General features: G+C 70.3%; 58 protein-coding genes (2 of these 58 cut by a window edge). 34 read left to right on the top strand and 24 right to left on the bottom strand.

All coding sequences use genetic code 11. The features are described 5' to 3' along the window. The 5 genes from ACFVW6_RS06090 to ACFVW6_RS06070 all read left to right on the top strand — a co-directional run. A protein-coding gene (locus ACFVW6_RS06090; RefSeq protein ID WP_357343201.1) for an Mrp/NBP35 family ATP-binding protein crosses the window boundary here: on the top strand, positions 1-393 show its 3' portion. Its footprint begins 744 nt before the window's first position; the window shows 393 of its 1137 coding nt (coding positions 745-1137); its start codon lies beyond the left edge, outside the window; it ends in the stop codon at positions 391-393. 113 nt (positions 394-506) lie between these two features. Then, positions 507-824, top strand: coding sequence for a DivIVA domain-containing protein (locus tag ACFVW6_RS06085; protein WP_378823276.1), 318 nt, complete (start codon positions 507-509; stop codon positions 822-824). Then, positions 785-1453: a DNA-3-methyladenine glycosylase I gene (locus ACFVW6_RS06080; protein WP_378823278.1), complete on the top strand. Its 669-nt coding sequence runs from the start codon at positions 785-787 to the stop codon at positions 1451-1453. The genes ACFVW6_RS06085 and ACFVW6_RS06080 overlap by 40 nt, the downstream gene beginning before the upstream one ends. A gap of 105 nt (positions 1454-1558) precedes the next feature. Further along, the gene (locus ACFVW6_RS06075) at positions 1559-1726 is read left to right on the top strand and encodes a DUF3117 domain-containing protein (protein WP_011211259.1); all 168 of its coding nucleotides are present in this window, start codon (positions 1559-1561) and stop codon (positions 1724-1726) included. Further along, entirely contained in the window at positions 1723-2574 is an 852-nt protein-coding gene (locus ACFVW6_RS06070; RefSeq protein ID WP_378825551.1) for a putative RNA methyltransferase, read from the top strand. The genes ACFVW6_RS06075 and ACFVW6_RS06070 overlap by 4 nt, the downstream gene beginning before the upstream one ends. A gap of 55 nt (positions 2575-2629) precedes the next feature. On the opposite strand, the gene glgA is transcribed toward ACFVW6_RS06070, so the two are convergent. Next, positions 2630-3796, bottom strand: coding sequence for a glycogen synthase (gene glgA, locus ACFVW6_RS06065; protein WP_355276568.1), 1167 nt, complete (start codon positions 3794-3796; stop codon positions 2630-2632). A 110-nt stretch (positions 3797-3906) separates the two neighbouring features. On the opposite strand from glgA, the gene glgC reads away from it, so the two are divergent. Continuing rightward, a complete protein-coding gene (glgC, locus tag ACFVW6_RS06060) occupies positions 3907-5124 on the top strand; it encodes a glucose-1-phosphate adenylyltransferase (protein ID WP_357343197.1) in 1218 nt (405 codons plus the stop codon). On the opposite strand, the gene ACFVW6_RS06055 is transcribed toward glgC, so the two are convergent. Beyond that, entirely contained in the window at positions 5121-5753 is a 633-nt protein-coding gene (locus ACFVW6_RS06055; protein WP_378823279.1) for an O-methyltransferase, read from the bottom strand. The two genes, glgC and ACFVW6_RS06055, sit on opposite strands and share 4 nt — an antisense overlap. Before the next feature lie 374 nt (positions 5754-6127). On the opposite strand from ACFVW6_RS06055, the gene sigE reads away from it, so the two are divergent. The 9 genes from sigE (at position 6128) to ACFVW6_RS06010 (ending at position 13263) form a co-directional block, all read left to right on the top strand. Next, the gene (sigE, locus tag ACFVW6_RS06050; protein ID WP_378823281.1) at positions 6128-6793 is read left to right on the top strand and encodes an RNA polymerase sigma factor SigE; all 666 of its coding nucleotides are present in this window, start codon (positions 6128-6130) and stop codon (positions 6791-6793) included. A gap of 59 nt (positions 6794-6852) precedes the next feature. Then, positions 6853-7221: a zf-HC2 domain-containing protein gene (locus ACFVW6_RS06045; RefSeq protein ID WP_218719897.1), complete on the top strand. Its 369-nt coding sequence runs from the start codon at positions 6853-6855 to the stop codon at positions 7219-7221. 10 nt (positions 7222-7231) lie between these two features. Then, positions 7232-8767: a S1C family serine protease gene (locus tag ACFVW6_RS06040; protein WP_378823283.1), complete on the top strand. Its 1536-nt coding sequence runs from the start codon at positions 7232-7234 to the stop codon at positions 8765-8767. Between the two features lie 34 nt (positions 8768-8801). Beyond that, positions 8802-9227, top strand: coding sequence for a Sec-independent protein translocase protein TatB (tatB, locus tag ACFVW6_RS06035; RefSeq protein WP_378823285.1), 426 nt, complete (start codon positions 8802-8804; stop codon positions 9225-9227). Positions 9228-9409: 182 nt separating this feature from the next. Further along, entirely contained in the window at positions 9410-10267 is an 858-nt protein-coding gene (locus ACFVW6_RS06030; RefSeq protein ID WP_378823287.1) for a hypothetical protein, read from the top strand. 116 nt (positions 10268-10383) lie between these two features. After that, positions 10384-10956, top strand: a complete 573-nt coding sequence (locus tag ACFVW6_RS06025) for a hypothetical protein (RefSeq protein ID WP_355276354.1) — start codon at positions 10384-10386, stop codon at positions 10954-10956. Positions 10957-11050: 94 nt separating this feature from the next. Beyond that, positions 11051-12124: an XdhC family protein gene (locus ACFVW6_RS06020; RefSeq protein ID WP_378823290.1), complete on the top strand. Its 1074-nt coding sequence runs from the start codon at positions 11051-11053 to the stop codon at positions 12122-12124. 91 nt (positions 12125-12215) lie between these two features. Next, positions 12216-12806 (top strand): TetR/AcrR family transcriptional regulator, encoded by a 591-nt coding sequence (locus ACFVW6_RS06015; protein ID WP_378823291.1) that lies wholly within the window; start codon positions 12216-12218, stop codon positions 12804-12806. A gap of 1 nt (position 12807) precedes the next feature. Continuing rightward, on the top strand, positions 12808-13263 hold the full coding sequence (locus tag ACFVW6_RS06010) for a DUF6640 family protein (RefSeq protein ID WP_378823293.1): 456 nt from the start codon (positions 12808-12810) through the stop codon (positions 13261-13263). Positions 13264-13287: 24 nt separating this feature from the next. Here ACFVW6_RS06010 and ACFVW6_RS06005 read toward each other — a convergent pair whose 3' ends face one another. Genes ACFVW6_RS06005 through dapE form a run of 6 tightly spaced genes read right to left on the bottom strand, consistent with a single transcriptional unit; the run spans position 13288 to position 19552 of the window. After that, entirely contained in the window at positions 13288-14226 is a 939-nt protein-coding gene (locus tag ACFVW6_RS06005) for a glucosyl-3-phosphoglycerate synthase (RefSeq protein WP_378823296.1), read from the bottom strand. Beyond that, positions 14223-15233: a dihydropteroate synthase gene (gene folP, locus ACFVW6_RS06000; RefSeq protein ID WP_378825554.1), complete on the bottom strand. Its 1011-nt coding sequence runs from the start codon at positions 15231-15233 to the stop codon at positions 14223-14225. Before folP ends, ACFVW6_RS06005 begins: the two co-directional genes overlap by 4 nt. Before the next feature lie 48 nt (positions 15234-15281). Further along, positions 15282-17048 (bottom strand): long-chain-acyl-CoA synthetase, encoded by a 1767-nt coding sequence (locus tag ACFVW6_RS05995; RefSeq protein WP_378823298.1) that lies wholly within the window; start codon positions 17046-17048, stop codon positions 15282-15284. 12 nt (positions 17049-17060) lie between these two features. Further along, positions 17061-17621: a TIGR00730 family Rossman fold protein gene (locus tag ACFVW6_RS05990; RefSeq protein ID WP_355276364.1), complete on the bottom strand. Its 561-nt coding sequence runs from the start codon at positions 17619-17621 to the stop codon at positions 17061-17063. Further along, positions 17618-18421, bottom strand: coding sequence for a TIGR00730 family Rossman fold protein (locus ACFVW6_RS05985; protein ID WP_378823300.1), 804 nt, complete (start codon positions 18419-18421; stop codon positions 17618-17620). Before ACFVW6_RS05985 ends, ACFVW6_RS05990 begins: the two co-directional genes overlap by 4 nt. A gap of 36 nt (positions 18422-18457) precedes the next feature. Continuing rightward, positions 18458-19552: a succinyl-diaminopimelate desuccinylase gene (dapE, locus tag ACFVW6_RS05980; RefSeq protein ID WP_378823302.1), complete on the bottom strand. Its 1095-nt coding sequence runs from the start codon at positions 19550-19552 to the stop codon at positions 18458-18460. Positions 19553-19816: 264 nt separating this feature from the next. Between dapE and ACFVW6_RS05975 the strand changes: the two genes are divergently transcribed. The 5 genes from ACFVW6_RS05975 (at position 19817) to ACFVW6_RS05955 (ending at position 24342) form a co-directional block, all read left to right on the top strand. Continuing rightward, on the top strand, positions 19817-20386 hold the full coding sequence (locus ACFVW6_RS05975) for a hypothetical protein (RefSeq protein WP_378823304.1): 570 nt from the start codon (positions 19817-19819) through the stop codon (positions 20384-20386). 115 nt (positions 20387-20501) lie between these two features. Next, on the top strand, positions 20502-21452 hold the full coding sequence (gene dapD, locus ACFVW6_RS05970; RefSeq protein WP_378823306.1) for a 2,3,4,5-tetrahydropyridine-2,6-dicarboxylate N-succinyltransferase: 951 nt from the start codon (positions 20502-20504) through the stop codon (positions 21450-21452). 156 nt (positions 21453-21608) lie between these two features. Then, positions 21609-22688 carry an NAD(P)/FAD-dependent oxidoreductase gene (locus tag ACFVW6_RS05965; RefSeq protein ID WP_378823308.1) on the top strand — a complete coding sequence of 360 codons (1080 nt, stop codon included), beginning with the start codon at positions 21609-21611 and terminating at the stop codon, positions 22686-22688. Then, positions 22664-23551 carry an RNA polymerase sigma-70 factor gene (locus ACFVW6_RS05960; protein WP_378823309.1) on the top strand — a complete coding sequence of 296 codons (888 nt, stop codon included), beginning with the start codon at positions 22664-22666 and terminating at the stop codon, positions 23549-23551. The genes ACFVW6_RS05965 and ACFVW6_RS05960 overlap by 25 nt, the downstream gene beginning before the upstream one ends. Positions 23552-23670: 119 nt before the next feature. Continuing rightward, positions 23671-24342 carry a molybdopterin-dependent oxidoreductase gene (locus tag ACFVW6_RS05955; protein WP_378823311.1) on the top strand — a complete coding sequence of 224 codons (672 nt, stop codon included), beginning with the start codon at positions 23671-23673 and terminating at the stop codon, positions 24340-24342. A 1-nt stretch (position 24343) separates the two neighbouring features. On the opposite strand, the gene ACFVW6_RS05950 is transcribed toward ACFVW6_RS05955, so the two are convergent. Then, the gene (locus tag ACFVW6_RS05950; protein WP_378823313.1) at positions 24344-25774 is read right to left on the bottom strand and encodes an acyl-CoA synthetase; all 1431 of its coding nucleotides are present in this window, start codon (positions 25772-25774) and stop codon (positions 24344-24346) included. Between the two features lie 113 nt (positions 25775-25887). Here ACFVW6_RS05950 and ACFVW6_RS05945 point away from each other — a divergent pair, with 113 nt between their 5' ends. Next, positions 25888-26739, top strand: a complete 852-nt coding sequence (locus tag ACFVW6_RS05945; protein WP_378823315.1) for an oxygenase MpaB family protein — start codon at positions 25888-25890, stop codon at positions 26737-26739. A gap of 92 nt (positions 26740-26831) precedes the next feature. Continuing rightward, positions 26832-27542, top strand: coding sequence for a hypothetical protein (locus ACFVW6_RS05940; RefSeq protein WP_355276379.1), 711 nt, complete (start codon positions 26832-26834; stop codon positions 27540-27542). Here ACFVW6_RS05940 and pruA read toward each other — a convergent pair. The 5 genes from pruA to fdxA all read right to left on the bottom strand — a co-directional run bounded on the left by pruA (position 27539) and on the right by fdxA (position 34312). After that, a complete protein-coding gene (gene pruA / locus ACFVW6_RS05935) occupies positions 27539-29170 on the bottom strand; it encodes an L-glutamate gamma-semialdehyde dehydrogenase (protein WP_378823316.1) in 1632 nt (543 codons plus the stop codon). The two genes, ACFVW6_RS05940 and pruA, sit on opposite strands and share 4 nt — an antisense overlap. Positions 29171-29244: 74 nt before the next feature. Beyond that, positions 29245-31062, bottom strand: a complete 1818-nt coding sequence (locus tag ACFVW6_RS05930; RefSeq protein ID WP_378823318.1) for a protein kinase — start codon at positions 31060-31062, stop codon at positions 29245-29247. 73 nt (positions 31063-31135) lie between these two features. After that, a complete protein-coding gene (locus ACFVW6_RS05925; protein ID WP_378823320.1) occupies positions 31136-32791 on the bottom strand; it encodes a GMC oxidoreductase in 1656 nt (551 codons plus the stop codon). Positions 32792-32900: 109 nt separating this feature from the next. Further along, positions 32901-33992 (bottom strand): succinyldiaminopimelate transaminase, encoded by a 1092-nt coding sequence (gene dapC / locus ACFVW6_RS05920; protein ID WP_378823322.1) that lies wholly within the window; start codon positions 33990-33992, stop codon positions 32901-32903. Then, positions 33989-34312, bottom strand: coding sequence for a ferredoxin (fdxA, locus tag ACFVW6_RS05915; protein ID WP_189026332.1), 324 nt, complete (start codon positions 34310-34312; stop codon positions 33989-33991). The genes dapC and fdxA overlap by 4 nt, the downstream gene beginning before the upstream one ends. A gap of 195 nt (positions 34313-34507) precedes the next feature. Here fdxA and ACFVW6_RS05910 point away from each other — a divergent pair, with 195 nt between their 5' ends. The 3 genes from ACFVW6_RS05910 to ACFVW6_RS05900 are packed head-to-tail and all read left to right on the top strand — an operon-like array spanning position 34508 to position 36417. After that, positions 34508-35347, top strand: a complete 840-nt coding sequence (locus tag ACFVW6_RS05910; RefSeq protein WP_378823325.1) for an SH3-like domain-containing protein — start codon at positions 34508-34510, stop codon at positions 35345-35347. Then, positions 35344-36057, top strand: coding sequence for a thiocyanate hydrolase subunit gamma (scnC, locus tag ACFVW6_RS05905; protein WP_378823327.1), 714 nt, complete (start codon positions 35344-35346; stop codon positions 36055-36057). The genes ACFVW6_RS05910 and scnC overlap by 4 nt, the downstream gene beginning before the upstream one ends. 12 nt (positions 36058-36069) lie before the next feature. Then, the gene (locus ACFVW6_RS05900) at positions 36070-36417 is read left to right on the top strand and encodes a thiocyanate hydrolase (protein WP_378823329.1); all 348 of its coding nucleotides are present in this window, start codon (positions 36070-36072) and stop codon (positions 36415-36417) included. A gap of 25 nt (positions 36418-36442) precedes the next feature. Here the strand turns inward: ACFVW6_RS05900 and ACFVW6_RS05895 are convergent, their stop codons facing one another. Continuing rightward, entirely contained in the window at positions 36443-39043 is a 2601-nt protein-coding gene (locus ACFVW6_RS05895) for a bifunctional FO biosynthesis protein CofGH (RefSeq protein ID WP_378823331.1), read from the bottom strand. Positions 39044-39191: 148 nt separating this feature from the next. Between ACFVW6_RS05895 and ACFVW6_RS05890 the strand changes: the two genes are divergently transcribed. The 3 genes from ACFVW6_RS05890 (at position 39192) to ACFVW6_RS05880 (ending at position 41802) form a co-directional block, all read left to right on the top strand. Next, positions 39192-39692 (top strand): PH domain-containing protein, encoded by a 501-nt coding sequence (locus ACFVW6_RS05890; RefSeq protein WP_378823333.1) that lies wholly within the window; start codon positions 39192-39194, stop codon positions 39690-39692. Positions 39693-39739: 47 nt separating this feature from the next. Next, on the top strand, positions 39740-41305 hold the full coding sequence (locus ACFVW6_RS05885) for a PH domain-containing protein (protein WP_378825557.1): 1566 nt from the start codon (positions 39740-39742) through the stop codon (positions 41303-41305). 128 nt (positions 41306-41433) lie between these two features. Continuing rightward, positions 41434-41802: a DUF1622 domain-containing protein gene (locus ACFVW6_RS05880; protein ID WP_378823335.1), complete on the top strand. Its 369-nt coding sequence runs from the start codon at positions 41434-41436 to the stop codon at positions 41800-41802. Between the two features lie 75 nt (positions 41803-41877). Here the strand turns inward: ACFVW6_RS05880 and ACFVW6_RS05875 are convergent, their stop codons facing one another. Beyond that, complete coding sequence (locus tag ACFVW6_RS05875; protein ID WP_378823336.1) at positions 41878-43395, bottom strand: MFS transporter; 1518 nt, start codon at positions 43393-43395, stop codon at positions 41878-41880. A gap of 173 nt (positions 43396-43568) precedes the next feature. Here ACFVW6_RS05875 and ACFVW6_RS05870 point away from each other — a divergent pair, with 173 nt between their 5' ends. Then, the gene (locus tag ACFVW6_RS05870; RefSeq protein WP_378823338.1) at positions 43569-44309 is read left to right on the top strand and encodes a TetR/AcrR family transcriptional regulator; all 741 of its coding nucleotides are present in this window, start codon (positions 43569-43571) and stop codon (positions 44307-44309) included. A 3-nt stretch (positions 44310-44312) separates the two neighbouring features. Here the strand turns inward: ACFVW6_RS05870 and ACFVW6_RS05865 are convergent, their stop codons facing one another. From ACFVW6_RS05865 to typA, 4 genes are all read right to left on the bottom strand, one after another. Then, entirely contained in the window at positions 44313-44753 is a 441-nt protein-coding gene (locus ACFVW6_RS05865) for a hypothetical protein (protein WP_355276401.1), read from the bottom strand. 75 nt (positions 44754-44828) lie between these two features. Next, on the bottom strand, positions 44829-45722 hold the full coding sequence (gene mshB / locus ACFVW6_RS05860; RefSeq protein ID WP_355276403.1) for an N-acetyl-1-D-myo-inositol-2-amino-2-deoxy-alpha-D-glucopyranoside deacetylase: 894 nt from the start codon (positions 45720-45722) through the stop codon (positions 44829-44831). Continuing rightward, positions 45719-47440 carry an ABC transporter family substrate-binding protein gene (locus ACFVW6_RS05855; protein WP_378823340.1) on the bottom strand — a complete coding sequence of 574 codons (1722 nt, stop codon included), beginning with the start codon at positions 47438-47440 and terminating at the stop codon, positions 45719-45721. The genes mshB and ACFVW6_RS05855 overlap by 4 nt, the downstream gene beginning before the upstream one ends. Positions 47441-47589: 149 nt before the next feature. Continuing rightward, positions 47590-49494, bottom strand: a complete 1905-nt coding sequence (typA, locus tag ACFVW6_RS05850; protein WP_355276407.1) for a translational GTPase TypA — start codon at positions 49492-49494, stop codon at positions 47590-47592. 124 nt (positions 49495-49618) lie between these two features. On the opposite strand from typA, the gene ACFVW6_RS05845 reads away from it, so the two are divergent. After that, positions 49619-49795 (top strand): hypothetical protein, encoded by a 177-nt coding sequence (locus ACFVW6_RS05845; protein WP_355276409.1) that lies wholly within the window; start codon positions 49619-49621, stop codon positions 49793-49795. A gap of 54 nt (positions 49796-49849) precedes the next feature. Next, the gene (locus ACFVW6_RS05840; protein ID WP_378823343.1) at positions 49850-50149 is read left to right on the top strand and encodes a 4a-hydroxytetrahydrobiopterin dehydratase; all 300 of its coding nucleotides are present in this window, start codon (positions 49850-49852) and stop codon (positions 50147-50149) included. Between the two features lie 4 nt (positions 50150-50153). On the opposite strand, the gene ACFVW6_RS05835 is transcribed toward ACFVW6_RS05840, so the two are convergent. Continuing rightward, entirely contained in the window at positions 50154-51377 is a 1224-nt protein-coding gene (locus ACFVW6_RS05835) for a mannosyltransferase (RefSeq protein ID WP_378823344.1), read from the bottom strand. 359 nt (positions 51378-51736) lie between these two features. Here ACFVW6_RS05835 and ACFVW6_RS05830 point away from each other — a divergent pair, with 359 nt between their 5' ends. Further along, positions 51737-52456: a hypothetical protein gene (locus tag ACFVW6_RS05830; RefSeq protein ID WP_378823345.1), complete on the top strand. Its 720-nt coding sequence runs from the start codon at positions 51737-51739 to the stop codon at positions 52454-52456. A 102-nt stretch (positions 52457-52558) separates the two neighbouring features. Beyond that, positions 52559-52918: a hypothetical protein gene (locus ACFVW6_RS05825; protein ID WP_355276415.1), complete on the top strand. Its 360-nt coding sequence runs from the start codon at positions 52559-52561 to the stop codon at positions 52916-52918. A 1-nt stretch (position 52919) separates the two neighbouring features. Here the strand turns inward: ACFVW6_RS05825 and ACFVW6_RS05820 are convergent, their stop codons facing one another. The 3 genes from ACFVW6_RS05820 to ACFVW6_RS05810 form a co-directional block, all read right to left on the bottom strand. Continuing rightward, the gene (locus ACFVW6_RS05820; protein ID WP_355276417.1) at positions 52920-53639 is read right to left on the bottom strand and encodes a DUF1906 domain-containing protein; all 720 of its coding nucleotides are present in this window, start codon (positions 53637-53639) and stop codon (positions 52920-52922) included. 161 nt (positions 53640-53800) lie between these two features. Beyond that, positions 53801-54949 (bottom strand): hypothetical protein, encoded by a 1149-nt coding sequence (locus tag ACFVW6_RS05815; protein WP_378823348.1) that lies wholly within the window; start codon positions 54947-54949, stop codon positions 53801-53803. Between the two features lie 188 nt (positions 54950-55137). Continuing rightward, entirely contained in the window at positions 55138-55722 is a 585-nt protein-coding gene (locus tag ACFVW6_RS05810; protein ID WP_378823349.1) for a CHAP domain-containing protein, read from the bottom strand. Positions 55723-56140: 418 nt separating this feature from the next. Between ACFVW6_RS05810 and ACFVW6_RS05805 the strand changes: the two genes are divergently transcribed. After that, positions 56141-56520, top strand: partial view of a helix-turn-helix domain-containing protein gene (locus ACFVW6_RS05805; protein ID WP_378823352.1) — the 5' portion only. Its footprint extends 358 nt past the window's final position; 380 of the gene's 738 nt are visible here — the first part of the coding sequence; the start codon lies at positions 56141-56143; its stop codon lies beyond the right edge, outside the window.

The following is a 56520-nucleotide window of genomic DNA, read 5'->3' as shown; positions in this document are numbered from 1 at the left end:
GTCGTCACCACCCCGCAGATCGCCGCCGCCGAGGTGGCCGAGCGCGCGGGCGCGATCGCCCTGCAGACCCGTCAGCGGATCGCCGGCGTGGTGGAGAACATGTCCTGGCTGGACCTGCCCGACGGTTCCCGGATGGAGCTCTACGGCTCCGGCGGTGGCCAGGTCGTGGCGGATCGGCTGACCCGCGCGGTCGGCTCGACGGTGCCGCTGCTCGGCCAGATCCCGATCGAGCAGGCCCTGCGCGAGGGCGGCGACGCGGGCACCCCGATCGTCCTCGGCGACCCGGACAACCCGGCCGCCAAGGCCCTGCGCGAGGTCGCCGACAAGCTGGCCGTCCGCAAGCGCGGCCTGGCGGGCATGTCCCTCGGCATCGATACGACACGCCACCTGTAGAACATGGGTAACTCGTCGGGCACGAGCACACGGCACCAATCGGCGCTCCGGCGGCCGCCGGTACGACGCGCCCACGCACACAAGTCTGGCCAAGAATTCGCGGGGAGGCGGAAATGACGCTGCTGCTGTACGTGCTGATCGTCGGATTGGTCGCGGCCATGTTGTTCCTCGTGGCGAGCGCGGTGTTCGGGCGATCCGAGGAACTTGGGCCGCTGCCCGAGGGCACGACCGCCACGGTGCTGCCCGCGCACGGGGTGACGGGTGCCGACGTGCGCGCGTTGCGGTTCCAGCAGGTGGTGCGCGGCTACAAGGCCGGTGAGGTCGACTGGGCGCTGGGCAGGCTGGCCGAGCGGATCGACGAGCTCGAACTCGAGGTGACGCAGCTGCGCCAATGGCAGGCGCAGGTGTCGGCGGGGCAGGATCGCTCGTGACCGAGCTCGCCGACGACGGGCGCGAACGCTGCCCCTGGTCGACCGGCTCCGCGCTGTATCGCGACTACCACGACACCGAGTGGGGCACGCCCCTGCACGGTGACGACGCCCTGTTCGAACGGCTGTGCCTGGAGGCCTTCCAGTCCGGCCTGGCCTGGATCACCGTCCTGCGCAAGCGGCCGGCGTTCCGGGCCGCGTTCGCCGGGTTCGAGATCGCGAAGGTCGCCGAGTTCGGCGCCGCGGACCGCGAGCGGCTGCTGGCCGACGCCGGCATCGTCCGCAACCGCGCCAAGATCGACGCGGTGATCGCCAACGCCCGGGTTGCTCGGGACCTGCCGGTGAGTCTGGACGAGCTGCTGTGGTCCTTCGCGCCGGCGCCACGCCCGCGCCCGGCGACGATCGCGGATGTGCCCGCCACCACACCCGAATCCATTGCTCTGGCAAAGGAATTGAAGCGCCGCGGCTTCGCTTTCGTCGGCCCGACGACGGCGTACGCGCTCATGCAGGCGACCGGGATGGTCGACGATCACCTGGAGGTTTGCTGGGTGCGCCCGCCCGCGAACGGAACCGACTCGCGAGTCACATTTCGTACTCAGGTGTCCGCCCGAGACGGCAATAGGGAAGAATAGGACCGGTGTGGCCCGCCGAACACCCGGCGAGCCCGCTGGTTGGCGACAACCAGCAGACGAGAATCAGTGCGCAGACAGACCGCGCAGATCTGGAGGGAGCAGAGGATGGCGGCCATGAAGCCCCGTACCGGGGACGGTCCCCTCGAGGCAACCAAGGAAGGTCGTGGAATCGTCATGCGGGTTCCACTCGAGGGTGGCGGGCGTCTGGTCGTCGAACTCACACCGGACGAGGCTGCGGCGCTCGGTGACGAACTGAAGAGCGTCACCAGCTGACGGCACTCACCGAGGTCGCCGCGCTCCTGGCCTGCCCGGAGTGCGGTGACCAACTGCGACCGCGCGATCGCGCGCTGCGCTGCGGTACCGGACACAGCTTCGACATCGCCCGCCAGGGCTATGTCGGGCTGTTGACCGGCGCCTCGACGAAGATGACCGGCGATACCGCCGACATGCTCGACGCCCGCGCCGCGTTCCAGGGCGCCGGGCATTTCGCGCCCATCGCCGCGGCCGCGGCCCACGCTTGCACAGCGGGAATCGACCGGGCGCCCGAGGCGGCAGTGATCCTCGAGGTGGGCGCGGGCACCGGCTATTACCTCGCCGCCGCGCTGGCCGCCGAGCCCACGTTCTTCGGCATCGCGCTCGATGTCGCCAAGCCCGCCGCACGGCGGGCGGCCCGCGCGCACCCGCGCATGGCCTCGGTACTGGCCGACGCCTGGCGCGGCCTCCCGATCCGCGACCACTCCCTCACCGGCGTGCTGTCGGTGTTCGCGCCACGCAATCCCACCGAGGTCGCCCGGGTCCTCGCACCCGGCGGGCGCTTCGTGGTCGTCACCCCCACCGCCGACCACCTGAACGAACTCGTCGGCCCGCTCGACATGGTTCGCGTCGATCCCGACAAGGAGCGACGGCTCGCCGAATCACTCTCCGGGCTGTTCGATCGCATCGCGCACACCCGCGTCGAGTTCCCGATGAAGCTGACCCGTCGCGACGTCACCGACGTCATCGCGATGGGCCCCTCGGCCTTCCACGGCACCCCCGCCGACGACCCGCGCATCGCGGCATTGCCGGACACCACCGAGGTCACCGCCTCGGTCACGGTGTCGACCTATCTCCGGGCCGGCTGACGGCCGGAGCCGGTTCCACCACCGGCCCGGCGCGCGCCGCTCCGACGGGCTACCGCTACTTCAGCACGCTCCGGTACACCTCGACGGTCTGTTCGGCGATCCGCGCCCAGTCGAACCGCGCGATGGCCCGCGCACGCCCGGCGTCGCCGTAGCGGCGCGCCAGCGCCGGATCCCCCGCCACGGCGTTGACGGCGGCGGCGAGGCCCTGTTCGTAGTCGGTCGTCGTGCCCGCGTCGTAGTGCACCAGCCGACCGGTGACCCCGTCGTCGACGACCTCCGGGATGCCGCCCACATCGGAGGCGACGACCGCGGTGGCGCAGGCCATGGCCTCCAGGTTGACGATGCCGAGCGGCTCGTAGACCGAGGGACAGACGAACACCGCGGAGGCGGTCAGGATCTGGCGGACCTGCTCGGTCGGCAGCATCTCCTTGACCCAGAACACATTCCCGCGCTCGCGCTGCAATCCGTCGACGGCGGCGGCGATCTCGAGTTCGAGTTCCCTGGTGTCGGCCGCGCCGGCGCACAGCACCAGCTGGATGTCGGGATCGAAGTGCGCGGCGGCGGCGAGCAGGTGGCCGACGCCCTTCTGCCGGGTGATCCGCCCGACGAAGGACACGATCGGCCGATCGGCGCGCACGCCGAGCCGTGCCAGCACCGGCGTCTCGTCCCCGGTGGGCGGACCGGGATGCCAGACCGTCGCGTCGATGCCGTTGTGCACCACGTGGACCCGGGTCGGGTCGATGGCCGGGTAGGCGTCGAGCACGTCGTGGCGCATGCCCTCGCTCACCGCGATCACGGCGTCGGCGTACTCCATCGCATTGCGCTCCGACCACGACGAGAGCCGGTACCCGCCGCCGAGTTGCTCGGCCTTCCACGGCCTGCGCGGCTCCAGCGAATGCGCGGTGAGGATGTGTGGGATGCCGTAGAGCGCGCCGGCGAGATGCCCGGCCAGCCCGGCGTACCAGGTGTGCGAGTGGACCACGTCGACGGCGCCGACCGCGTCGGCCATCCGCAGCTGCGCCGACATCATCTGCAGCGCGGCGTTGGCGGCGTAGAGCTCGGGGTCGGGCCGGTGCACGACGGCACCGCTGCGGGGCGCGCCCATGCAGTGCACCGTCACTTCCGCCAGCGCGCGTAGCCGGGCGGTGAGTTCGGTGACGTGAACTCCCGCACCGCCGTACACCTCGGGCGGGTATTCCCGGGTCAGCATGGCGACCCGCAGCTGTTCCGCCGGCGCCAGGTCGCTGTCGGTGCCATAACTCACTGGTCCAAATTAGACCCTCGGGTCGACATGAGCCACCGTTGCGCCGCCCAGCCTGTACTTTGAGCAGGGTGAGGAGCCAGCCGCACGTACTCGGGATCGTGCTCGCCGGTGGCGAGGGCAAACGACTGTTTCCGCTCACCGCAGACAGGGCCAAGCCCGCGGTTCCGTTCGGCGGCGCGTACCGGCTGATCGATTTCGTCCTGAGCAACCTCGTGAACGCGGGCTACCTGCGTCTGTGCGTGCTCACCCAGTACAAGTCGCACTCGCTGGACCGGCATATCTCGCAGACCTGGCGGCTGTCCGGCTTCACCGGCGAGTACATCACCCCGGTGCCGGCGCAGCAGCGGCTGGGACCGCGCTGGTACACCGGCAGCGCCGACGCGATCATGCAGTCGCTCAACCTGATCTACGACGAGGACCCCGACTACATCGTGGTCTTCGGCGCCGACCACGTGTACCGGATGGACCCGGAACAGATGGTGGCCAGCCACATCGCCTCCGGCGCGGGCGTCACCGTCGCGGGCATCCGGGTGCCGCGCAGCGAGGCGAGCGCGTTCGGCTGCATCGACTCCGACGAGTCCGGCCGGATCACCCAGTTCCTGGAGAAGCCGGCGCACCCGCCCGGCACCCCCGACGACCCGAACATGACGTTCGCGTCGATGGGCAACTACGTGTTCACCACCCGGGTGCTGGTCGACGCGATCCGCGCCGACGCCGAGAACTCCGACTCCGACCACGACATGGGCGGCGACATCATCCCGGCGCTGGTCGCCGCGGGCAAGGCCGCCGTCTACGACTTCGCCGACAACGAGGTGCCCGGCGCCACCGAGCGCGATCGCGGCTACTGGCGTGACGTCGGCACCATCGACGCCTTCTACGACGCGCACATGGACCTGGTCTCGGTGCACCCGGTGTTCAACCTCTACAACAAGCACTGGCCGATCCGCGGCGCCGCCGAGAACCTGCCGCCCGCCAAGTTCGCCAGGGGCGGGCTGGCGCAGGAGTCGATCGTGGGTGCCGGCTCGATCCTGTCGGCGGCCACCGTCCGCAATTCGGTGCTCAGTTCCAATGTGATGATCGACGACGGCGCCACCGTCGAGGGCAGTGTGCTGATGCCGGGGGTCCGGATCGGGAAGGGCGCGGTCGTGCGGCACGCGATCCTGGACAAGAACGTGGTGGTCGGCGAGGGCGAGATCATCGGGGTCGACCTGGATCGCGACCGGGAACGGTTCGCGGTCAGCAACGGCGGGGTGGTCACCGTCGGCAAGGGCATCTGGGTCGGTTAGCAGCGCGAGGCGCAGAGCAGCCCGTCCCCGATCGGGATCAGCACGCTGGTGAGTTCGGGGTTCTCCGCGATCGCCCTGGTCGCCGCGCGCACCGCCTGGGTGGCCGGATCGCGCTGAGACTGGTCGGGCACGCGACCGCCGAGCAACGCGTTGTGCAGGATGAACGCGCCGCCCTCCCGGAGCAGCCGGACGCCCTGCTCGACGTAGTGCGGGTGCTCCATGGGCGCCGCGTCGACGAAGACGAGGTCGTAGGCGCCGTCGGCGAGCCGGGGTAGGACGTCGAGGGCGCGGCCGTTGATCAGCCGGGTGCGCGCGGGCGGGATCTCCGCGGTGCGGAAGGCCTCCTTGGCCGCGCGCTGATGCTCGGGCTCGGAGTCGATCGTGGTGAGCGTGCCGTCCTCGCGCATGCCGTCGAGCAGCCACAATCCGCTGATCCCGGCGCCGGTGCCCACCTCGACGACCGCGCGGGCGCCCAGCATCTGGGCGTACATGCTCAGCAGGGCGCCGACGGAGGCGGGCACGGGCACGGCGCCCAGCTCGGTGGCCCGCTCGCGCGCGTCGAGGAGGACCTCGTCCTCGACGACGGACTCCTCCACATAGGCCAGGTTCCGCTCCACGTTCGATGCCACAGCTATGAGGCTAGGGCACCGAACGGCTCTGTGTATTCAGCGAATGCGCCGATCCCGGTGAGTGTCGCGCACCGATCGAACAATTGCCGCGAGTTTGCGGAAACGTCACGAAGGGGCTGGAACTGCTGCTTTTCCCTTCTCCGGGGGACTAGGGTCGGTATCGGTAAGGATTCTCAGGTCACGCTCAGGATCTCCACATCTGACCCATATCGGGGCAGGAAATAGTTGCCCTACGCAAGGCCAGCCGATCGCGGCGGGTACGAGACGCGGGAACAACCTCACACAGTTGCTGGTTGATTCCGATAGCAAGGTTCGCTGACCCGGACCGGCGTGGTTTCGTGCCAGCGGTCCCGAGTAGGAGGTGTCCCATCCCGATGGTAGACACGGCGCGTCACGCCACACCGACCGATCAGACTCTCCCCGCCGATCTCTTCGCCGCCGAGGGCGAGCAGCTCGATGCCGAACTCACCGGCACCGCCGCCTTCGACGCGACTGGTGATCGCACGGTCATGCCCTCCTGGGACGAACTCGTCCGCGAACACGCCGACCGGGTGTACCGCCTGGCCTATCGCCTCTCCGGCGACGCGCAGGACGCCGAGGACCTCACCCAGGAGACCTTCATCCGGGTGTTCCGATCCCTGCAGAACTACCAGCCGGGCACCTTCGAGGGCTGGCTGCACCGCATCACCACCAACCTGTTCCTGGACATGGTCCGCCGCCGCAACCGCATCCGCATGGAGGCGCTGCCCGAGGACTACGACCGGGTGCCCGCCGAGGGCCCGACGCCGGAGGAGTCCTACCACGACGCCCGGCTGGATCCCGACCTGCAGAAAGCACTGGATTCGCTGGCGCCGGAGTTCCGCGCCGCCGTGGTCCTGTGTGACATCGAGGGCCTGTCCTACGAGGAGATCGGCGCGACGCTCGGCGTGAAGCTGGGCACCGTGCGCAGCCGGATCCATCGCGGGCGGCAGGCACTGCGCGAATACCTTGCGCATAATGGAACTGAGCAGCGGTACTCCGCTGACGCCTACGCAGGGTGACGCAGTTGTCGGCGTCACCGAGGCTCTCGGTTGATGTCGGTCGGAAGGAAGAACTCCGTATGAGCGTGGACCCCAGTGCCTCAGGTCGTACCCCGCGCTTTCAGCCCACCGAGCATCTGGCCAGCGAGGCGATCGCGGCCTATGTCGACGGCGAGCTGCGTATGAACGCGTATTTGCGCGCCGCCCAGCATCTTTCGGTGTGCCCGGAATGCGCGGCCGAGGTCGATGCCCAGCAGCAGGCGCGGATCGCGCTGCGCCGGGCCGCCGAGGTGGCCGTGCCGCGCAGCCTGCACGACAGCCTGACCCGGATCCCGCTGGCCGAACTGCCCGGCACGACGGCCGAGCCGCCGCGCCGTAACGAGGCATTTCTCGGATTCATCACCGATTCCTTCACCGCGACCCGGTGGACAACCTGGCGGCGCAAGTAGAGTCACGGGCGTGACAGGCGAATCGACGAATTCCGGATCGACCGAACACGCGGATTCGGCGGCCGACCGGGGGAACCTGCGGCCGTCGGACGCGCCGAACCTCGGCCCGCGTCCGGTGTACCGGCCGCACATCGACAGTCATACCGCGCACGCGTTCCGTCGCCCGAACGGCCAGACCGGCTCGTTCGCACCGCACGACCCGCAGCGGACGGGTCCGGCCGCCGACGCCGATCAGCTGGTCAGCCAGCGCCCGCCGGACGGCGTGCTGGCCGAGGCGTTCTCTCGTCCCGAGGGCTCCGACGAGCTGCTGCAGCGCGAACCGGGCTCCGACGAGCCGCGTACCGTCGTCGCCGGGCCGGTCGATCCCTGGCGTGATCCCGCCGCCGCCGCGCGCCTCGGCGCACCGGCGGTAGAGACCCCCGAACCCGAGCGCCTGCCCGTCGCCGCCAAGTTGACCGCCCGCGAGGTGCTCTTCGGCTCTCGGGTCGCCCCCAAGGCCCTGGCCCTGCTGGCCGTGCTCGCGCTCGGCATCGCCGTCCTCGGCGGACTGGTCGGGCGGATCACCGCCGAGACCGCGTCGACGCTGACCTCCCGCAAGGTCACCCTGGACCAGACCGCGGGCATCGAGGAGCCGCACAGCCGGATCGCCGCGGTGGCCAACGCGGTGCTGCCCTCGGTGGTCTCCATCCGGGTCACCGTCGGCGACAACGGCGCGACCGGCTCCGGCGTGGTCATCGACGGCGCCGGCTACGTGGTCACCAACAACCACGTGATCTCGATGGCCGCGACCGACAAGTCCGACCGCGCCGCCATCCAGGTGCAGTTCTCCGACGGCACCCGGGTCCCGGCCAAGATCGTCGGCCGCGATCCCAAGACCGACCTGGCCGTGCTGAAGGTGGAGGCCAAGAACCTGACGGTGGCCAATCTCGGCAAGTCCTCGGACGTGCAGGTCGGCGACGACGTGCTGGCGGTCGGTTCGCCGCTGGGCCTGAGCAAGACCGTCACCTCCGGCATCGTCAGCGCCCAGCACCGCCCGGTGAAACTGGCGGGCGAGGGCAGCGACACCAACGCCGTCATCGACGCCGTGCAGACCGATGCCGCGATCAACCCCGGTAACTCCGGTGGCGCGCTGGTCGACATGCAGGGCCGGGTGATCGGCATCAACACCGCCATCCGCAGCGAGACCGGCGGTTCGGTGGGCCTCGGCTTCGCCATCCCGGTCGACGTGATGCAGACCGTCGCGCAGACGCTGATCCGCGACGGCCAGATGCACCACCCGGTGATCGGCCTGAGCGCGCGCACCAAGACCGTCGCCAACGAGGTGATGAGCGGTGCCGCCGTCGCCGACGTGGCCCCCGGCAGCCCGGCCGCCAAGGCGGGCATCGTCGAGGGGGATGTCATCGTGAAGATCGGCGACCGTGAGGTCACCGGACCGGACGAGCTGGTCGTCGCCGTCCAGGCGCGCAAGATCGGGGAGACGGTGAACGTGCAGTTGATCCGGGATGGCAGGCAGGTGGACGTCCCGGTCACCCTCGAATCCGACTGAGCCGCGACCGCGCCGTCCAGGTAGCCTGGACGGCGTGTTCAGCAACATCGGGTGGAGCGAGATGATGATCCTGCTCGTCGCCGCCCTCGTAATCCTCGGCCCGGAGCGCCTCCCCGGCGCGGTCCGCTGGACCACGCGTTCCCTGCGCCAGGTGCGCGACTACGCCAGCGGCGCCACCTCGCAGCTCAAGGAAGAGCTGGGGCCGGAGTTCGACGAGCTGCGCAAGCCGCTGGCCGAGCTGAACGAGCTGCGCACCATGAGCCCGCGCGCCGCCGTCACCAAGCATCTGCTGGGCGGTGACGATTCGGTGCTGCGCGAGCTGGAGACCGCGGTGCCCGACAAGCAGCAACTGTTCGGCACGAGCAGCGGGATGCCGGGTGGATCGGGGTCGTCCGCGCCCTCGCTCGCCAAGCCGCTCGGGCACAACGAGCGCCCGCCGATCGACCTGGACGCCACCTAGATCGTCGGATCACACCGCACGGTCGGCATTTGCCCCGGGGTCGCGCAGCCCGAACACAGCCGCGCTCACCTCGAAATATTGTGATAGCGGACAAGTCGGGCAGGATAGCCCTTGTGCCGCAATACAGTTCGATGTCAACCGATATAGACACGGAATGCTGTCGAGCTGTCTAGACTTCGCACATGTCGGCCGATGACGTGGCACGAGTCTTCGCGATCGAGGACAAGGTCGAGAGACTCAAAGCAGCCACCGACGGGGTGGCGGCTGCCCAGCAGACCATCAACGAACTCACCAGGATCAGGCGCGCCGTGATCCGCGAACTCCATGCCGAGGGCTGGACGTTCGCCCGGATCGGCGCCGCCGCCGGCCTCTCGCGTGCGCGCATCCATCAGGTGAGCACCCAGGGACCGGTCCCCGAGGGCCTGTTCTTCGGGCACGGCTCGCTGACCGTGCTCGCGCCCGAGGTGCGCGCCGGACGGCTACTCGGGGCCCCCGATCCCGCCGCGGCCCAGCGGCTGGCCGAGCTGCTGCGCCAGCTGGGCTTCGTGGCGAACGTGGAGACCTTCCTGCCCGGCAGGCCGGTCGACCTCAATCGCGACGGCCTGGTGATCCTCGGCGGCCCCGAGCTGTCGCCCAGCCTGCGCCAGCTGGTCGTGGCCGATCCACGGCTGCGCCGGACCGTCACCCGCGCGGGCGACACCCGGCGCGGCATCGAGGACCGGGCCGCGCGCCGCGTCTACCGGCCCGGCGGCACCGAACCACACGACATCGCCTACCTGGCCCGGCTGCCCCGTCCCGACCGGCGCGGCAGCGTCATGCTGATCGACGGCCTGCATCCGCCCGGCTCGCTGGGTGCGATCCGATTGCTGGCCACCCGGCTCGCCACCCTGCACGAACGCGCCAGCAGCCACCTGTTCTCGGTCCTCATCGCGGTCAGATACGACCGCACCTCCGGCGAACCCGTGGATGCCGACCTGCTCACCCCGGTTTATCGCCACGAAACCGACCCCAGGTTGGCTACGACCCGGGTTCGTCCATAGTTAGATCTAAACTAAGCTCACTTTGTGATCTGCATCACGCTATTGTTATGCAGCACAGAACGACGACGATGTTTAGATTGCTAGCGAGTAACCGAATGTGAGTAGGTGAGCGTCACATGTTCTCGTCTCCCGAGGCCAGCGCGTGCCGGGTCCTGCCCGTGCGGACGGCAGGCACCCAGGATCCCCGACCCGTCCCGCCCTTCGAGGCCGAGTCGACCGCCGCCGACGTCATCGTCGCGACCCATCGCCTCACCTACAGCGACCGCCTGAAGGTCTTCATCGGCCCGCACGAGGACGTGGACAGCTTCCTGCGCCCGTTGCGCCGGATGGACGGCAGGCAGCGCTACGCGCTCGATCTGACCGTGCTGCCCGAGCCGATGCCCGCCACAGAGGTCACCACGGCGGTGAGTGGCGCCCGCGGCGATCTCGCGCTGCGCTGCGCGGGCTCGGCCGACGCGATGACCCTCCAGCTACGCATGACGATCGACCACGTCACCCGCCGCTACACCCTCGGTTTCCCCGGCGGCAGGCTCGGCCTGCCGACGGTCTACCTGCCGCACGGAGACGACGACACCTACGTCTATCCCGAAGAGGTCTTCACCGCCGAACGCGCGGCGGAGGTCTTCCGCGCGTTCTTCCACGACGCCGCGATCCCCGGCGACCTGCAGCACCGCGAGATCCTCGACTGAGCTCCGCTCGCCGCGCGCCGATGCTGCGCGATAGCTAGGCTGGTCAGCACGGTCACAACGGGCGAATCGGTGGCCGTGGAGAGGCCGGTGGGCGATGCGTGAGTTGTTCGGAGAAATCCTCGCGCTGCTGGCCGAGCAGCCCGTCGCGCTGGCCAGGATCATCGATCGGACCGGGCCGGGACCCCGCGACACCGGCGCCGCGATGGCGGTCGCCGCCGACGGGCGGGTGCTCGGGTCGCTGTCCGGCGGATGCGTGGAGGCCGCGGTCGTCACCACCGCGCGCCAGGTCCTGCGCGACGGCCACGCGAGCACCGAGCGCTTCGCCGCGGCCGACGAGTTCGCCGTCGGCCTCCCCTGCGGCGGTGAGATCGAGGTCTTCGTCGAACGCCTCGACGCGACCGACCTCCTCCTGGTCCACGCACTCGTCACCGCGCTCGCGGCACACGAACCGATCGCCTACGCCACCACCCTCGAGGCGACGCCGGACCGCAGGCTGCTGCACCCCGGCCGGGTCGAGCCGTGGCGCGACCTCGACCGGGACGCGGCCGCGCTGCTGGCCGGGGGTCACAGCGGTCTCGTCGGCGCCCAGGACTGCACCCCGGCCGCCGCCACCCGGCCGCGCGCCTTCGTCCAGGTCTTCCGCTCCCCCGCGCGGCTGATCCTGGCCGGGGCCAACGACTACACCAGGGCGCTCACCGTGGCGGCGGCCCAGCTCGGGTATCACGTCACCGTGGTCGACGCCCGCGAAACCTTCACCACCCCGGTCCGTTTCCCCGCGGCCGACGCGGTGGTCGTCGACTGGCCGCACCGGTACCTGGACGCGGAGCGGCGAGCGGGCCGGGTCGACGAGCGCACGGTCGTCTGCGTGCTCACCCACGACGCCAAGTTCGACGTCCCGATGCTGGCGAGCGCGCTGCGGCTGCCCGCCGTCGCCTTCGTCGGCGCGCTCGGTTCCCGCCGCGCCCACGCCGACCGCACCGCGCGCCTGCGCGAGGCGGGGCTCACCACGGCCGAGATCGCCCGTGTGCGTAGCCCACTCGGGCTCGACCTGGCCGCGCACACCCCCGAGGAGACCGCGATCTCCGTGCTGGCGCAGATCCTCGCCGAGCGTGGTGGTGCGTCGGTCCGGCCGCTGGCAGATCTCGACGGCCCGATCCACCGTCCCTGACCCGAATCGACGCCCGCCTCTGTTCTTGCCGCCCGAACTTCGATACAGTCTGTTTCATAGATTTGAAACAGTTTGTCTCACAGGAGGTTCTGTGCGCCCACCCGATCCCCGGACCGTGCGCAGTCGCGAGGCCGCGCTGGTCTCGGCCAGGGAACTCCTCGTGGAGCAGGGCCTGGCCGGGCTGACGCACAGCGCGGTCGCGGCGCGCAGCGGGATCAGCCGGGCCACGCTGTACCGCCTGTGGCCGGAGCCGACCGAGCTGGTGCGCGCCACCATCACCTGGCACATCACCTCGGCCCAGGCAGCGCCGACCGGTGACCTGCGCGCCGACCTGCTGACCCAGCTGGCGGGCACCCGCGCGATGCTGCACGAGCCCGCCAGCGAGCAGGCGATGCGGGTGCTGATCGAAAGAGCCGCCGTCGACCCGGCATTCGCGGCGGTCAAGGAGTCGCTGTACCGGTCGGGCACCCGGGTGGTGCGCGCGATCCTGACCGCGGCGGTCGATGGCGGCGATCTGCCCGCCGATCTCGATGTCGACCTGGCCGTCGACCAGCTGCACGGCCCGCTGTTCTTCCGCAGGCTCGTCGCCCACCGCACCTTCGACCTCGACTACGTCCAGGCGGTCGTCGACGACTTCCTGCGCCGCCCACCGAATCCCGCACACCAGCAAGGACCTTCGTGACATGACGACCACCGCCCCCGCAACCCGCTCCGTCCCACGGCTGCTCGCCGTCCTCGTCGCCCTCGTCACCGTCTTCGGCGCGCTACTGGCGGATTTCGTCATCCCGGCGAGCGCCGACCAGCACCTCGGCAACGCCGCCTGGCCCCCGCACGCGAAATTCCACGACGCCCAATACATCGTGATGTCGATCCTGCTCGGCGCCGTCGCCCTGTACCTGCTCCTGCGCGACACCACCCGATCCCGCTTCCTGACCGCCTGCGCCCTCCTCGCCATCCCCTGGCTGAGCCTGCTCGCCGCATTCCTGTTCCCCGGCACCGCCATTCAGGACCCCGGCTTCGACAACCCGGCACCCCTGGGCCTGCACCCCCAGGTCCTGTTGTCGCTGATCCTGCTGACCGTCCTGGCCGTCGCCGCCGCGCTCGTCGCCCGGCAGCAGACGGGCGCCCCGTCGAGGTGACGGGGCGCCCGGTGCGGTCGACGACTACGCCGCGACTTGTTCGGGGCGGAGGGTTTTCATCGGGGGGCGGTCTTCGAGGGAGACCTCGGTGGCGTGGGCGATGAATTCGCCGCCGATCATCGGGAACTGGGTGAGGGCGGCACCGGAGTCGATGACGCCGCTGCGGCCCAGCGCGGTGCCGAGGATCTGGCGGCTCATCACGCCGAGGTCGGCCAGCGGGCGGTTGCGGTGGGTGCGCACGCCCAGGTTGACCTGGGTGATGGCGTCCATGCCCATCTGGTCGTAGGTGTCGAGCAGCAGGCCGATCTCGACGCCGTAGCCGGGGGCGAACGGGACGGCGGTGAGCAGTTCGCGGGTGCCCGCGTACTCGCCGCCCAAGGGCTGGAGCACCTGGGACAGCTCGGGTCGCAGCGCCGCCAGCAGCGGGCGGGCGACGAGTTCGGTGACCCGGCCGCCGCCGTTGGCGTCGACGGACTCGCCCTGGCGCAGCGGACGGCGGTAGTAGGCCTTGGACAGGTGGGTGCCCGGCATGGTCAGCAGCGGGCCGAGCAGCTTGGGCACGAAGGCGGGGTCGGGGTCGATCAGGTCGGAGTCGACGAAGGCGATGAGGTCGCCGGTGGTGCAGGCCAGCGAGCGCCACAGCACCTCGCCCTTGCCCGGGACCGGCTCCAGCTCGGGCACGGCTTCCTCGCGGGTGATCACCTCGGCGCCCGCCGCGCGAGCGCGCTCGGCGGTGGCGTCGGTGGAGCCGGAGTCGAGCACGATCAGTTCGTCGACGAGTGTGCCGAGCAGCGGCCGGATACTGGCCACCACCGCGGCGACGGTGTCTTCCTCGTTCAGCGCGGGCAGCACCACCGAGACGGTGCGACCCGCCTTGGCGGCGACCAGGTCGCCGACCGTCCAGTCAGGGGTGTCCCAGGTGTGGGTAGTGGCCCAGGCGGGCTCGCGGTGTTGGATTTTCATGCCAGACCTCGCAGAGTTCGTGCGGGGGGCCGGATGCCCTGGATCGCGGCGATCATGTCCACCACCCGCCGGGTTTCGGCGACTTCGTGGACCCGGAAGATTCGAGCGCCCGCGGCGGCCGACCAAGCCGTCGCCGCCAATGTGCCCTCGACCCTTTCGGTCAGACCGACACCTAAAGTCTCCCCGATAAAATCCTTGTTGCTCAGTGCCATCAAGACTGGCCATCCGGTTTTTACAAGACCGTCGATTCCGCGCAACAACTCGAGCCCGTGATAGGTGTTTTTCCCGAAATCGTGCGTGGGATCGATCACGATCCCATCGCGCCGGACGCCGGCCGCGGCCGCGTTCTCCGCCGCGGCGACCACCGTCGCGGTCACCTCGGCCACCACATCGGTGTAGCGGACCCGGTGCGGGCGCGTCCGCGGAATCGCGCCGCCGGTATGACTGCAGACGAGGCCCGCCCCCAACTCGGCGGCCACGTGCACCAGCTCGGGGTCGGCGCCCGCCCAGGTGTCATTGACGAGATCGGCGCCGGCCTCGACCGCGCTGCGCGCGACATCGCCGCGCCAGGTGTCCACACTGATCAACAGGTCGGGATACTTCGCGCGAATCGCCGCGACGAACGGGACCACCCGCTGCGTTTCCTCGGCCGCGTCGACGGTGGCGCCAGGCCCGGCCTTCACCCCGCCGATATCGACCAGGTCGGCGCCCTCGTCGACCGCCCGCGCCACCCGGTCCATGGCGGCCTCGTCGCTGAACGTGGCGCCACGGTCGTAGAACGAATCGGGGGTGCGATTCACGATGGCCATGACCAGGGCGCGATCGGTCGCCACCGCCCGCCCACAAAACGTCGGGCTCGTCCGCCTCTCCGCGGTTTCTGCCGACGGCTCGGAGCTGGTCCGCCTCCCCGCGATTTCTGCCGACGGCTCGGAGCCGCTACTGCTTGTGCTCCGGGCAGGCGGTTGGTCGTGTGGTCGGGGTTCGGGCGTGCCCGACGAGTTACCCATGTTCATGCGAGATCAGACGTTACCTTGCTGTCGCGGGGCGAACCCGGGCTACCGAGGCGCTTGACCGGCCGCGACGTCGGCGGCGTAGCCGTCGTAGGCGGGGACGTAGCCGGTGGACGGGCCCGACAGGACGTACAGCCGGCTGTCGCTGTCGGGGGCGTAGCCCTGTTTGCGCAGCTCCACCTTGCGGCTCTTGAACGTCGAGGTCTGTTCCAGTTCGGGCACCACGCGGACGAACAGCGGGATCGCGTACATCGGCAGGCGCTGGTAGACGGTGGCCGCCAGCGACTTGCCGTCGAATTCCGTGCCGGGGTGCAGGGTGACCGCGGCCATGCCCGCCTTGCCGTCGGTGCCGGGGATGTCGACGCCGTAGACCACGGCCTGCTCGATGTTCTCGTCGTGGTCGAGCGCGCCCTCCACCTCGGTGGTCGCCACGTTCTCGCCCTTCCAGCGGAAGGTGTCGCCGAGCCGGTCGACGAAGGCGATGTGCCAGAAGTGCTGGTCGCGGACCAGGTCGCCGGTGTCGAACCAGCAGTCGCCCCGCTTGAAGCCGTCGCGGACCAGCTTGGACTCCGAGGCCCGCTTGTCGGTGTAGCCGTCGAAGGGCTGGCGGTCGTTCACCTTGGCCAGCAGCAGGCCGACACCGCCCGAGCGCACCCGGCGCAGCTTGCCGTCGCGCCCGCGCTTGGCCTTGCCGGTCTCGTCGTCGTACTCGACGACGGCGTAGGGCAGCGGGCACAGGCCGGCGGTCCGGTCGAGACCGAAGGCGTTGACGAACGCCAGCGGCGCCTCGCTCGACCCGTAGAACTCCACCACCCGGCCGATCCCGAACCGGCGGCGGAACTCGTCCCACAGCTCCGGCCGCAGCCCGTTGCCGACGGCCAGGCGCACCCGGTTGTTCCGCTCGGCCGGGCGCACCGGCTGATTGAGCAGGTAGCGGCACAGTTCGCCGATGTAGATGAACGCGGTGGCGCGTTCGCGGGCGATCTCGTCCCAGAAGCCCGAGGCCGAGAACTTGCGGCTGAGCACATAGGTCGACTCGCCCGCCAGCACCGCCGACAGCGCGACCGTGAGCGCGTTGTTGTGATACAGCGGCAGGCAGCAGTACAGGCCGTCCTCGGCGCGCAACCGCACCCCCAGACCGCCGAGCCCGGCCATGCTCTTGGTCCAGCGGTGGTGGGTCATCACGCTGGCCTTGGGCAGGCCGGTGGTGCCGGAGGTGAAGATCAGGAACGCGCGTTCGCCCGCGGTCACCTGGGCGCACACCGCCGGGTCGGCATCCGGTGCGGTGCGGGCGGATTCGGCCAGTTCCTCGGCGGCGAGCAGGTTCTCGGCGGGCGCGGGCAGCGAGTCCAGCGCCTCGTCGCACTCGGCGCCGACGACGGTGAGCACGCTGTCGAGCAGGCCGATGCTGTGCGCGAGCACCTGATCGCGCTGGTTGTAGTTGAGCAGGCCGACGGTGCCGCCGAGCTTGAGCACCGCGAGCACGGTGAACAGGGTCTCGGGCCGGTTGGTCATCAGCACGCCGACCACGTCACCGCGGCGCACCCCGCGCGCGGACAGCACCGACGCGTACCGGTTGACCTCGCTGTTGGCGGCGCGATAGGTGTAGGAGCGGCCCTCGAACCGCAGGAACACCCGATCGGGCCTGCGGTGCGCGACCCGCTGGAAGTACAGGCCGATGGAGGCTTTGTCCTTGGGCCCCACCAGCATTCCGCGCGCGTTGCGCAGCATGCCCGGCGCGTCGAGCGCCATCGCGGGCAGCGCCTTGGCGAGGTCGAACACGCTGACGGTCGAGCGGGCGTCGTTGCTCACGTCGAATATCTCCTAGCCCTCGGCCGGTGCGGCCGGTTCCAGCGCAGCGAAGGCGGCGGGCAGATCGGTGACCACGGTGATGCGGTCGCGCGCCTGCTGCGTCACGATTCTGCGTTCGTACAGTTCGTCGATCCAGCGGAAGAGCCCGCCGTAGAAGTCGTCGGCGTCCAGCACCACCACGGGTTTGGCGTGTTCGCCGAGGTAGCCGCCGGTCCAGGTCTCGAACAGTTCCTCGAGGGTGCCGACCCCGCCGGGCAGCGCGAGGAACGCGTCGGCGCGCGCCTCCATCAGCTGCTTGCGCTGGCGCATGGTGTCGGTGACGAGCAGTTCACCCGCGTCGACATCGGCGACTTCCTTGTGCACCAGGTGTTTCGGGATCACGCCGACGGTGTGTGCCCCACCCGCGCGGGCCGCGGTGGCGACCGCGCCCATCATCGACACGTGGCCACCGCCGGAGACCAGTTGCCAACCGCGCCGGGCGATCTCGGTGCCCACGCGGGCGGCCAGGCTGATCAGGCCGGGATCGGTGGTGCTGGCGGAACAGTAGACGCAGACGGAGTAGGGGGCGCTCACCACTGGTCCTCGGTGCCGAGGCGCTCGATGTCGGCGTGATCGCCGGTCTCGCCGCGGATGATCCGCACGACCTCGTCGACACTGTCGGTGATCTGGATCAGGTCGAGGTCCTCCGGGGAGATCTTGCCCGAGACCGCCATCGTGTTGCGCAGCCAGTCGACCAGGCCGGACCAGTAGGCGCTGCCGAACAGGATGATCGGGAACCGGGTGATCTTGCGGGTCTGCACCAGGGTCAGGGCCTCGAACAGTTCGTCGAGGGTGCCGAAACCGCCGGGCAGACAGACGAAGGCCTGCGAGTACTTCACGAACATCGTCTTGCGGACGAAGAAGTACCGGAAGTTGATGCCCAGGTCGACCCACTCGTTGAGCCCCTGCTCGAACGGCAGCTCGATGCCGAGCCCGATCGAATAGCCGCCCGCCTCGGAGGATCCACGGTTGGCGGCCTCCATCGCGCCGGGGCCGCCACCGGTGATCACCGCGAAGCCCGCGTGCGAGAGCGCGGCGCCGATCTCCCGGCCCGCGATGTACTCGGGATCGTCGCGGTGCGTACGCGCCGAACCGAAGACGGTCACCGCGGGCGGCACCTCGGCCAGCGCGCCGAAACCCTCGACGAACTCGGCCTGGATCCGCAGCACCCGCCACGGATCGGTGTGCACCCAATCGCTGTCCTGCCGGGAGTCGAGCAGGTTCCGGTCGGCGGTCCGCATGCCCTGCTTGCGATTGCGCCGGAACATCACCGGCCCCCGGAACTTCGCCGTGGATTTGACCTTCCCGGCCTGATCAGCGGAATCGGTAGACATACCCCCACGCTACTGGGTCGGGTCGAACACCAGTCGTCAGCGGGCTGACAGGTAGGTGCGCAGCATCGCGGTGACGGCGGTGATCTGGCTCAGCGGCACGTGCTCGTCGCGCTTGTGCGCGAGATTGGGGTCGCCGGGACCGAAGTTGACCGCGGGGATGCCGCGCGCGGCGAAGCGGGAGACGTCGGTCCAGCCGTATTTGGCGCGGACCCCGCCGCCGCCGTGGGCGTTGACCGAGTCGATCAGGGTGCGCGCGGCGGGCGCGGTGAGGCCGGGCAGCGCGCCGGGCGAGGAGTCGGTCACCACGAACTCGACGTCGAGTCCGGCGAAGACCTCACGCACATGCGCGACGGCCTGCTCCACGGTCCGATCGGGCGCGAAACGGAAGTTCACATCCACCTCGGCGACATCGGGCACCACATTGCCCGCGACCCCGCCGGAGACGCGCACCGCCGACAGTCCCTCGCGGTACACGCAGCCGTCGATGTCGACCTCGCGTGCCGTGTAGGCCGACAGCCGCGCCAGCACCGGCGCGAGACCGTGGATGGCGTTCTCGCCCAGCCAGGCCCTGGCCGAGTGCGCGCGCACCCCCGAGGTGGTCAGCCGGACCCGCAGCGTGCCCTGGCAGCCCGCCTCGATCCAGCCGCCGGAGGGCTCGCCCAGGATGGCCAGGTCGCCGTCGAGCCACTCGGGAAGCTCGCGCTCGATATGACCGAGGCCGTTGAATTCGGCGGCGATCTCCTCGCCGTCGTAGAAGATCAGCGTCAGATCGTGGGCCGGGTCGGCGATGGTCGCGGCCAGATGCAGGAACACCGCGTCGCCGGACTTCATGTCGACGGTGCCGCAACCGAACAGCACCGGCTCGCCGCCGACCTCGTCGGGGCGGCTCGGCACATTGTCGGCGATCGGCACGGTATCGAGGTGACCGGCCAGGATCACCCGGGTCGGCAACCCGCGCTGGGTACGCGCCAGCACCACGTTGCCGTGCCGTAGCACTTCGAACCCGGTGGCCTGCTCCCGTAATGCCTGCTCCACCAGATCCGCGATCTTGGCCTCGTCGCGCGACACGCTGGGAACGTCGACCAGGGCGGCGGTCAGCTGAATGGGGTCGGCATGCAAATCGAGAGTCACATCTCGACAGTAGTACGGACGCCGATCCGACTCGCGGGTTCGCCGGACCACGCGGCCGAATCCCCGTGTCGGCATAATCATTACCCGAGCGAATTAATGGCAAATATTACGATTGTTTGACGATGAACCCCCTTGCGCGGCAGTGAAATTCCACCGCGCTAGCGTTCGTTCGCCGCCTTTTCCGGGCGGTCGAGAATACGGAGGGATTCACACGAAATGAAGTTCGGAAAGATCACTACCGCTGCATTCCTGGCGATCACCGCGATGGGGATTACCGCGGCCACCGCCAACGGTCAGCCCGCCGTGGCGACCGAGCAGCCCGCGGTAGTGGCTGCGGGGGGCGCGACTTCCGGTACTACCCACGGGATCAACTACACGACCTCGGTGTCGCCCGCGGACAAGACCATCACCTGGGCGGTCGACAGCGGCCGGTTCGAGGTCGCCGCCGACGGCTCCGCCGTGCAGCTGCGCACCCAGGACGGCGTGACCGTCGACCAGGCGCCGCTGCGCTCCGAGGTCGCCGGGCTGCCGATCGCCGTCACCCCGCAGATCAGCGAGGACGGCCGCACCGTGAAGCTGGCGGCGGCGATGACGCCCGAGGACACCACGAAGCTGCAGAGCGTCGCGAACGCGAAGGACATCAGCTCCTACGACCGGCTGATGGAGCAGGTCAACAAGAACCTGCCCGGCATCGTCATCGGCGCGGTCATCGGCGCGTTCTTCCCGTTCCTGTGGCTGTTCACCATCCCGGCCGGCGCGCTGATCGGCGGCTACGTGATGGGTGGCCAGGAATTCCTGGACGCCGTGATCGCGTTCGCCACCGGCCAGCCCTGATCCGACCCGGTGAGACGCGCGGGTGCGCGGACGTTCGACGTCCGCGCGCCCGCGTTCCGCGTCCGCCCCGGGGGTGGCCGACACAAAGCGCCGCGGAACCGGCAAAATGAACTCCGTGAGCATTCAGGGAGCAACTGCAGTCGGTATCGCGAACGTGACCTCGGACGGCACCGTCCTCGACACCTGGTACCCCAGCCCCGAGCTGGGCGAATTCACCGAGACCGGCTCCAAGCGCGTCGACGCCGCCGAGGCGGGCGAGTTCGCGGAGCTGCTCGGCATGGACGCGGCGCGTGGCGTCGAGGTGATCGCGGTGCGCACCACGATCGCGGACCTCTCGGCCGCCCCGGTCGACGCGCACGACGTGTACCTGCGCCTGCACCTGCTCTCGCACCGCCTCGTGCAGCCGCACGGCCTGAGCCTGGACGGCCAGTTCGGCCTGCTCAGCAATGTGGTGTGGACCAACCACGGCCCGTGCGCGGTGGACGGCTTCGAGCAGACCCGGCTGAAGCTGCGCGCCCGCGGCCCGGTCACCGTGCTCAGCGTCGACAAGTTCCCGCGCCTGGTCGACTACGTGGTGCCCTCGGGCGTCCGGATCGGCGACGCCGACCGGGTCCGCCTCGGCGCGCACCTGGCCTCGGGCACCACCGTCATGCACGAGGGCTTCGTCAACTTCAACGCGGGCACCCTGGGCAATTCGATGGTCGAGGGCCGCATCTCGGCCGGCGTCGTCGTCGGCAACGGCACCGACGTGGGCGGCGGCGCGTCGATCATGGGCACCCTGTCCGGCGGCGGCACCCAGGTGATCTCGGTGGGCGAGCGCTCGCTGCTCGGCGCCAACTCCGGTCTCGGCATCTCGCTGGGCGACGACTGCGTGATCGAGGCGGGTCTCTACGTCACCGCGGGCACCAAGGTCACCGGCCCCGACGGCACCGTGGTCAAGGCCGCGACCCTGTCCGGCCAGAACAACCTGCTGTTCCGCCGCAACTCCACCACCGGCGCGGTCGAGGTCGTCCCGCGCAAGGGCACCGGCATCGAGCTCAACGCGGCGCTGCACGCCAACGACTGAGCGAAGCTCCCCGGCGGCCCCGTACTCGCGAGAGTGCGGGGCCGCCGTCGTCTCCGGACCCGCACCGCCGAGCGACTGTGACCCGCATCACCATCACAAACCGGGTCCCTGCCCCATCACATGGTCGAACGCAGAAACCGACGGCAGGAGACAGAGATGAACATCGTGGTGGTCGGGGCAGGGTACGCGGGCACCGTCGCGGCGAACAGGCTGGCGCGCAAGGCCGGGGACGCGCGGATCACGGTCATCAATCCACGACCGGATTTCGTCGAACGGGTGCGGCTGCACGAGCAACTCGCCGGGACCGGCTCGGCGGCGACCCCGCTCGCCGAGATGCTCGGTGCCGGGATCGCGACGCGGGTCGCCGGGGTCGACAAGATCGGCGACGGTGCCGTCACCCTCGACGACGGCACCACCCTCGGCTTCGACCACCTGTTCCTCGCGGTCGGCAGCACCGCGCGGCCGCTGCCCGGCTCGATCCCGATGGGCACCTGGGAGGGCGCCGAGCAGGCGCGCACCGCCCTCGCCACCCTCCCGGCGGGCGGCCGCGTCACGGTGATCGGTGGCGGCCTGACCGGCATCGAGACCGCGGCCGAGATCGCCGGCGCCCGGCCGGACCTGCGGGTCCGGCTGATCGGCGCGGAGCTCGGCGCGAGCCTGTCCGGCGGCGGACAGCGCAGCGCGCGGGCGGGGCTGACCCGGCTGGGCGTGGAGATCGTCACCGACGAGGTCGAGCGGATCGAGGCAACGACGGTGTGGCTGCGCTCCGGCGACCCGCTCGAATCGGACCTGACCCTGTGGGCGGTGGTGTCGACCGTGCCCGACCTGGCGGCCCGCAGCGGACTCGCGGTCGACGCCGACGGGAAGGCCCTGGTCGACCCGTATCTGCGCAGTGTGACCGATCCCCGGATCTTCGCCGTCGGCGACTGCGCCGCCGTGCCGGGTCAGCGTATGGCCTGCGCCACGGCCGCACCGCAGGGCGCGCACGCGGCCGATACCCTGGCCAGGGTGATCGAAGGACGTGCGCCACGGCCCTATTCGATGGGGTACACCGGCCAGGCACTGAGCATCGGCAGGCGCGGTGGCATCGTGCAGACCGGACGCCTGGACGGCACCGCCCTGCCGCTGCACGTCAGCGGCCGTCTCGCCGCGATCGTCAAGGAACGCATCAATCGCTACGCCGCCTACGCCGCCCGCACCGGCAACAGCGTGTGGCTGCCGGGCCCGACCCGGTGACCGACGAGTTCGCCGAGAACCGCAGGCTGCTGTTCTCCATCGCCTACGAGATCCTCGGTTCGGTCGTCGACGCCGAGGACGTGCTGCACGACAGCTACCTGCGCTGGCGCGAGGTCGACCACGCGAGCGTCGACAATCCGCGCGCCTACCTGGCCCAGATCGTCACCAGGCAGGCGATCGGCGTGCTCCGCTCGGCCGCGCGCAGGCGCGAGGAGTACATCGGGCCCTGGCTGCCCGAGCCACTGGCGGCGGAGTCCGAGGGCGGGGTCGAGCACGTGCTGACCGGCGAGGCGGTGACCACCGCGATGCTGCTCGTGCTGGAGACGCTGACGCCGGTGCAGCGCGCGGTCTTCGTGCTTCGCGAGGTCTTCGCGTTCAGCTACGCCGAGATCGCCGCGGCCGTCGGCAAGTCCGAGACCGCGGTGCGGCAACTGAACCAGCGGGCCAGGGCGCGCGTGCACGCCAAGCGGCACACCGTGATCGCGACCCCGGCCGAGGCGCAGTCGGTGGTCGAACGGTTCTCGATCGCGGCGGCCACCGGCGACGTCCAGGCGCTGATGGACGTGCTCGCCCCCGACGTGGTCTACATCGCCGACGGCGGCGGTGTGGTCAACGCGGTGCGCAGGCCGGTCCTCGGCCCGGACAAGGTGGCCCGGCTCGTCATCGGCCTGCTCCAGAAGGGCGACCGGCTGGGCGAGATGGGCGTGCGGGTCGGCGTCTTCAACGCGATGCCCGGCGTGGCGGTGACGATCGACGGCGTCCTCGACCAGGTGACCTCCATCGAGGTCACCGACGGCGTCATCACCGCGGTGTACTGCGTGCGCAACCCCGAAAAGCTCGGCGCGGTACGGATTCCGGGGTGAGGCCGGGTCGGACGGGCGCGTCGGGACGCACGGTGATGTAGGACTCGAGTGCCTCGACGCCGCCTCGGCGACCCGCTACGCTGATCAAGTATACGGAGCCGTATATCTGGAGGATCGTCATGGCACTCCCCCCTGGTCAGCGCGCGGTCGAGGGATTCCCGCGCTTCGGTACCCACCTCCATCACCCGCCGCCGCCGGTGCCCGCCCACCCGACGATCGAACTCGGCGGCGAGCTCACCGAGCCGGTCTCGCTCTCGCGGGCCGATCTCGCCGAGCTCCCCCGGCGCACCGAGCTGGCCGACTTCCACTGCGTCGCGGGCTGGTCGGCCACCGGACTGCGCTGGGAGGGCATCCCGTTCGCCACGTTCTACCGGGAGGTCGTCGAGCCGCGGCTGCGGCCGGGCGCGGCCATCAGCCACGTCGTCTTCGCCGGGCTGGACGGCTACCAGTCGATCGTCCTGCTCGACGACGCCCTGGCCGCGGACGTGCTCATCGCCGACCGGCTCGACGGGCAGCCGCTCGACAGCGACCACGGCGCGCCGATCCGGCTGGTGAGCCCGAGCCAGTACGGCTTCGTGAACACGAAACACCTGTGCCGCATCGAGTTCCACGTCAGCGAACCGCCCGACCCCGAACGGTTCTCACCGATCGCGGCGCACCGCCGCGCCCGGGTGTGGGCGGAGGAACGACACCGCTACCTGCCCGGTCGGGTGGTGCGGCCGATCTATCACCGGCTGATCGGGCCGATCCGGGCGCTGAGCGCCCGCGGCAGCAGCACCCGACGGGCCTGAGTCAGCCGAGCAGCTTCTTCTGCACCTTGCCCATGGCGTTGCGCGGCAGCGTGTCGACGAATCTGACCTCGCGGGGCCGCTTGTGCGCCGAGACCTGGTCGCCCACATGGGCGATCAGCGCGGCGCCGAGCTCGGCGGACCCGCCCTCGCGCGTGACGACGAAGGCGACGACGCGCTGGCCCAGATCGTCGTCGGGCAGGCCGACCACGGCGACCTCGGCGACCGCCGGATGGCCGAGCAGCGCGGTCTCGATCTCGCCGGCGCCGATCCGGTAGCCGCCGGACTTGATGAGGTCGATGGACTCGCGCCCGACGATGCGGTGGAAGCCGTCGGGGTCGATGACCGCCACGTCACCGGTGCGGAACCAGCCGTCCTCGGTCCAGTCCGCGGCGGTGGCGTCGGGGCGGTTGAGATAGCCGTCGAACAGCATCGGCCCGCGCACCTGGAGCGCGCCGATGCTCTCGCCGTCGTGCGGGACCGCGGCGTCGGACTCGTCGCGCAGCCGGGTTTCGACCCCGCGCACGGGCGTGCCGACCCAGCCCGGCCTGCGCTCGCCGTCGGCGCGGGTGGACAGCGTGATCATGGTTTCGCTCATGCCGTAGCGCTCCACCGGCGCCTGCCCGGTGAGCTCGGCCAGCTGCTCGAACACCGGCACCGGCAGCGGCGCGCTGCCCGACACCAGCAGCCGCGCCTTGCCCAATTGCCGTGCCAGCTCGGGCTGTTCGACGACGCGTGACCACACCGTCGGCACGCCGAAGTACAGGCTGCCGCCCGCCGCCGCGTAGGCCTGCGCCGTCGGCTTGCCGGTGTGGATCACCGGGCTGCCGACCCGCAGCGGGCCGAGCAGGCCGAGGATCAGCCCGTGCACGTGGAACAGCGGAAGCCCGTGTACCAGGGTGTCTTTCCAGGTCCAGCCCCACGCCTCGGCGAGCGCGTCGAGACCGGCGGCGATGGCGGCGCGGCTGAGCAGCACGCCCTTGGGCGCGCCGGTGGTGCCGGAGGTGTAGAGGATGAAGGCCGTCGACGCGGGGTCGGGCTCGGGGTAGGTGTGCCAGGACCGCGCGTGCAGCCGCACCGGCACCACCGGCAGCCCGGTCCCCTCGGGCGCGGCGCCGAGCCAGGCCTGCGCACCGGAATCGCGCAGGATGTGCTCGAGTTCGGCCGCGCCGGAATCGGGTGGCACCGGCACCACCGTCACCCCGGCGATCAGGCAGCCGACGACGGCGAGCACGGTGCGCACGGTCGGTTCGGCCAGCACCGCGACCCGGTCGGCGCGGGCGATCCGCTCGGCCACCGAGGTCGCCGCACCCAGCAGATCGGAGCGCGACAGAGTGGCATCATCGATGGTGACGGCGTCGGGAATGTCGGCACCGGCGGCGACGGCGATCGGATCGAGCGAGGCGAGCAGCAGCGGCGGCGGACCGTAAGGCATCCGTCCACGCTAACGCGGCGCGGTTCGGCGGTCGCGCGCCGCCGTCCGTTGACTCCCCGACGACATGATGAGACATTCGTCATATAGTTCTCTCACCGATGAAGGGGTCAACGATGACCATCCTTGCTCGCGCACGTTCGGGTCGCACCGAACCGGCGGAATTCGACATCCGGGACTACGTCGACGGTTCGACCGCCTTCTGGGGCGCGACCGCCAACGTGATCATGCAACTGAGCCTCGCGCCCGTCGGCTACGGCGTCGCGGAATCCCGGGTCCACAGCGGCAGCATCATGAAGCACCCGGTGAAGAGAACCCGCACTACCCTGACCTATCTGTCGGTCGCGCTGATGGGCGACGACGCCGATCGCGCCGCCTACCGCACCGCGATCAACGGCGCGCACAAGTACGTCCACTCCACCGCGGACAGCCCGGTGAAGTACAACGCCTTCGACCGGAAACTCCAGCTGTGGGTGGCCGCCTGTCTGTACTGGGGCGCGGTCGACGTGATGGCCCGCATCTACGGCCCCACCGACGACGAGATCGCCGACACCTTCTACGAATACGCCCACCACCTGGGCACCACCTTGCAGGTGCCGAAGGAGATGTGGCCCGCCGACCGCGCCGCCTTCGACGCCTACTGGACCGAGCATCTGCCGCAGGCCCACATCGACGCCACGATCAAGGCCTACTTCGACGACCTGCTCGACCTGAAGATGGTCAGCCCGGCCCTGCGGCTGCCGTTCGCCCGGTTCCACCGCTGGTTCACCACCGGCCTGCTCCCCGCCCACCTCCGCGACGAGATGGGCATGACCTGGACCGAGCGCGACGAACGCGCCCTCAACCGGCTGATGCGCGCAGGCGGCAAGGTGACCGGCAGGCTGCCGCGGGTGGTCCGCAACTTCCCGTTCAACCTCACCCTGGCCGACATGCGCCGCAGGCAGCGCCGGGGCAAGCCGCTGATCTGACCGGTCCTGCCGCGCGCCTTCCGCGCCGACCTGCGACGTTCGGGTTTCATACCCACGATCGGATCGCCGTCGCACAGAACCGGAGGACGCTCATGAGCAGGCGAACAGTGATGTGGTGCGTGGCGGCGGCCGCCGCCGGTCTGGTGATCGGCGCGCCCGCCGCCAACGCCGACGAGGACCCGGCCACGGTGCCGTCCCGGACGGCGCTGTCGGTGCGGACTCCCGGCGGATTCGCCTGGGGGACGGCCAACGAGCACGAAACACGGTCGGCGCTGTCGATGTCGAAGCTCTACATCGTCGACTACGCGCTGCGCCACGGCGACGGCGCGCCGGAGGACCGCGCGCTGGCCGAACGGATGATCCGCGACTCCGACGACGGCGCCGCCACCCAGCTGGCGAACAAGTATCCCCAGGCCATCGAGGCCACGGCGAGCGAATACGGGCTGCGCGCGACCCACGGCACCGCCGACTGGGGCCGTTCCAGCACGAGCACCGCCGATCTCACCGAGTTCCTGGTCACCAAGCAGCGCACCGATCCCGGCTCGCCGATCTTCGGGTGGATGTCGGGCGCGAGCAACACCGCCGCCGACGGCACTCCCCAGAACTGGGGCACCGCCCAGCTGCCGGGGGTGCAGGGCAGCAAGTGGGGCTGGTCGGACCTGGATGCTCCCGAGGTGGCGTCGGCGTCCTTCGGCACCGGATTCTCGGTCGCCGCGCACACCTACGGCACCCCGGCCGAGCAGTCCGCCGACGTGCTCGACGCGCTGCCCGCGGTGATCCTGAAGCTGGTCAGCGGGCGCTAGTCCATGTGCGGGTAGCGGTAGTCGGTCGGCGGGACGAAGGTCTCCTTGAGCACGCGCGGGGCGACCCAGCGCAGCAGGTTCAGCGGGGAGCCCGCCTTGTCGTCGGTGCCGGAGGCCCTGGCACCGCCGAAGGGCTGCTGGCCGACCACCGCGCCGGTGGGCTTGTCGTTGACGTAGAAGTTGCCCGCCGCGTAGCGCAGTGCGGCACTCGCCTTCTCCATCACCGCGCGGTCGCGGGCGAAGACCGCGCCGGTGAGCGCGTACGGCGAGGTCGAGTCGACCTCGGCCAGCAGGACGTCGAAGGCGTCGGGCGCGTCGTCGTCGTAGACGTACACCGACAGGATGGGCGCGAAGTACTCGGTGCGGAAGGCGTCGTCGTGCGGGTCGTCGGCGAGCAGCACCGTCGGGCGGACGAACCAGCCGACGCTGTCGTCGTAGGTGCCGCCCGCGGCGATGGTGAGGCCCGCGTCCCTGGCGCGCTCGATGGCGGCGACGCCCTTGTCGTAGGCGCGCTGATCGATCAGCGCCCCACCGAAATTCGCGAGGTCGGCGACGTCACCGTAGGTCAGCTCCTCGACCGTGGCCAGGAACTTCTCCCCCATCGTCCGCCACAGCGAGCGCGGCACGTAGGCGCGCGAGGCGGCCGAGCACTTCTGGCCCTGGTATTCGAACGCGCCACGAATCATGGCCGTGGCCAACGCGTCCGGGTCCGCGGAGGGATGGGCGAGGATGAAGTCCTTGCCGCCGGTCTCCCCGACCAGGCGCGGATAGCTGTGGTAGCCCGCGATATTGGCGCCGACCTGCTGCCACAGGTAGCGGAAGGTCTTGGTCGAGCCGGTGAAGTGGATGCCGGCCAGGCGCGGGTCCGCGAGCGCGATCTCGGAGAGGTCGCGGCCGTGGCCGGTGACCAGGTTGATCACGCCGGGCGGCAGCCCGGCGGCGACCAGGATCCGCATCGTGACCCAGGCCGCCAGGGTCTGCGACGAGGACGGCTTCCAGATCACCGTGTTGCCCATCAGCGCGGGCGCGGTGGGCAGATTGCCCGCGATGGCACTGAAATTGAACGGGGTGATCGCGTAGACGAAGCCCTCCAGCGGCCGGTAGTCCATCCGGTTCCAGACGCCGGGACCCGACTGCGGCTGCCCCTCGAGGATCTGGCGCGCGTAGGCGACATTGAACCGCCAGAAGTCGACCAGTTCGCACGGCGCGTCGATCTCGGCCTGCACCGCCGACTTGGACTGCCCGAGCATGGTGGCCGCGGCCACGGTCTCGCGCCACGGTCCCGACATCAGATCGGCGGCGCGCAGGAAGACCGCGGCCCGCTCGTCGAAGGACATCTCCCGCCACTGCGGCGCCGCCCGCACCGCGGCCTCGATCGCGTCGCTCGCCTCCTCGTGCGTGGTGTCGGTGTAGGTCCCCAGCACCAGCGACCGCCGGTGCGGCGCCACGATCCCGTGCCGCTCACCGTCCCCGCTCCGTTCCTGCCCGCCGATCAGCAGCGGCACGTCGACACACTCCCCCGCGATCTCGGCCAGCCGCGCTCGCAGCCGCTCCCGCCCCGCCGTCCCCGGCGCGTACGACTGCGCCGGCTCGTTCGCGGGCACCGGAACCACCGTGACAGCGTCCATACCCCGAGGCTATCGCCGCGGCCCCAAGATCGCCCGAACCGAGCTGTCGGCCGGCGCGTGGCGAGCACCCACCGCTACAGCGGCGCCCACAGGTACCAGCCGAGCTGGGTCGATTCGAACGAGCCGCCCGCCGCGGCGACCTCGACGACGACCGGCTGGCCGACACCGTCGACGGCGCGCCGCACCGCGAGGGTGAAGGGCTCACCGGCGCGCGGGCGCCACGCCGTCACGGTGGCGTTCGCGCCGAGCGCGGCCCCACGGGTGGTGGTGGGATCCGCCGTGGCGTGGCGACCGAGATAGGCGTCCGCGTCGGCGGCGGTGGCGTACTGGGTGTACCAGGAGGTGACGCCCAGCGAGTCGGTGCAGGTGATCTGCCGGACCGGCACCGGATCACCGGGTTGCACGATCAGCGCGCCCGTGGGGAAACACTTCGAGTCCGACCACCCCGTGGCGGTCGGATCCTTGGGCAGCATCTGGGGGAAGTCGGAGACCAGCGAACTGTGCTCACCCCACGACGCGGCGGGCGGCGGCGCGATCCGGCCGGGCCGCACGAACTTCCAGTAGACCGCACCGATCCCGACCACCCCGACACCGCCCACCATGGCGAGCACGAGCAAGGTGACCGCGAGCGCGCGCCAGCGCGACGACACGGACTTGCGCGGCGGGGCGGACCGCGCGCCCGGATGCGGGGCGTAGCCGGGTGGCGGCGCGTGCCAGCCGGGACCACCCGCGATCGGCAGCTGCGGTGCCGAGGGTGGCGGCGCTACGAGCGTCGCCATCGAGCTCGACTCCGGCTGCGTGCCGGGCCGAGGCGCCGGGTGGCCCGAACCGGGTGCGCTCGGCCCCTGGTGGCCAGAGCCGGGTGCGCTCGGCCCCTGGCCGCCCGAGCCAGATGCGCTCGGCCCCTGGCGGCCCGGGTCAGATGCGCTCGGCCCATGGTGCGATGCCCGCTCACCGTGCCCGGACGGCGTGAAAGCCGTCGGCACTTGCTGATTCGGAGCGGATGGCGACTGCGCGTTTCGCACCGACGACGGCTGCGCGCGCGAGGCGGGCGCACCGCCGAGCGCGTCCACCGCCGCCCGGGCGAATTCCGCACAGCTGTCGAATCGTTCGGCCGGGTCCTTGGCCAGCGCGCGGGCGATCACCGCATCGATACCCGGCGGCAAGGACGGAACCGTGGCGGACGCGCGCGGCACCGGCTTGCTCAGATGCGCGGCGACCACCGCGCCGGGATTGTCGGCGGGGAACGGGCTTTCGCCGGTCAGCAGGGTGAACAGGGTGCAGCCCAGCGAGTACTGGTCGGAGCGGTGGTCGACGGACGCGCCGGAGAGTTGTTCGGGCGAGGCGTAGGCCAGGGTCGCCAGGAACGCGCCGGTCCGGGTGAGCTGGCGGGCGTCACCGCGCAGGCGAGCGATGCCGAAGTCGGTGAGCAGCACGCGGTCGCCGGCGCGGGCCGCGGCCAGCAAGATGTTGGCGGGCTTCACATCCCGGTGCAGCACACCGCGCTCGTGGGCGTAGTCCAGCGCCTCGGCGGTCTGGGCGACGATGTCGATCGCGCGGGCGGGGTCCAGTGCCGCGCCGCGGAACACCGACGCGTCGGTGCCGTCGACGTACTGCATGGAGATCCACATCAGACCGTCCTCGACCCCGCGGTCGAGCACCGACACGATGCCGGGATGGTCCAGGTGCGCCGAGACATCGGCCTCGCGTTCGAACCGGCCGCGCACCTCCGGGTCCGAAGACAGTTCGCGATTCAGCAGTTTCAGCGCCACCTGGCGCGGCAGCCGCGGATGCGCCGCCAGGTAGACGGTCCCCATTCCACCCCGGCCGAGCAACCGTTCGATCCGATACCCGGCGAACACCGAGCCCGCGCCGAATTCCACCCCGTGCATCCGTGACGAGCCTTTCGATCCCATACCGCTCCGACTGCCGGACCCTAGCCGATCCGGCAGCCGGAACGCGAGATCAGCGCAGATCGTCGGCGATGATCCGCTCGATATTGCGCTCGGCCAGCGCGGTGATGGTGACGAAGGGGTTCACGCTGGTGTTACCGGGGATCAGCGCGCCGTCGATGACGTAGAGACCCGGGTAGCCGTGCAGGCGACCGTAGTTGTCGGTGGCCTCGTTGAGCACGCAACCGCCCAGCGGGTGATAGGTGAAGTCGTCACCCCAGGTCTTGTAGACGCCGAACAGATCGGTCCGGTAGATCGTGCCCTCCTTCTTGTTGATCTTGTCGAAGATCCGCTTGGCGGCGTCGATCGAGGACTGGTTCCAGGCGGTCTGCCAGTTCAGATCCACCTTGCCGGTGCCGGAGTTGAAGGTGAACTTGCCCCGGTTCGGGTTCTTCGTGATCGCCAGGTACAGGCTGACATAGGTCTCGATCCCGGACGGGAACGGCGCGACCTCGGCGAAGGCCGGACCGCCCGCGTCGGCCCAGTTGTCGATGCCGAGGCACGGCATGGCCGACTGCAGGCTGCCGGTGGCGTCCCACATGTGATTGGCCCGCCCGACCATGACATTGCCGTTGTTGCCCCACTTCTGCCCCACCGCGTCGGACAGATTGCGCAGCTGCCCTTTGGCTTTCATCGCGACCAGCAGCTTGCTGGTGCCGACGCTGCCCGCCGCGAAGAAGACCCGGTCCGCGGTCACCTTCTTGGTCGAGGTGGTCCGGCCCTGCGTATCGATCACCGCCATCTCCACCTCGTAGCCGCTGCCGCTGGGCGTGACCGAGGTGACCATGTGCTGGGCGGCGATGGTCACCTTGCCGGTGCCGGTGGCCGCCGCCAGGTAGGTCTTGTCCAGCGAGCGCTTGCCCGCGTTGTTGCCGTAGATCACCTCGCCGGCGAGCGCGGACCGGCGCACCGTGTTCGCCTGCTCCTTCTTCATGTACTCGAAGTCGTAGACGTTGGGCACGAAAGTCCAGCCGAATCCCGATCTTTCGGCATGCTTGCGGCCGACCCGCGCGAACTGGTAGCACTCGGCCGATTCGAACCAGTTCTGGTCGATGGTGTTCACCCCGAGCGCGCTGTTGGCACGCGGGTAGTAGGTGGCGTACATCTCGTCGGCGTTCACCGAGGGCAGGATGGCGCCGAAGTTCTCCCGCTTCGGCGTCACCGCCATGCCGCCGTTGACCAGCGAGCCGCCGCCGACGCCACGGCCCTGGTAGACCCGGATACCGCCGAAGCCCTCGGAGTCGAGCACGCCGGTGTAGCGGTCGATGTCCTTGTTGTAGGACCCGCCCATGAAGTACCCGACCGGCTGATCGGTGGTCTCGCGCAGCCAGTAGGAGCGGCCGTCGGGCTTCAGGACCGGACAGAAGATGTCGCCGTCGGGCCCCGGCTTGGTCCAGGACATGCCCATCTCGGCGACGAGGACGTCGACGCCCGCCTCGGCCAGGCGCAGCGCGGCGACCGAGCCACCGTAGCCGCTGCCGATCACCAGGGCGGGCACCTTGTCGCCGTCGGCCGCGGGCGCCGCCGCGGCGACCGCGCGACTCGCCAGCACGGCCGCGCCTAGCGTGAAACCTGTTGCAGCTAGGAACCCACGGCGCGAAATGCCCCGGGTGTATTGGTACTGACCTGGCTTTTCATACAAGAATTCACGCACAGAGAGGCTCCTCATCGAGACTGCAATGAGAACCTGTTATACCGAGACTTGCACTGAAACGAACGTGTTTCGAACAAACGAAACCCCGGGCACGACGGTGCCCGGGGTTTGCGGAGGCGGTGCTTCAGGCCAGACGTTCGGCCGCGGCGGCCACCCGTTCGTCGGTCGCGGTGAGCGCGATCCGCACGTGCTCCGGCGAGCGCGGACCGTAGAAATCACCGGGCGCGGCGAGGATTCCACGCTCGGCCAGCCAGTCCAGGGTGCGTCGGCACGCCTCGCCGCGGGTGGCCCACAGGTACAGTCCCGCGTCGGAGTAGTCGATCCGGAAACCGGCCTCCTGCAATGCCTTTCGCAGGATCTCGCGACGCGCGCGATAACGCTCGCGCTGGCGCGCCTCGTGCTCGTCGTCGGTCAGGGCGGCGGTCATCGCGGCCTGGATCGGGAACGGCAGCATCATGCCGGAGTGCTTGCGCACCTCGAGCAATTCGGCGACCAGTTCCGGGTCGCCCGCGACGAAGCCGGCGCGGTAGCTGGCGAGATTCGAGGTCTTCGACAGCGAGTGGATCGCCAGCAGGCCGGTGTGGTCGCCGTCGCACACGCGCGGGTCGAGGATCGAGACGGCCTCACCCTCCCAGGTCAGGCCCAGGTAGCACTCGTCGGAGGCGACGACGGCCCCGCGCTCACGCGCGAACGCGACCACCTTGCGCAGGTGCTCGATACCGAGCACCTTGCCGGTCGGGTTCGACGGCGAGTTCACGAAGATCAGCGCGGGCTTCTGCGGGCCGATCTGGGTCAGACCGTCCGCGCGCCACGGCTTGGCGCCCGCCAGCAGCACACCGACCTCGTAGGTCGGGTAGGCGATCTCGGGGATCACGACGAGATCGTCGGCGCCGAGCCCGAGCAGGCGCGGCAGCCCGGCGATGAGCTCCTTGGTGCCGATCACCGGCAGCACGGCGGCCGGGTCGACGCCGGTGATCCCGAACCGGCGCGCCATGGCCGCGACGGCGGCGGCGCGCAGCTCAGGGGTGCCGTGCGTGGTCGGGTACCCGGGCACCTCGGCGACCGATCGCAGCGCCGCCTGGATCAGCGGATCGACCGGGTCGACCGGCGTACCGACCGACAGGTCGACCAGCCCACCGGGGTGGGCGGCCGCCTTCTCCTTGACCGCGGCGATCGTGTCCCAGGGGAAATCCGGCAGCAGGCTGCTGACCCTCATTCTTCAGCCATGGGCGGCAGCGCCTTGATGAAGGCCGGGTCGAAGTCGACCTTGCCCACCTTGGTGGCGCCACCGGGGGAACCGAGCTCGTCGAAGAAGTCGACGTTGGCGTTGATGTAACCGCTCCACTGGTCCGGGGTGTCGTCCTCGTAGAAGATCGCCTCCACCGGGCAGACCGGCTCACACGCACCACAGTCAACGCACTCGTCGGGTTGGATGTAGAGCATGCGGCCACCCTCGTAGATGCAATCCACGGGGCATTCCTCGATGCACGCCTTGTCCTTCACGTCAACGCACGGTTCAGCGATGATGTACGGCACTGCCGTTCTCCTAGTCTGTCCTCACCTGCGGTGGTACTCCGCCACCGAAACCCTATCCCGAGACCGCACCTCAGTCCCAGGTCAGCCTGCCCTAACTCGCACTCTCGATCAGCCGATCACTCTTTACCTCCGGCGTATCGGACCCTAGATTCAGAACAGGATCTCGTTGTCGTCAGCGCAACGAAGGGAGCCGCCATGAGTACGGCGGAAGATCGTGCGGCCGCGCTTGATCTGGTAGCCCGGCTGAAATCCGCATATCCCGAACTTCCCGACGCGCCGCCGCCGGACCTCCTCGACCACGCGCGGCTGTGGGCCTATCTCAAGACCGACCACGATGTCGGCGGTGAACCCGACGCTGCGATCACCTACGAGAACAAACAGTACGAGGTCTGGGAGCACAACACCTATGTGATCTGCGAGGTACTCGCCTGGCGCGGGATCTGGCTGTCCGAGGAGCGGCGCCGGATCGGCAATGTCGACCTGGGCCGCACCAGGTACCTGGGCCTGCCGTACTACGGCCGCTGGCTGCTGGCCGTCGCCCGGGTGCTGGTCGAGAAGCAGCACATCGGCCTGACCGAACTCAGTGAACGCCTGCTCGAGGTCCAGGCGCGGTACGTCGACGGCCTGGGCGGGAAACCGCCGACCGCCCAGCCGAAGTTCGAGGGCGACGGCACGGGGGTCGTCCGCAACCGCCACCACCTCGCTGCGGTCGGCAAGGGCGATCCGCAGGTCTTCGCCGGGCAGGCGGGCGCGGCGGCCTTCGCGGTGGGCGACGCCGTGCGGGTCAGGGAACTGCCCGCGCTGTTCTACACCCGCACGCCGGAGTATGTGCGCGGCGCGGTCGGGCGGATCACCTCGCTGGCCTACGAGAGCCCGGCCCCCGAGGACGAGACGTGGGACCGGCACGACGCGACACCCGAGTGGTTCTACGTCGTCGAGTTCGAGCTCGCGCGCCTGTGGCACGGCTACACCGGCACCGCCGCCGACGTGTTGCGCACCGAGATCCCCGAACGCTGGCTCCAGGTGGCGTCATGACCGGCCACGGGCACGATCACGATCACGATCACGAGCGCACCGTGGCTCCCATGGTCGACGAGATCACCGATTTCGAGGTGCTCGAGATCGCGCTGCGCGAACTGTGCATCGAGAAGGGGATCTTCACCGCCGAGGAGCACCGGCGGTTCACCGAGTTCGCCGAACAGATCGGGCCGACGCCCGCGGTGCGCCTGGTGGCCAGGGCCTGGCTCGATCCCGACTTCGAGGCGCTGGCGCTGGCCGAGCCGATGACAGCGAGCAAGGCGGTGGGCGTGGACTGGCTGGAGCCGACCGGTTTCGGCACGCCCAGCGACTTCACTGCGTTCTCCATCCTCGCCGACACCCCGACGCTGCACAACGTGATCGTGTGCGCGCTGTGCTCGTGCTACCCGCGCCCGATCCTGGGCAACTCGCCCGAGTGGTATCGCACGCCGAACTACCGGCGCCGCATGGTGCGCTGGCCGCGTCAGGTGCTCTCGGAGTTCGGGCTCACCCTGCCGCCGGAGGTCGCGGTGCGGGTGCACGATTCGAATCAGAAGCACCGGTTCATGGTGCTGCCGATGCGGCCCGACGGCACCGACGGCTGGACCGAGGATCAGCTCGCGGAGATCATCACCAGGGACTGCCTGATCGGCGTCGCGCTCCCGAAGCCGGGGGTGACCACCAACGTGATCACCGCGACCCGGCCCGCCATCCACCCGGCGACCTAGCGGAAGGCAGCGATGAGTACTCCACGCGAGATCGCGGCGTTGCGGGCGATCGTCGATCGCGACCAGGTGTGGCCCCGGATGGCCGCCGAGTACGGCGTGACCAATCCCCTGCCACCGTGGAAGTCCAGCCTGGACGGCCTCTGCGACGCGCTCGATCACGCCACGTGCGCGCCGGGCGGCCTGGACTTCCAGGCCAGACGCGACGACGAGGACACCCTCGCGGCGACCGTCTACCCCAGCCTGCCCTACCCCGAGAACCAGCTCGTCGCCCTGGCGCACTCGCTGGTGGCCCGGGGCGTCATCGACGAGACCGAGCTGGCGGAGCGCCTGATCAGGATTCGAGCCCGGCTCGAATCCTGATCAACCCGTACGGCATTCGCCGCGCTCAGCCGATCGTCAGCGGCAGCGCCACCGGCTTGGGCGGCACCGTGCCGTAGACGGTGGTGCGCTCGCGCACCGGCCGGTCGATGCCGGCGGCGATCTCGGTGAGCTCGGCGACGGTCTTGGCCGAGCCGTGCTGGGAGCCCGCCATCCGGGAGATGGTCTCCTCCATCAGGGTGCCGCCGAGGTCGTTGGCGCCGCCGGTGAGCATCATCTGGGTGCCGACGGTGCCGAGCTTGACCCAGCTGGTCTGGATGTTGTCGATGCGGCCGTGCAGCATGATCCGGGCCAGCGCGTGCACCGCGCGGTTGTCGCGGTTGGTCGGGCCCGGCCTGGCCGCGCCCGCCAGGTAGAGCGGGGCGCTCTGGTGGACGAACGGCAGCGGGACGAACTCGGTGAAGCCGCCGGTCTGGTCCTGGATGCCGCGCAGCACCCGCAGGTGACCCACCCAGTGCTTCGGGTTGTCGACGTGGCCGTACATCATCGTCGAGCTGGACCGGATGCCCAGCTGGTGCGCGGTGGTGATCACCTCGATCCAGGCCGAGGTGGGCAGCTTGCCCTTGGTGAGGACCCAGCGCACCTCGTCGTCGAGGATCTCGGCCGCGGTGCCGGGAATCGAGTCGAGCCCGGCCTCCTTCAGCGCCGCCAGCCAATCGCGGATGCTCTGGCCGCCACGGGAGGCGCCGTTGACGATCTCCATCGGGCTGAACGCGTGCACGTGCATCGACGGGACGCGGGCCTTGATCGCGCGGACCAGATCGGCGTACCCGGTGACCGGCAGCTCGGGGTCGATCCCGCCCTGCATGCAGATCTCGGTGGCCCCGTCGACGTGGGCTTCCCAGGCGCGGTCGGCGACCTCGTCGGTGCTCAGCGTGAACGCGTCGGCGTCGCCCTTGCGCTGGGCGAACGCGCAGAACCGGCAGCCGGTGTAGCAGATGTTGGTGAAGTTGATGTTCCGGTTCACCACGTAGGTGACGTCGTCGCCGTTGACCGTGCGGCGCAGCGAGTCGGCCAGCGCCGCGATGGCGTCCAGGTTCACCCCGTCGGCGGTGGCCAGGGCGAGGTACTGGTCGTCGGTCAGGCCCGCCGGGTCGCGCTCGGCGGCGCGCAGGGCGTCGAGCACGTCCGAGTCGAGCCGTTCCGGCGCGGTGACGGCCAGGTCGCGGGCGTGTTCGCGGATGGTCTCCCAGTCGCCGAAGGCGCCGACGACCTCCTGGCCGAGCCCGGAATCGCTGCGGCTCTCGGTGTTTCGCCCCTCGGTGTCGATCGCGGTGTTCAGGTCGACGCGGCCGACCGAGTCCCACGATTCGTCCGGCTCCTGCCACGGCAGGCCGACCGGCAGCGCGTCGGGCCTGGCCAGGCCGGTCGCCGGATCGGTGAGCGCGGCGACGTGCGCGCCGATGCGCGGGTCGATCCACGGGTGGCCCGCGCGCACGTACTTCGGGTGCGCGGAGGTGCGTTCGACCAGGGTGTAGCCGGCCGCCTCGGTGATCTCGCGCAGGGTGTCCAGGTTCGGCCACGGGCGTTCGGGATTCACGTGGTCGACCGTCACCGGCGACACCCCGCCCCAGTCGTCGATGCCCGCGTCGATCAGCGCGCGGCAATCGCTGTGCGAGACCAGGTTCGGCGGCGCCTGCACCGGAACATCCGGTCCGAGCAGCAGTCTCGTCACCGCGACGGTGGCCAGGAACTCGGCGACATCGGCGTCGGGGACATCGCGCATGGCGGTGTCGTCCTTGGCGCGGAAGTTCTGCACGATCACTTCCTGGATGTGCCCGAACTCGCGGTGCTGCTTGCGAATCGCCATGATCGACTCGGCGCGCTCGGTGAGCGTCTCGCCGATGCCGACCAGGATGCCGGTGGTGTAGGGCACCGAAAGCCTGCCGGCGTCGGTGATCGAGCGCAGCCGCACCGCGGGGTCCTTGTCGGGACTGCCGTAGTGGCACTGCCCCTTCTCGGTGAACAGCCGCGTCGAGGTGGTCTCGAGCATCATGCCCATCGACTGCGCGACCGGCTTGAGCCGGGCGATCTCGGCCCAGCTCATCACGCCGGGGTTCAGATGCGGCAGCAGGCCGGTCTCCTCGAGCACCAGGATGGAGACGGCGCGCAGGTAGTCCAGGGTGGAGTCGTAGCCGCGCTCGTCGAGCCACTGCGCGGCCTCGGGCCAGCGGTCCTCGGGCCGGTCGCCCAGGGTGAACAGGGCCTCCTTGCAGCCGAGCGCGGCGCCCTCGCGGGCGATCGCGAGCACCTCGTCCGGTTCCAGGAACATGCCGTGGCCCTCGGCGCGCAGCTTGCCCGGCACCGTCACGAACGTGCAGTAGTGACACTTGTCCCGGCACAGCTTGGTGAGCGGGATGAAGACATTGCGCGAATAGCTGATCGTGCGGGGCCTGCCCGCCGATTCCAGGCCCGCGTCGCGGACCCGGGCCGCGCTGGCGCACAGATCGGCGAGATCGTCACCGGTCGCGTGCAGCAGGACGGTCGCCTCGTCGACATTGAGGGTGACACCGTCGCGTGCCCGGCGCAGCGCCCGGCGCATGGCGGCGGGAGTCGGCGGCGGCAGGGGAACGCTCGGGTTCGGAAGCTCGGTCACCCCGTCGATCATGCGCTACTTCTTTCCGGAACGTGCGGTCGGCTGGTCACGGGCCCGGCTGGGCACGAGTTTGTCGTCCTCGTCGCACGACAACCCTCCGCACGACCCCGCATATTCCCGAGGGGGTGAACTCCCCGGCCGCGCATGGAACCATGGCTTCATGTCGCTGCCGCGCTCCACCATTCTGGCCGAACCGGCCTGGCGTCCGAGTTCCAAGGCCAAGCTGCTGTGGGCGCTGGAGAACGCGATCGTGATCGCGGTGCTGTGCGTGGTGCTCGTCGGGTGGACACTGCTCGACAGCGACCATCGTGGATGGCAGCTGGTCGCGGCATTGGCCGTGGCCGCGCTCGCGGTGCTCGGGGTGGTCGTGGTGCCGCTGTGGCGGTACGCGGTGCACCGCTGGGAGGTCACCGACGAGGCCGTGTACACCCGGGTCGGGTGGCTGGATCAGGAGTCGCGGGTCGCGCCGATCTCGCGGGTGCAGACCGTCGACACCGAGCGCGGACCGCTGGAGCGGATGCTCGGGCTGGCCACCGTCACCGTGACCACCGCGTCCTCGGCGGGGGCGGTGAAGATCAGCGCCCTGGATCTGCCGGTCGCCGAGCAGACCGTGGCCCGGCTGGCCGCCATCGCCGCCCAGCACCGCGGGGACGCCACGTGAGCACTCCGCCCGCGCCGCAGGCCGAGTGGCAGCGACTCGATCCGCGCATGCTGATGGTGTATCCGATCAACGAGATCATGAAATACATTCCGGTGCTGCTCGGTTCGATCATCGTCGGCACCACCAGCGGCAATCCGCTGTGGAGCCTGATCCCGGTGACCCTGGTCGCCGGGTTCGGTGTCGCCCGCTGGTTCACCACCTCCTACCGGATCGACGCCGACCACGTGCAGCTGCGCAGCGGCATCGTGCAGCGCCGGACCCTGTCGGTGCCGCGACCGCGGATCCGGTCGGTGGACGTGGAAGCGCCGCTGCTGCACCGCGCGCTCGGGCTGGCGGTGCTGGCGATCGGCACCGGCAAGCAGACCGACAAGGGCGAGGAGTTCAAGCTCGACGCGCTCGACACCAGCCGGATTCCGGCCCTGCGGGCCGAATTGCTCTCGCACACCGGGCAATTCCCCACCGACCAGCCGGGATCGCCAGGGGCGCCGCATGTCGCGCCCCACGACGCGGTCACCGAAGCCGGAGTCGAGATCGGGCACTGGCGGGCCGCGTGGGTGCGCTACGCGCCGCTGTCGCTGACCGGGCTGGCCGTGGTCGCGCCGATCGCGGGCATCGGCGCGCAGTACGGGCTCATCGACATCCTGTCGGAGTCGCCCGCCGTGCAGCATCTCGACGACGACAGCCCGCCCATCGTCGCGATCGTGATCGTCGGCCTGTCGCTGTTCTCGGTGGCGCTGGTGAGCGTGGCCGCGTGCGCCCAGTACCTCGCGACCTGGTTCGGGCTTCGGGTGATCGACAACGGCGCCACCCTGCACCTGCGCCACGGCCTGTTCACCACCCGGCAGATCACCCTGGACCTGGCCCGATTCCGCGGCGCGACGCTCAACGATCCGCTGCTGCTGCGCGCCGCCAGGGCCGCGCAGCTGGAGATGATCATGACCGGGGAGAACCCGCGGCAGAAGATCCTGCCGCAGGCGCCGCGGTCCGCGGTCGAACGCACCCTCGACGAGCTGCTGCGCACCCGTCGCAAGCCGGACGGGCCGCTCGGTGCCGCCACGGCCTCCGCCGGTGGCGGCGAACCCGCGGTCCCGCCCGCGTCGCTGACGAAACAGGCCGCGCCGCAACCGATCACCGGCGCGGCGCTGGGCACGATCGAGCTGGTCCAGCACGGTCCGGCGGCGCGTCGGCGGCGCTACACCAAGGCCGCGTGGCCGGTCGGTGGGCTGATCGTCGTGATGCTCGTCCTCGCCCTGGTCAGCGGCCCGCTGCCGGGGTGGCTCTGGGGTCTGCCCGGGGCGTTCGCGGTGATCATGGCCGCGCTGGCGGAGGACCGCTATCGCAGCCTCGGCCACCGGGTGCTGCCCGGCAGCACCGGCCCCACCTGGCTGATCACCCGGCGCGGCAGCCTCGACCGCAATCGTGACTGCCTGGAAGCCCCCGGCATCATCGGCTGGACCATCCGCCGCACCTACTGGCAGCGGCGGGCCGGGCTGGCCACCGTGGTCGCCGCGACGGCGGCGGGCAAGAAGGCCTACCTGGTGGACGACATCCCGTTCGACCAGGCCGTCGCGCTCATCGAGGCCGTCACGCCCGGGGTGCAGGGCAGCCGCTGACCGGCCGTCACCGGTCGGCGATCACGCCGCACCCGCCGGTCGGCCCGAGTGTCGGCCCGCCGCCGCGCCCGCGCGCGGCGTAGCGTTCCGTACAGCGTGCTCTGTGCTGTGGACGGAGGCTGGTTGGTGTGGAGTTCACCGAGATCATCGAGACCGCGGGTCAGGCGCTCGACGGCGCGGGCGTCGCGGCGATCGTCATCGGCGGGCTCGTCGGCACCGTCAAGTTCGTCCGCGCGCTGGCCGGGCACACGGATTTCGACGTCGCCTATCGCGTCTACCGGCGCGGCCTCGGCCGGGCCATCCTGCTCGGGCTGGAATTCCTGGTCGCCGCCGACATCATCCGAACCGTCGCCATCGCACCGACTTTCACCAGTGTCGGGGTCCTGGCCCTGATCGTGCTGGTCCGGACCTTCCTCAGTTACTCGCTGGAGCTGGAGCTCACGGGCCGATGGCCGTGGCAGCGGCCGCTCGAGGACGCGGCGACCACGGCATCCTGATCGAGCCCGCCCGCGGCGGAGACCGCGAAACGGCCGGAAAGCGAACGCTTCCCGGCCGTTTCCGCGCTCGGTGACCTAGACCGCCGCCGCCTCGAGCTCCGGTTCCGGCGCACCGGTTTTCACGTCCCGCATCAGGATGACCGCGAGCACCGCGGCGGCGACCGAAGCCAGCGCGCCGACACCGAAGGTGACCTGCATGGCGGTGCAGAAGGCGTCGCGCGCCAGCCCGATGACGGTGCCGTCACCGGTACCGAGCGCACCCGCGATCGACTCCCTGGCCGCGGCGGGCGCCGAGTCCGGCATGGCACCGGCGAAGGTGCCCGCCAGCACCGCGCCGAGCACCGCGACGCCCAGCGCCGCACCGGCCTGCTGGATGGTGTCGTTGAGCGCCGAGCCGACACCCGCGTGGTCCTCGGGCACCGCGCTCATCAGGGCGCCGATCGCGGCGGGCATCGCCAGGCCGCCACCGGCACCGAGCAGCGCCATCGCGACGGCGGGCAGGGTGAAGCTCGCTCCGGCGTCGAGGGTGGCCAGCACCGCGAAGCCCGCGGCGACCACGATCAGACCCGCGATGGTGACGATCCGCGCGCCCAGCTTGCCGACCAGCACCGCGCCGATGCCGTTGGCCACCAGCAGGGTGACGGCCATCGGGGTGAAGGCCAGCGCGGTCCGCATCGGCGAGTAGTCGAGCACGAACTGCAGGTACTGGGTGAGCACCAGGACCAGGCCGCCGTTGGCGAAGGTCACCAGGACCAGCGAGAAGCTGGAACCGGTGAAGGTGCGGTTACGGAACAGCTGCAGCGGGACCATCGGCTCGTCGGTGCGCAGTTCGCGGACCACGAAGGCGCCGAGGGCGAGCACGGTGACGGCGAAGCCGGCCAGCACGTCACGATCGGTCCAGCCCGCGTGCGGCACCGAGATGATGGTCCACACCAGCGCGGTCATGCCGATGATCGAGGTCAGCATGCCGGGGAGGTCGGGCCTGCGCCACGGGCCCTTGGACTCGGGCATCAGCACCAGCGCGGCCACGATGGCGACCGCCGCGATCGGCACGTTCATCACGAACACCGACCCCCACCAGAAGTGATCGAGCAGCACACCGCCGACGACCGGGCCGCCGACCATGCCGACCGTGGCCACCGCGCTCCACGCGCCGATCGCCTTGGGTCGTTCGTCGTCGTCGAAGACGGTGATGAGGATCGACAGCGTGCTCGGCATGATCAGCACGCCGCCGATGCCCATCAGCGCGCGGCCCGCGATCAGCAGTTCGGCGCTGGTGGCGTAGGCGGCCAGCAGGGACGCGCCGCCGAAGAGGACCAGGCCGATCACCATCACCAGCTTGCGGCCGAACCGGTCCGAGAGGCTGCCCGAGGTGAGCAGCAGGCCGGCGAACACCAGCAGGTAGGCGTCGATGATCCATTGGATCTGCTGCGCGCTCGCGTCCAGGTCGGTGGCGATCTGCGGGATGGCGACCGTGAGGACCATGTTGTCCACGATCAGTACCAGCGAGCTCAGGCACAGCACGATCAGGATCAGCCACCGGCGGGGGTTGCGGACCACCGGATCGGTGGCAGCCGTTGCGAGCGGGTCCATCCTGCTCTCCTCTCGAGTATCGCCGCACAGCGTGCGGTCATGTCGAACACTGTACGATCACAGAACGCTGTGCGCAATAGGTACGGCGTGCGTGATCCGTACACCGTTCCAGAGGGGCTATGCTGTGCGGACACGCGACGTGGAGACCGACATCACCAGCACAGGAGGCAGCGATGGCCGCGGGCAGCACGAACTCGACCGAGATCGCATCGGTGTGGACCAGGCCGACCCGTGAACGCCGAGATCAGCCCGCGCTCAGTCGAGATCAGATCGTCGACGAGGCGATCGCGCTGCTGGACGAGGAGGGCTTCGACGCGCTGAGCATGCGCAAACTCGGCGCGCGCCTCGGCGCCGGAGCCACCTCGCTCTACACGCACGTCGCGAACAAGGACGAGCTGCTCGAGCTGGTCGTCGACCAGGTCATCGGCGAGGTGCCGTGCCCGGAACCGGACCCGGCGCACTGGCGCGAACGGGTACACGCCCAGGCCGACGGACTGCGCGCGACGCTGCTGGCCCACCCGTGGGTCACCATCGTGTTCGGCAACGCCGCCCTGACCTACCTCGGCCCCAACATGATGCGGCTGACCGACTCGATGCTCGGGCTCGTCGAGGCGGGCGGTTTCTCCGACGAGGTCGTCGACGCCACCACCAACACGGCCTTCCGGTTCATCGTCGGCTCGTGCGCCAACGAGGCCGCGATGCTGATGACGATCGCCCGCAGCGGGCTGTCCACCGACCAGTGGGTCGACCAGGTGATGGCGGCCAGCGTCGCGGCCTCGGCGGACTTCCCGCGCCTGCACCGGCGCTATGTCGACCAGCGCGAGGAGATCGTGGCCGAGGCGGCGAGCGGGGTCGTGAACCGGTTCACCCAGGCCATCGACCTGATCCTGGACGGCGCCGAGACCCGCCGCTGACCCTCAGGCCCGGAACAGCCCCACGTTGGAGCGGTAGTACAGGTAGGCGGCGGGCGCGAGCACCCCGCAGGCCAGCAACAGCAGGGTGCGACCGTCGCTGCCGAGCAGGATGTCGCCGCCCGGTCCGCGCGAGGCCGCCACCAGGAATCCGAAGACCCACACCACGATCGGCGCGAAGGCGAAGCCGAGCCGCGAGGTCACCGACTCCATGCCGTAGACCAGCGCCACGTTGATCGGCGCGGCCAGCAGCGCCGCGACCGGCAGCGCGACGGCACCGACGTAGAGCGGCAGGAACAGCACCTCGAGCGCCAGCGTGATCAGCGCGTCGACGAGCAGCAGCACCACGATCAGCCCCGAGATCACCGGGTCGAACCGGGCGGGCAGGCGCACTGACCGCAGCACGGCGGTCGGCGTGCCTGCGGGCTGATCGGAGTCGGTCACCATGGGGGCGAGTCTATTCGGCCGGGCGGGCAGACCACGCCGCCGTCGGCAGCCGCCATCAGCCGACGCGTGTCCGGCTCAGTCGAGCCCGGCGAACAGGTCGTGCTCGAAGCCGTCGGCGCCGGCCTGCCCACGCGTGCCGCGCACGAGCGTGAAGTGTTCCTCGGGCAGCACCGGCAGCGCGATGTTGTTGGACAGGGCGAACTCCCGGCCACTGGGCGCGACGGTCACCTGGGTGGCGTGCGCGCGCATGGCGGCACGCTTGGCGGAGACCGCGTCGGCGACATCGACCACGGTGGTGACGCCGGTCGTCGTCATCGCGGCCAGTTCGGCCTCCACCGGCAACCGCCAGCCCGCGGGCAAGGCGCCGGGCAACTCGTCCACGGTGCGGCGGGCCAGCGCCGCGGTGTGCTGGCGCAGCAGGTCGCCGTCGGTGACGGTCCAGTAGAACTTGGGCACGTCCCAGCCCCGCGCCGCGGCGGCTTCGACCGCGGCTGTGGTGATCTCGTGCGCGCGGATGTGATCGGGATGGCCGTACCCGCCGCGCGGATCGTAGGTCACCACGACCCGCGGCCGCAGCTCCAGCAGCACCTCCACCAGGGCCTCGACCGCCGCGTCACCGGAGTTCACGAAGGCCCGCGGATGCGCGGCCGACGGGGTGCCCGCCATGCCGGAATCGCGCCACCGGCCCGCGCCGCCGAGGAACCACGGCGCGCCCGCGTCCAGCGCGGCCAGCGCCGCGGTGAGCTCGGTGATGCGGTAGCCGCCGAGCTGGTCGGCCTCGGCGGCGACCAGGCCCGCCCAGCGCTCGCCGATGACCTCGCCCTCCTCGCCGAGCGTGCAGGTCACCACGGTGACCGGGACGCCGCGCTTGCGATAGTGCGCGATAGTGCCACCGGTGGTGAGGGTTTCGTCGTCGGGATGGGCGTGCACCAGCAGCAGACCGCCGGTCTCGCGGGTCGAATGCGTCATGGGATCCTCCGCCATTGCGCCGTGTCGCCGAAGATGCCGACCTGGATCGCGCCGGCCATCGAGACGCCGTCCACCCGCGGACCCGCCGCGGCGACGACGTTGTCCTGCACGATCGGCAGCACCGTCGACAGTTCCCACAGCTTGGGCTCGGCCTCGGCCAGCACGCGCGGCACCTCGACACCGCGCAGCGCCTCGTCGATCGAGGGTTGCAGGGACGGATCGCACACGCCGCCGATATTGCTCGGCGCCTTGCGGTAGGCCTCGGCCGCGGCCAGCGCCTTGCTGTCGGCACCGGGGAGTTCCGGCGGCGGGCAGCCGTAGCGGGAGGCCAGCACGGTCGCCGGGTCGTCCCCGGCCAGTTCCCAGCCGACGATGGCGTCGATCGCGGATTCGGTGAGGTCCTTGCCGTACAGCTCGTCGGCGGGCACGCCGCGCACGGTGGCATCGATGCCGGCGCTGCGCAATTGGTCGGCGGCGGTGTTGGCCACCGCCAGCGTCGCCGCGTCCTCGTTGACGGCGCCGATCCGCACCGACAGGACCTTGCCGTTGCGCGCGACCGAGCGCGGGCGCGGCGCGGGTGAGGTCGGCGAGCCGGTCTGCGGGGTCTCCGGCGCGCGGCCGAAACCGGCCTCGGCCAGCAGCGCGAACGCCTCCTCGGTGCTCAGTCGCGGCGGCGCGGTCGGCACATAGCCGGGACTCGACGGCGGAAGGACCTGGGCGCGTGCGGGTTCCACCCAACCGCCGGTCTGCGCGCCGACGGTGGCCAGCAGCGCGGGATCGAGCAGCGCGAGCACCGCCTTGCGCACGCGCGGGTCGGCGAGATCGCCCGAGCGGCCGTTGAGCGCCAGTTGCAGCTCGCGGGCCTGCGGCATGATCGTGGTCCGCACCGAGGGGATCGCGGCGAGCTGGGCCTGGGTCGCGACACCGCCGTGCACCAGCGCCATCTGGGCGTCACCGGTGCGCAGCGACTCGGCCAGCTGCGAGGGGGTGCCACCGCGGCGGAACAGGATCTGGTCCGGCGCGGCCGGGGTGCCCCAGAAGCGGTCGTTGCGCTCGAGCAGGATCTCGTCGCGACCGCGGTCGACCGACTTGATGGTGAAGTTGCCGCCCGAGACCGGAATCCGGTCGACCAGGCCGCTGGTGAAGCCGCCCGGCGAATCCTTCACCAGGTGCGAGGGCAGCAGGTTCGAGAACAGTTCGCGCCAGGCCGGATACGGCTGGGACAGCGTCACGGTCACCGTCTTGCCGCCCCCGGAGGACGCCACGTCCGAGATCAGCCGGTAGCCGGCCGGATCGACCACTCCGGGCTGCGTCGTCATCTGCTGCCACAGGAACCGGAAGTCCTCGGCCGCGATCGGGGCGCCGTCGGACCAGTTGGCCTGGTTGCGCAGCGTATAGGTGATCGTGAACGGTTCCTGCGCGGTCACCTCGGCCGACTCGATCAGCGAGGCGTCGGGCACCCAGTCGACCACGGCCGGATGCGCCTGCGCGGCCACCGGCCGGAACGGGCTCGGCAGCACCATCGAACTCACCGCGTTGGTGGCCGGCGACTGATCCGAGCGCAGATGCGGATTGAAACCGATGCCGATGTCGTCGATCGCGACCACGACCGTGTTCTTCCCCGGCTTGGCCTGGGTGGTCTTGGGCGAATCGGTGCTCTCGATCGGCGGCGGTGGATTCGCGGTGCAACCGGCGAGGACCGCCGTCGAGGCCGTCATCGCCATCACCGCCACGCGCCACCTCGCGCGTCTGACCCCCGAACTCACTCTGGCACCCTACCTCGCTCATCTGCCCGGAGCCCGGCACCGGTCACTGCGGAAACGACAGTGGGACGGTACCGAAGTACCGTCCCACTGTCAGAACCCGATCAGGAGTTGCTCACCGCGCGGTCGCGCGCCTTGCGGCGCGACAGGTCGCGAGCACGCTCGTTGGCGCCGAGCACCACCTTGCGCACGCGGACGACCTCCGGGGTGACCTCGACGCACTCGTCGCCTGCACAGAACTCCATCGCCAGCTCGAGGTCCAGGGTCAGCGGCTTGGCCAGGGTCTCCATCACGTCAGCGGTCGCGCTGCGCATGTTCGTCAGCTTCTTCTCGCGGGTGACGTTGATGTCGAGATCCTCGGCACGCGGGTTGATGCCGACGACCATGCCCTCGTAGGTGTCGGCACCCGGCTCGACGAAGAACTGACCGCGGTCGGCCAGCTGGATCATCGCGAACGGGGTGACGGAGCCTGCGCGGTCGGAGACCAGCGAACCGGTGTGGCGGGCGCGGATCTCACCGGCCCACGGCGCGTAGCCGTGCGAGACGGCGTTGGCGATGCCGGTGCCGCGGGTCTCGGTGAGGAACACGGTCCGGAAGCCGATGAGGCCACGCGAGGGCACGATGAACTCCATGCGCACCCAGCCCGCGGCGTGGTTGCTCATCTGCACCATCTTGCCCTTGCGGGCGGCCAGCAGCTGGGTGATCGCGCCCAGGTACTCGTCGGGGCAGTCGATGGTCAGCTCTTCGAACGGCTCGTGCACCTTGCCGTCGACCTGCTTGGTGACCACCTGCGGCTTGCCGACGGTCAGCTCGAAGCCCTCGCGGCGCATCTGCTCGACCAGGATGGCCAGCGCCAGCTCACCACGGCCCTGCACCTCCCAGGCGTCGGGACGGCCGATGTCGAGCACGCGCAGCGACACGTTGCCGATCAGTTCCTGGTCCAGGCGCGACTTCACCATGCGGGCGGTCAGCTTGTGGCCCTGCACCCGGCCGACCAGCGGCGAGGTGTTGGTGCCGATGACCACCGAGATGGCGGGCTCGTCGACGGAGATGCGCGGCAGCGCGACCGGGTTCTCGATGTCGGCGAGGGTGTCGCCGATCATGATGTCCGGGATGCCCGCGATGGCGACGATGTCACCGGCGACGGCGACCTCGCCGGGCTGGCGCTCGACACCGATGGTCTGCAGCAGCTCGGTGATCTTGACCTGCTTGGCGCCGTCGGCGTTGATCCAGGTGACGTTCTGGCCCTTGCGCAGCTCGCCGTTGTGCACGCGCACCAGCGCCAGGCGGCCGAGGAAGGCCGAGGCGTCGAGGTTGGTGACGTGGGCCTGCAGCGGCGCCTCCGGGTTGCCCTTGGGCGCCGGGATGTTCTCCATGAGCACGTCGAACAGGGCGTCGAGGTTCTCGGCGGCGGGCGCCTGACCGTTCTCGGGGCGCTCCTTGGAGGCCTTGCCCTCGCGGCCGGAGGCATACAGGACCGGCAGGTCCAGCGCCAGCTCGGCGGCTTCGGCGGCCTCGTCGTCGAGGTCGGAGGCCAGGTCGAGCAGCAGGTCGTGCGACTCCTCGACGACCTCCTCGATCCGGGCGTCGGGGCGGTCGGTCTTGTTGACGACCAGGATCACCGGCAGCTTGGCCGCGAGCGCCTTGCGCAGCACGAACCGAGTCTGCGGCAGCGGGCCCTCGGACGCGTCGACCAGCAGCACGACACCGTCGACCATGGACAGACCGCGCTCGACCTCACCACCGAAGTCGGCGTGGCCGGGGGTGTCGATCACGTTGATGACGGTGACGGAGCCGTCGGGGTGATGGCGGTGCACCGCCGTGTTCTTGGCGAGAATGGTGATGCCCTTCTCGCGCTCCAGATCTCCGGAGTCCATGACCCGGTCGACCAGCTCGGCTCGCTCAGCGAACGCGCCCGACTGACGAAGCATGGCGTCGACCAGCGTCGTCTTGCCGTGGTCGACGTGGGCCACGATGGCGACGTTGCGAAAATCGCGTGTAGACGACACGCCTCAATCCTCCTGCTGTTGGTGTATTGGCGCGCATTCATCTGGCATCGCGGCCTGTTACACCCTACCGGTACCGGAGTGGCACGCACGTGTCAGGCTTTGTACTTAGGGTACGCTAACCCGCATGGGCAAGGTGAAGGCTAAGAAGGTGTCGAGCCTGAAGCCGAAGAAAAAGTGCTGCAGGAAGAAGACGCGGTGCTTCAAATGTCCCGTCGTCATCATGCGCATGAAGAAGGCCGAGGCCGCCGGAGTGTGCGGCAAAGATCTCAAAAAGGCGCTGGAGAAGGCGCGCGCGGCCTGAGGCGGATGACCACGGGCGATGCGTGCTGCCCGAACCAGGCGTAGAACTGCAGGTATGGGTACTCCGAAACCGGCGTTGCTCTCCGATCCCGAGATCACCATCGCCCTGGCCACTCTCCAGGAGTGGTCCCGCGACGGTGCCGCGATCACCCGCACGGTGCAGGCCGCGTCGTTCCCGGCAGGCATCGAACTGGTGCGCAAGGTCGCCACCGCGGCCGAAGCGGCCGACCATCATCCCGACATCGATATCCGATGGCGCACACTGCGATTCACCCTGAGTACGCACTCGGCCGGTGGCCTCACCGCCAACGACACGGCCATGGCGCACACCATCGACGACATCGTCGGCGGCTGAGTCCTCAGCTGGTCGCGGGGACTTCGGCACGGCGGCCGAGCCCGCGCGCCTGGGCGCGCAGGGTCTCGCGGCCGTGCCAGATCAGCCAGCCGAGCAGCACGAACACCCCGATCACGTCGACCGCGCCGAGCCAGGCCAGCGGCCACGGCCGGGGAATCGCCCAGATCGTGGGCTGCGCGAACGACAGCACCCAGGGGACGCCGATCAGCATCGTCAGCACCCAGAAGCCCGCGATGATCCGCGCGACGCGCTCCCGCCGCAGCGGCCCGTAGAGCAGCCACAGCACGGTCGGGATCAGCCAGACCCAGTGGTGCGACCAGGAGATCGGCGAGATCATCAGCCCGAACAGCTGCACCAGCACCAGGGTGCCGAGCCGGTCGTCGGGGCCGAGCGTGCGCCAGGCCAGGACCGCCAGCACCGCCGTGACCAGCACCGCGGCGATCCACCACGGCCCGGACTGCACGTCGTAGCCGAGGATCCGGCTCAGCGTGCCGCGCAGCGACTGATTCCAGACCGAGCCCACCGGCCCGATCCGGTCCGCGTCACCGAGCAGGGTGCCGAAATACCGCTTCGCCTCGTGCGCGTTGATGAGAAAGCTCACAGCGACGGTCAGCCCGAAGGCCGCCGCCGACCACAGCACCGTCGCCCAGCGGCGGCGGGCCACGAAGTACAGCCCGGTGATCGCGGGCGTCAGCTTGATGCCGGCGATCACACCGACCAGCGTGCCCGAGATCCACCAGCGCGCACTGCGCACCGCCAGCATCGCGCCGAACACCAGGAACACATTGACCTGGCCGTAGTCGATGGTGGTGCGCACCGGCTCCAGCCAGACCCCCAGCGCCGTCCAGCCGACCGCGGCGGTGATCCAGCGTGGCTGGCGGGCCCGGTCGGCGCCGAGCAGCAGGTCGAAGCTGATCCGGATCACGCCGTAGAGCGCGGCGACGGTGGCCAGCATCCAGCCGACCGCGACCGCCGAGAACGGCAGATAGTGCAGCGGGAAGAAGACCAACGCGGCGAACGGCGGATAGGTGAACGGCAGCGGGAAGTCCGGCGTCTTCTCCGCGTAGGTGAAGTCGTAGAGGCGATCGGTGAGCAGCGCGGCCGACCCGTCCACATAGACGTGCAGATCGACGACATTGAGGCCGTTCTTCGCGAACAGCATCCAGCCCAGCCTGGCGAGCACGGACAATCCGAGCAGCGCGAGAGCCCATCGGAGGTGTCGGTTCAATGCCAGGCTTTCGGTCGAGTGGGCGGCGTCGCGGTGCTTTCCTCACCTTAACCGGGCGGGCACGGACAGCCGCGCGCACGGCCTCACGCGCGAGCGCGCGACACCATCGGTAACATTTGCATCAACATCCCCAGGTGTAACACCGACGGGGGTTAGCGTCGATGAACACGGCCGCCGGTTCGCCGCCGACGGCCGGGCGGCTGTACAACACGGCAGCGATGTCCTTAGAGTGACCCCGACATCGAAGGGCTCGACACCCCTCGCCCCATCGCAACACCGAGGTAAGGACGGCTAGACAAGTGCTTCGTAGCCGAGGATCGCGGATCGCAACGACCGCATTCGCCATTGCGGCAAGCGCCATGCTCGTCGCGCCGGCGTCGACCGTCGCCGCTCCGGCGCCTGCCCCGCAGGCCGCGCCGATCAGCGTGCCGATGGTGCCCGAGGGCGTCCCGGTCGACGCGCTCGCCGCCTTCGCCCCCGCCGTCGCGGGCCTGATCGCCGGCCCCGCCGACGTCGCCAGCCCGCAGACCGCGCTGCTCGATCAGGCGCGCGCCCTGCTGGCCACCCTGAACCTGCCGCCCGCCATCAAGTCGACGCTCGAGCGGATCATCACTTTCCTCGACGGCAGCGGCGGCGGCGGCCCGGAGATCCCGCAGGACGGCCCGGTCATCGCCCAGTTCCTGTACCCGACGATCGGCAAGGGCTGCATCGGCGACGGTGCCGACTCGGTCGGCACCGCGCTCGCGGTCGCCGGTCCGGCGCAGCTGCCCCCGCCCGGCGTCGCCGCCGGTCAGGCCGGTTTCGTGTTCACCGCGCTCGGCACCAAGGCGCCGACCGCCGAGCAGAACCCGCCGATGACGGTGCAGTGGCTCAACCTCGACACCCGCCAGTCCGCGATCCAGACGCTGACCGACGAGGCCAAGATCAACCCCGGCGGCCCGGCCACCCTGTCGGCCATCGCCAGCACCGGGCACGGCCGCGTCGTCGCCGTCGTCTCCGGTTCGCTGACCACGCAGGCCGAGGGCGCCGCCCCGCGCACCTGCAACTTCCTGCCGACCCTGGGCTTCTTCACCGTCTAGGTCCGCGACACACCGAGCCCGGTCCGTTCCCTCGGGAACCGGCCGGGCTCTGTCGTTGTCAGCGGGTTCCCGCGAGCACCGCGATGTGGTAGACCGAGAACCATGGCGACCACGCAAGGTTCACCCCGCGCCGCTCGGTCGATCCGCAGTCGGCGGTCCAGCCGCTCCATCCTGTCCTATCGATCCGAGGGTTCGATCCTGTCGATCGGGTCGGCGTATTCGATCCTGTCGATCGGCAGTGTCGGCTCGGTGCTGTCCGTCGGTTCGGTCGGCTCGTTCGGGTCGGCGATCTCCTCCGGCTCGTTCCTGAGCCTTGGCTCGGCGCTGTCCGGCCTGTCCCGCTGGTCACTGCTGGCGTGGCGGGGCGTGCTCGCCGAACCCGAGGGCAGGCCGACGCTGCGGGTCATCCCCGACGACGAGCCGGACCTGCGGCTCGCGCCGACCTGCCACTGCCAGACCTAGCTCACCACTGGCCGTAGTCGGTGGCCAGCACCCGATTCAGGTCGACGCCGATCCCGTCGATGTCGCGCTTGTCGATCTCGAACTGGTGCAGCTGCGCGCCGGGGTGCACATAGCCCTTCGGTGTGCCCCAATTGTGCTGCCAGAACCAGGAACCCAGCCCGGCGTCGAGCGCGCGGTCGATGGTGGGGGTATTGGCGTAGATGCCGACGAGGTCGGCGCCGAGCACCGACTGCCACCCCTCGATATACGGGGCGATCATCTCGTCGAACTCCTCCTCGGACGGGTTGTCGTCGATGGAGGCGTAGATCGGCGCGGTGTCGGGACCGCCCGCGGCGGTGTGTAATTCCCAGCCGCGCTCGGCGTGCCGCTTGCCCGCTTCCAGGCCGCCGCGCCAGTCGGCCGTCGGGCCCTTGCCGAACTGATAGTTCGACACGATCGACAGCCCGGCCGCCCACAGATCCTCGACCTCGGCCGCCAGCAGCGGTTTGCCTTCCATCCACTCCGCGCCGGGCCTGCGGTCGGACACATACCGGATCACCCCGATGTGCCCCGCGGCCCTGATCGACTCGGCCGAGGGCACCCCGGCGGCGTAATCGACCAGCGTGCCGAAGGATTGGGCGGCCGCGGGCGCGGCGGAGGTGGCGGCCAGGCCGAGCCCGACCGTGGTCGCGGCGGCGGCGAATCCGAAGAACTCCCGCCGGGTCACCGGAACAGAACGCATCGCAGAGCTCCTTCGCGCAACCCGACCCTCAACCGGCAGCGTGCCCGGCGCGCCTTCCCCGAATCCCGCGCGCCGGGAGCCTCGAACGTGCACTCATTTCACCACAACCACAGGAGAACCGCCAGAACCAAAGGTCACTTTCGTCCCAGCTGTCACACAGGTCAGGTGGCGCTGTCGATGGCCGCGCCCACGTCGATCGTGCGGGTCGACGGATCGGCCAGCTCGGTGCTGACCACGGCGACGACCTGCGCCACCACCTGCCGCTTGATCCCGGCCAGCCGGGCCAGCGTGGCCGCGCGCAGCCCCTTGGCGGTGAACTCCATCGAGATGTCCTCGACCGCGGGCGGCGGCACATCGATGACGATCTGCAACGGCTCGGCGGCCTTGGCCGTGAGGACCAGCGGAATCTCCAGGTCGGCGCGGTAGTGGTTGGCCTTGAGCACGTCGACGGTGATGTCGAGGCCGACGGGCAGGGTCATGTCGAACACGCGCGGGTCACCCGGGACGCCCACCCCGCGATCGATCACGCGCGGCTGCTCGATCGCGCCGCGCACGGTCACCGTGGCCGCGCCGCGCGGGCCCTCCGAGAGCGGCCCGACCACGATCTCGCTGCCCGCCATCTGCGCGACGACGTCGTGCACGCGGTCCCTGGTGACGATGTGGGTGAAGAACCGCAGGCCGAACTCGCGGAAGTCGATCCACTCGAAGACGGTGTCGTTGCGGTGCGGCGAGCGGTAGCCGTCGAGGATGGCCTCGATGTCGAAGACCCGCTCGGAGCGGACCTTCGGATCGCCGACGATGGCGTTCACCCGGTTCGCGACCTCGCGCTGCACGAGACCGGCGATCGGGTCGAGCAGCATCTCCCACGCGGTGTCGATGGCCTCGGCGCGCAGGGTGAAGCTCACGTCCCTGGCGGTCACCGGAGCCACGTCGATCACCACCAGCAGTGGTTGCGCGGTGCGCGCGTGCAGCGTCAGCCCGATCTCGACCACGGCGGCCAGGCGCAGTTTGCGCCCGCCGAGCACGAGATTCACCGCCAGGGTGAGCGGTACGCGGACGTTGAAGGCCAGCGCGTCACCGGGATTGCGGGTGACGGCGGGGGTGCCGAGGGTGCCCTCGGCGACGAATCCGGCCAGTCCGGCGGGGCCGAGGGAGAACGGTCCGATCGTGATACCGCGGCCGGTCATGCCCGCGACCGCCGCGGCGATGCGCTCCTCGGTCACCGCGTAGGTGACGAAGCGCTCGCCGAAATCGGCATAGTCGATCCACCTCGGGTCTCGACGAGCGTCCTCGGTCACCTTCGCGCGCACATCGGACACCGTACGTGACGGAGGGAAACCCCCGGGTAATGGCACAACTCCCCCGTCCTGCCGATGAGGGGGAAGCAGGACGGAGGGGTCGGCCGGGGCGCTGCCGGGCGCCACCGCTTCCATCGTACGGGTACCCGCGTGGTACCGCCGTCCAGGTTCATGGCAGTTGTCTTGAGCGACAATCGATTTCAGAAACGCCCATAACCGACCAGATCAGCGGTTTCGGCCGGTCGGATGGTCCGCACCCGTACCCCGCCCAGTTCGTTGCCGCCGATCGTGGTGATCGTGTCGCCCTCGGCCTTCAGCACGATGTTGGTGTGCTGGCCGAGCGGGCTGTCCGGGCCGTAGAGCACCACATCGCCGGTCCGGGGTCGGTAGCCGACGTTGCCGGGGGTGAACCGGCCGACCTGCTGGTAGTACTCGGTCAGCGTGTAGACGCCGGGGATGCGCCAGGACCCGGAATTCGGATTGGCCAGCGGCCTGCCCGCCGCGCGCATCGTCCAGCTGACGAAGTCGGCGCACCACGCCTCTTCGACGCCCTCGGCGTACTTCGTGCCCGCGCCGGGGCGGTCGTATTCCTGGCGCAGCACGTCGACCAGGGCGATCTGCTGTTCGTCGAGGTGTTCGCTGTCCAGCGCGGGGAACTGCTCGCCCCAGTCGTGCTGCCACCACACGAGTCCGACGACGACCACCGCCGTCACCGCGAGCAATCCCGAGATGCCGAGCGCCCAGCGCCCCCGGCGACCGGTACGTTCGGCTTGCAGTTGCGTCATCGCCCCCCGCTTTCGATCTGTCCTCTGTCCTCTAAGACGAACCGGAGGCGGTCGCGGTTCCCGGATCGGGAAGCGAATTTGTGTGCTCCGGAGCGGGCCGGGCGGGAGACGATCACCGGGTGGACCCCTGCGCCACCCGGGTATCGGCTCGCTACCGCGCTCTCGGCGCGCATCCAGCGTGCGTGCCGTCCCCTCCGGCGACGTCCACGCGCGGGGCGCGGACGTGGTTGCGAACACGTACCGCTCCGGAACACACAGTCTTGACCAGCGCGTACTCCGGCCTGGATCACCGTGCCGCGATGGACAGTCAGCCGGTCGCTGTCCCGTCCGGCTGTGAGAATTTTTGCGAACGCTTTACTGTCGGTCAAGCTAGACGACTGTCCCAGTTTGTCCCAATGATTGCCCGAAGGGATCGCGCGTGGAAGACCCGCATGCGCCGATCGCGCGGTACCTCCGCGAACGACGCGAGACGGCCGGCCTGACCAGAACGGCGCTCGGCGCCCTCGCCGGCGTCTCACCGGCGCTCATCCAGAAGATCGAGCAGGGCACCCGCTCGCCCACGCTGGAGGCGCTCACGGCACTGTGCCACGCGCTGCAGGTCCCCGACCTGATCCGCGACCACCTGGTGTCGCTGTCGCTGTCGCACCGCTTCGACAAACCGGAGCCGCCGGTGCAGCCCCAGATCTCGGCGACCGATCAGCTCCTGCTCGACAGCTTCGCGTATCCGGCCAGCATGCAGCGGTTCCCGACCTTCGACGTCCTTGCCGTCAACGACGCCTGGGCCCGGCAGTTCCCCGG

Origin of the sequence: Nocardia sp. NPDC058244 (genome assembly GCF_042882065.1) — a bacterium.
Classification (GTDB): Bacteria; Actinomycetota; Actinomycetes; order Mycobacteriales; family Mycobacteriaceae; genus Nocardia.
This window is presented reverse-complemented; position numbering and strand designations above follow the sequence as displayed.

Coding starts and splice junctions, on each gene's coding strand:
- ACFVW6_RS06005 (WP_378823296.1), bottom strand. CDS start 14,226: ATGAAAATCCAACACCGCGAGCCCGCCTGGGCCACTACCCACACCTGG.
- ACFVW6_RS05890 (WP_378823333.1), top strand. CDS start 39,192: ATGTCGCTGCCGCGCTCCACCATTCTGGCCGAACCGGCCTGGCGTCCG.
- ACFVW6_RS05870 (WP_378823338.1), top strand. CDS start 43,569: ATGGCCGCGGGCAGCACGAACTCGACCGAGATCGCATCGGTGTGGACC.
- ACFVW6_RS06045 (WP_218719897.1), top strand. CDS start 6,853: ATGAGCGTGGACCCCAGTGCCTCAGGTCGTACCCCGCGCTTTCAGCCC.
- ACFVW6_RS05895 (WP_378823331.1), bottom strand. CDS start 39,043: ATGATCGACGGGGTGACCGAGCTTCCGAACCCGAGCGTTCCCCTGCCG.
- ACFVW6_RS05945 (WP_378823315.1), top strand. CDS start 25,888: ATGACCATCCTTGCTCGCGCACGTTCGGGTCGCACCGAACCGGCGGAA.
- ACFVW6_RS05955 (WP_378823311.1), top strand. CDS start 23,671: ATGGCACTCCCCCCTGGTCAGCGCGCGGTCGAGGGATTCCCGCGCTTC.
- ACFVW6_RS05940 (WP_355276379.1), top strand. CDS start 26,832: ATGAGCAGGCGAACAGTGATGTGGTGCGTGGCGGCGGCCGCCGCCGGT.
- dapC (WP_378823322.1), bottom strand. CDS start 33,992: ATGAGGGTCAGCAGCCTGCTGCCGGATTTCCCCTGGGACACGATCGCC.
- ACFVW6_RS05820 (WP_355276417.1), bottom strand. CDS start 53,639: ATGCGTTCTGTTCCGGTGACCCGGCGGGAGTTCTTCGGATTCGCCGCC.
- mshB (WP_355276403.1), bottom strand. CDS start 45,722: ATGACGCATTCGACCCGCGAGACCGGCGGTCTGCTGCTGGTGCACGCC.
- sigE (WP_378823281.1), top strand. CDS start 6,128: ATGGTAGACACGGCGCGTCACGCCACACCGACCGATCAGACTCTCCCC.
- ACFVW6_RS05865 (WP_355276401.1), bottom strand. CDS start 44,753: ATGGTGACCGACTCCGATCAGCCCGCAGGCACGCCGACCGCCGTGCTG.
- ACFVW6_RS06010 (WP_378823293.1), top strand. CDS start 12,808: ATGACGACCACCGCCCCCGCAACCCGCTCCGTCCCACGGCTGCTCGCC.
- ACFVW6_RS05810 (WP_378823349.1), bottom strand. CDS start 55,722: ATGACGCAACTGCAAGCCGAACGTACCGGTCGCCGGGGGCGCTGGGCG.
- ACFVW6_RS05985 (WP_378823300.1), bottom strand. CDS start 18,421: ATGTCTACCGATTCCGCTGATCAGGCCGGGAAGGTCAAATCCACGGCG.
- ACFVW6_RS06075 (WP_011211259.1), top strand. CDS start 1,559: ATGGCGGCCATGAAGCCCCGTACCGGGGACGGTCCCCTCGAGGCAACC.
- ACFVW6_RS05845 (WP_355276409.1), top strand. CDS start 49,619: ATGGGCAAGGTGAAGGCTAAGAAGGTGTCGAGCCTGAAGCCGAAGAAA.
- ACFVW6_RS06030 (WP_378823287.1), top strand. CDS start 9,410: ATGTCGGCCGATGACGTGGCACGAGTCTTCGCGATCGAGGACAAGGTC.
- folP (WP_378825554.1), bottom strand. CDS start 15,233: ATGGGTAACTCGTCGGGCACGCCCGAACCCCGACCACACGACCAACCG.
- ACFVW6_RS05875 (WP_378823336.1), bottom strand. CDS start 43,395: ATGGACCCGCTCGCAACGGCTGCCACCGATCCGGTGGTCCGCAACCCC.
- ACFVW6_RS05975 (WP_378823304.1), top strand. CDS start 19,817: ATGGGGATTACCGCGGCCACCGCCAACGGTCAGCCCGCCGTGGCGACC.
- ACFVW6_RS05965 (WP_378823308.1), top strand. CDS start 21,609: ATGAACATCGTGGTGGTCGGGGCAGGGTACGCGGGCACCGTCGCGGCG.
- ACFVW6_RS06080 (WP_378823278.1), top strand. CDS start 785: ATGGCAGGCGCAGGTGTCGGCGGGGCAGGATCGCTCGTGACCGAGCTC.
- ACFVW6_RS05930 (WP_378823318.1), bottom strand. CDS start 31,062: ATGCACGGGGTGGAATTCGGCGCGGGCTCGGTGTTCGCCGGGTATCGG.
- ACFVW6_RS05840 (WP_378823343.1), top strand. CDS start 49,850: ATGGGTACTCCGAAACCGGCGTTGCTCTCCGATCCCGAGATCACCATC.
- pruA (WP_378823316.1), bottom strand. CDS start 29,170: ATGGACGCTGTCACGGTGGTTCCGGTGCCCGCGAACGAGCCGGCGCAG.
- ACFVW6_RS05825 (WP_355276415.1), top strand. CDS start 52,559: ATGGCGACCACGCAAGGTTCACCCCGCGCCGCTCGGTCGATCCGCAGT.
- ACFVW6_RS06085 (WP_378823276.1), top strand. CDS start 507: ATGACGCTGCTGCTGTACGTGCTGATCGTCGGATTGGTCGCGGCCATG.
- ACFVW6_RS05910 (WP_378823325.1), top strand. CDS start 34,508: ATGAGTACGGCGGAAGATCGTGCGGCCGCGCTTGATCTGGTAGCCCGG.
- ACFVW6_RS05950 (WP_378823313.1), bottom strand. CDS start 25,774: ATGCCTTACGGTCCGCCGCCGCTGCTGCTCGCCTCGCTCGATCCGATC.
- ACFVW6_RS05925 (WP_378823320.1), bottom strand. CDS start 32,791: ATGAGGAGCCTCTCTGTGCGTGAATTCTTGTATGAAAAGCCAGGTCAG.
- ACFVW6_RS05855 (WP_378823340.1), bottom strand. CDS start 47,440: ATGACGGCCTCGACGGCGGTCCTCGCCGGTTGCACCGCGAATCCACCG.
- ACFVW6_RS06025 (WP_355276354.1), top strand. CDS start 10,384: ATGTTCTCGTCTCCCGAGGCCAGCGCGTGCCGGGTCCTGCCCGTGCGG.
- ACFVW6_RS05885 (WP_378825557.1), top strand. CDS start 39,740: ATGCTGATGGTGTATCCGATCAACGAGATCATGAAATACATTCCGGTG.
- ACFVW6_RS05900 (WP_378823329.1), top strand. CDS start 36,070: ATGAGTACTCCACGCGAGATCGCGGCGTTGCGGGCGATCGTCGATCGC.
- ACFVW6_RS05830 (WP_378823345.1), top strand. CDS start 51,737: ATGCTCGTCGCGCCGGCGTCGACCGTCGCCGCTCCGGCGCCTGCCCCG.
- ACFVW6_RS06020 (WP_378823290.1), top strand. CDS start 11,051: ATGCGTGAGTTGTTCGGAGAAATCCTCGCGCTGCTGGCCGAGCAGCCC.
- scnC (WP_378823327.1), top strand. CDS start 35,344: ATGACCGGCCACGGGCACGATCACGATCACGATCACGAGCGCACCGTG.